General features: G+C 64.0%; 56 protein-coding genes, 2 tRNA genes and 3 pseudogenes (1 of these 61 only partly in view). 43 read left to right on the top strand and 18 right to left on the bottom strand.

Features of this window, described 5'->3' with window-relative positions; translation table 11 throughout:
* Window positions 1-40 carry the 3' end of a MarR family winged helix-turn-helix transcriptional regulator gene (locus XH84_RS26410; protein ID WP_128922409.1) on the top strand. It extends 416 nt beyond the left edge of the window, so 40 of the gene's 456 nt are visible here — the last part of the coding sequence; its start codon lies beyond the left edge, outside the window; the stop codon is at window positions 38-40.
* A gap of 114 nt (window positions 41-154) precedes the next feature.
* Here XH84_RS26410 and XH84_RS26405 read toward each other — a convergent pair whose 3' ends face one another.
* Window positions 155-1,351: an amidohydrolase family protein gene (locus XH84_RS26405; protein WP_128922408.1), complete on the bottom strand. Its 1,197-nt coding sequence runs from the start codon at window positions 1,349-1,351 to the stop codon at window positions 155-157.
* A 159-nt stretch (window positions 1,352-1,510) separates the two neighbouring features.
* Between XH84_RS26405 and XH84_RS26400 the strand changes: the two genes are divergently transcribed.
* The 7 genes and pseudogenes from XH84_RS26400 to XH84_RS26370 all read left to right on the top strand — a co-directional run bounded on the left by XH84_RS26400 (window position 1,511) and on the right by XH84_RS26370 (window position 5,170).
* Window positions 1,511-2,284 (top strand): ferredoxin--NADP reductase, encoded by a 774-nt coding sequence (locus XH84_RS26400; RefSeq protein ID WP_128922407.1) that lies wholly within the window; start codon window positions 1,511-1,513, stop codon window positions 2,282-2,284.
* Window positions 2,285-2,379: 95 nt separating this feature from the next.
* Window positions 2,380-2,703 carry a hypothetical protein gene (locus XH84_RS26395; protein ID WP_128922406.1) on the top strand — a complete coding sequence of 108 codons (324 nt, stop codon included), beginning with the start codon at window positions 2,380-2,382 and terminating at the stop codon, window positions 2,701-2,703.
* A 97-nt stretch (window positions 2,704-2,800) separates the two neighbouring features.
* The gene (locus XH84_RS26390) at window positions 2,801-4,072 is read left to right on the top strand and encodes a cytochrome P450 (protein ID WP_128922405.1); all 1,272 of its coding nucleotides are present in this window, start codon (window positions 2,801-2,803) and stop codon (window positions 4,070-4,072) included.
* Window positions 4,073-4,223: 151 nt separating this feature from the next.
* Window positions 4,224-4,409 (top strand): hypothetical protein, encoded by a 186-nt coding sequence (locus XH84_RS26385; protein WP_128922404.1) that lies wholly within the window; start codon window positions 4,224-4,226, stop codon window positions 4,407-4,409.
* Window positions 4,410-4,423: 14 nt separating this feature from the next.
* Window positions 4,424-4,623, top strand: a pseudogene (locus XH84_RS26380) (hypothetical protein).
* Window positions 4,624-4,638: 15 nt separating this feature from the next.
* Window positions 4,639-4,902, top strand: a complete 264-nt coding sequence (locus XH84_RS26375) for a hypothetical protein (RefSeq protein ID WP_128922403.1) — start codon at window positions 4,639-4,641, stop codon at window positions 4,900-4,902.
* Window positions 4,903-4,927: 25 nt separating this feature from the next.
* On the top strand, window positions 4,928-5,170 hold the full coding sequence (locus tag XH84_RS26370; RefSeq protein WP_128922402.1) for a hypothetical protein: 243 nt from the start codon (window positions 4,928-4,930) through the stop codon (window positions 5,168-5,170).
* Between the two features lie 34 nt (window positions 5,171-5,204).
* Here the strand turns inward: XH84_RS26370 and XH84_RS26365 are convergent, their stop codons facing one another.
* On the bottom strand, window positions 5,205-6,455 hold the full coding sequence (locus XH84_RS26365) for a DUF763 domain-containing protein (RefSeq protein ID WP_128922401.1): 1,251 nt from the start codon (window positions 6,453-6,455) through the stop codon (window positions 5,205-5,207).
* Between the two features lie 127 nt (window positions 6,456-6,582).
* Here XH84_RS26365 and XH84_RS26360 point away from each other — a divergent pair, with 127 nt between their 5' ends.
* The gene (locus XH84_RS26360) at window positions 6,583-7,722 is read left to right on the top strand and encodes a mechanosensitive ion channel family protein (protein ID WP_128922400.1); all 1,140 of its coding nucleotides are present in this window, start codon (window positions 6,583-6,585) and stop codon (window positions 7,720-7,722) included.
* Window positions 7,723-7,734: 12 nt separating this feature from the next.
* Here XH84_RS26360 and XH84_RS26355 read toward each other — a convergent pair whose 3' ends face one another.
* The 3 genes from XH84_RS26355 to XH84_RS26345 form a co-directional block, all read right to left on the bottom strand.
* Window positions 7,735-8,658 (bottom strand): PepSY-associated TM helix domain-containing protein, encoded by a 924-nt coding sequence (locus XH84_RS26355; protein WP_128922399.1) that lies wholly within the window; start codon window positions 8,656-8,658, stop codon window positions 7,735-7,737.
* A gap of 199 nt (window positions 8,659-8,857) precedes the next feature.
* Complete coding sequence (locus XH84_RS26350) at window positions 8,858-9,658, bottom strand: ABC transporter substrate-binding protein (protein ID WP_128922398.1); 801 nt, start codon at window positions 9,656-9,658, stop codon at window positions 8,858-8,860.
* Between the two features lie 10 nt (window positions 9,659-9,668).
* Window positions 9,669-10,646: a tripartite tricarboxylate transporter substrate binding protein gene (locus XH84_RS26345; RefSeq protein ID WP_128922397.1), complete on the bottom strand. Its 978-nt coding sequence runs from the start codon at window positions 10,644-10,646 to the stop codon at window positions 9,669-9,671.
* 116 nt (window positions 10,647-10,762) lie between these two features.
* Here XH84_RS26345 and XH84_RS26340 point away from each other — a divergent pair, with 116 nt between their 5' ends.
* From XH84_RS26340 to XH84_RS26305, 8 genes and pseudogenes are all read left to right on the top strand, one after another.
* Complete coding sequence (locus XH84_RS26340) at window positions 10,763-11,473, top strand: TetR/AcrR family transcriptional regulator (protein WP_128922396.1); 711 nt, start codon at window positions 10,763-10,765, stop codon at window positions 11,471-11,473.
* A 74-nt stretch (window positions 11,474-11,547) separates the two neighbouring features.
* Window positions 11,548-12,350: pseudogene (locus tag XH84_RS26335) on the top strand (amidohydrolase family protein).
* Complete coding sequence (locus XH84_RS26330; protein WP_128922395.1) at window positions 12,350-13,234, top strand: amidohydrolase family protein; 885 nt, start codon at window positions 12,350-12,352, stop codon at window positions 13,232-13,234. Before XH84_RS26335 ends, XH84_RS26330 begins: the two are co-directional and overlap by 1 nt.
* Window positions 13,231-14,532 carry a C4-dicarboxylate transporter DctA gene (gene dctA / locus XH84_RS26325; protein WP_128922394.1) on the top strand — a complete coding sequence of 434 codons (1,302 nt, stop codon included), beginning with the start codon at window positions 13,231-13,233 and terminating at the stop codon, window positions 14,530-14,532. The genes XH84_RS26330 and dctA overlap by 4 nt, the downstream gene beginning before the upstream one ends.
* A 66-nt stretch (window positions 14,533-14,598) precedes the next feature.
* Window positions 14,599-15,312, top strand: a complete 714-nt coding sequence (locus XH84_RS26320) for a PIG-L deacetylase family protein (RefSeq protein WP_080138122.1) — start codon at window positions 14,599-14,601, stop codon at window positions 15,310-15,312.
* Window positions 15,309-15,992, top strand: coding sequence for a 4-carboxy-4-hydroxy-2-oxoadipate aldolase/oxaloacetate decarboxylase (locus tag XH84_RS26315; RefSeq protein ID WP_128922393.1), 684 nt, complete (start codon window positions 15,309-15,311; stop codon window positions 15,990-15,992). Before XH84_RS26320 ends, XH84_RS26315 begins: the two co-directional genes overlap by 4 nt.
* 24 nt (window positions 15,993-16,016) lie before the next feature.
* Window positions 16,017-16,886 (top strand): substrate-binding domain-containing protein, encoded by an 870-nt coding sequence (locus XH84_RS26310; protein ID WP_128922392.1) that lies wholly within the window; start codon window positions 16,017-16,019, stop codon window positions 16,884-16,886.
* The gene (locus XH84_RS26305; protein ID WP_128922391.1) at window positions 16,886-17,800 is read left to right on the top strand and encodes a DUF1932 domain-containing protein; all 915 of its coding nucleotides are present in this window, start codon (window positions 16,886-16,888) and stop codon (window positions 17,798-17,800) included. Before XH84_RS26310 ends, XH84_RS26305 begins: the two co-directional genes overlap by 1 nt.
* 16 nt (window positions 17,801-17,816) lie before the next feature.
* On the opposite strand, the gene XH84_RS26300 is transcribed toward XH84_RS26305, so the two are convergent.
* Together XH84_RS26300 and XH84_RS26295 are read right to left on the bottom strand one after the other, a co-directional pair.
* Window positions 17,817-18,137: a hypothetical protein gene (locus XH84_RS26300; RefSeq protein WP_128922390.1), complete on the bottom strand. Its 321-nt coding sequence runs from the start codon at window positions 18,135-18,137 to the stop codon at window positions 17,817-17,819.
* A 207-nt stretch (window positions 18,138-18,344) separates the two neighbouring features.
* Window positions 18,345-19,586 carry an amidohydrolase family protein gene (locus XH84_RS26295; protein ID WP_128922389.1) on the bottom strand — a complete coding sequence of 414 codons (1,242 nt, stop codon included), beginning with the start codon at window positions 19,584-19,586 and terminating at the stop codon, window positions 18,345-18,347.
* Window positions 19,587-19,731: 145 nt separating this feature from the next.
* Between XH84_RS26295 and XH84_RS26290 the strand changes: the two genes are divergently transcribed.
* Both XH84_RS26290 and XH84_RS26285 read left to right on the top strand, forming a co-directional pair.
* Window positions 19,732-20,151, top strand: coding sequence for a nuclear transport factor 2 family protein (locus XH84_RS26290; protein ID WP_164936627.1), 420 nt, complete (start codon window positions 19,732-19,734; stop codon window positions 20,149-20,151).
* A 132-nt stretch (window positions 20,152-20,283) separates the two neighbouring features.
* Entirely contained in the window at window positions 20,284-21,192 is a 909-nt protein-coding gene (locus XH84_RS26285; RefSeq protein ID WP_128922387.1) for an amino acid ABC transporter substrate-binding protein, read from the top strand.
* Window positions 21,193-21,243: 51 nt separating this feature from the next.
* On the opposite strand, the gene XH84_RS26280 is transcribed toward XH84_RS26285, so the two are convergent.
* The gene (locus XH84_RS26280; protein ID WP_128922386.1) at window positions 21,244-22,455 is read right to left on the bottom strand and encodes an acyl-CoA dehydrogenase family protein; all 1,212 of its coding nucleotides are present in this window, start codon (window positions 22,453-22,455) and stop codon (window positions 21,244-21,246) included.
* Window positions 22,456-22,502: 47 nt separating this feature from the next.
* Window positions 22,503-24,128 (bottom strand): long-chain fatty acid--CoA ligase, encoded by a 1,626-nt coding sequence (locus XH84_RS26275; protein ID WP_128922385.1) that lies wholly within the window; start codon window positions 24,126-24,128, stop codon window positions 22,503-22,505.
* Between the two features lie 176 nt (window positions 24,129-24,304).
* On the opposite strand from XH84_RS26275, the gene XH84_RS26270 reads away from it, so the two are divergent.
* The 6 genes from XH84_RS26270 to XH84_RS26245 all read left to right on the top strand — a co-directional run bounded on the left by XH84_RS26270 (window position 24,305) and on the right by XH84_RS26245 (window position 29,671).
* On the top strand, window positions 24,305-26,158 hold the full coding sequence (locus XH84_RS26270) for a flavin-containing monooxygenase (protein WP_128922384.1): 1,854 nt from the start codon (window positions 24,305-24,307) through the stop codon (window positions 26,156-26,158).
* Window positions 26,155-26,958 (top strand): shikimate dehydrogenase family protein, encoded by an 804-nt coding sequence (locus tag XH84_RS26265; RefSeq protein WP_128922383.1) that lies wholly within the window; start codon window positions 26,155-26,157, stop codon window positions 26,956-26,958. Before XH84_RS26270 ends, XH84_RS26265 begins: the two co-directional genes overlap by 4 nt.
* Before the next feature lie 119 nt (window positions 26,959-27,077).
* Complete coding sequence (locus tag XH84_RS26260) at window positions 27,078-27,893, top strand: lytic murein transglycosylase (protein WP_128922382.1); 816 nt, start codon at window positions 27,078-27,080, stop codon at window positions 27,891-27,893.
* 194 nt (window positions 27,894-28,087) lie between these two features.
* Window positions 28,088-28,309 carry a hypothetical protein gene (locus XH84_RS26255; protein WP_007592399.1) on the top strand — a complete coding sequence of 74 codons (222 nt, stop codon included), beginning with the start codon at window positions 28,088-28,090 and terminating at the stop codon, window positions 28,307-28,309.
* 12 nt (window positions 28,310-28,321) lie between these two features.
* Complete coding sequence (locus XH84_RS26250; RefSeq protein WP_128922381.1) at window positions 28,322-28,744, top strand: hypothetical protein; 423 nt, start codon at window positions 28,322-28,324, stop codon at window positions 28,742-28,744.
* Window positions 28,745-29,173: 429 nt separating this feature from the next.
* The gene (locus XH84_RS26245; protein WP_128922380.1) at window positions 29,174-29,671 is read left to right on the top strand and encodes an invasion associated locus B family protein; all 498 of its coding nucleotides are present in this window, start codon (window positions 29,174-29,176) and stop codon (window positions 29,669-29,671) included.
* 146 nt (window positions 29,672-29,817) lie between these two features.
* Here XH84_RS26245 and XH84_RS40990 read toward each other — a convergent pair whose 3' ends face one another.
* Window positions 29,818-30,222 carry a hypothetical protein gene (locus XH84_RS40990; RefSeq protein ID WP_245471857.1) on the bottom strand — a complete coding sequence of 135 codons (405 nt, stop codon included), beginning with the start codon at window positions 30,220-30,222 and terminating at the stop codon, window positions 29,818-29,820.
* On the opposite strand from XH84_RS40990, the gene XH84_RS26240 reads away from it, so the two are divergent.
* From XH84_RS26240 to XH84_RS26210, 7 genes are all read left to right on the top strand, one after another.
* Window positions 30,193-31,122 (top strand): helix-turn-helix transcriptional regulator, encoded by a 930-nt coding sequence (locus tag XH84_RS26240; protein ID WP_245471856.1) that lies wholly within the window; start codon window positions 30,193-30,195, stop codon window positions 31,120-31,122. The genes XH84_RS40990 and XH84_RS26240 overlap by 30 nt on opposite strands.
* Window positions 31,123-31,359: 237 nt before the next feature.
* On the top strand, window positions 31,360-32,325 hold the full coding sequence (locus XH84_RS26235) for a helix-turn-helix transcriptional regulator (protein ID WP_181769663.1): 966 nt from the start codon (window positions 31,360-31,362) through the stop codon (window positions 32,323-32,325).
* 102 nt (window positions 32,326-32,427) lie between these two features.
* On the top strand, window positions 32,428-32,676 hold the full coding sequence (locus tag XH84_RS26230; protein ID WP_128922377.1) for a DUF6894 family protein: 249 nt from the start codon (window positions 32,428-32,430) through the stop codon (window positions 32,674-32,676).
* Window positions 32,677-32,880: 204 nt separating this feature from the next.
* Entirely contained in the window at window positions 32,881-33,999 is a 1,119-nt protein-coding gene (locus XH84_RS26225; protein WP_128922376.1) for a helix-turn-helix transcriptional regulator, read from the top strand.
* Window positions 34,000-34,249: 250 nt separating this feature from the next.
* Window positions 34,250-34,486, top strand: a complete 237-nt coding sequence (locus XH84_RS26220) for a hypothetical protein (protein ID WP_245471873.1) — start codon at window positions 34,250-34,252, stop codon at window positions 34,484-34,486.
* Window positions 34,425-34,658, top strand: a complete 234-nt coding sequence (locus tag XH84_RS40410) for a hypothetical protein (RefSeq protein WP_128922374.1) — start codon at window positions 34,425-34,427, stop codon at window positions 34,656-34,658. Before XH84_RS26220 ends, XH84_RS40410 begins: the two co-directional genes overlap by 62 nt.
* Window positions 34,659-34,672: 14 nt before the next feature.
* On the top strand, window positions 34,673-35,401 hold the full coding sequence (locus XH84_RS26210) for a sulfite exporter TauE/SafE family protein (RefSeq protein ID WP_128922373.1): 729 nt from the start codon (window positions 34,673-34,675) through the stop codon (window positions 35,399-35,401).
* Here XH84_RS26210 and XH84_RS26205 read toward each other — a convergent pair.
* Window positions 35,398-38,586 carry an efflux RND transporter permease subunit gene (locus XH84_RS26205; protein WP_128922372.1) on the bottom strand — a complete coding sequence of 1,063 codons (3,189 nt, stop codon included), beginning with the start codon at window positions 38,584-38,586 and terminating at the stop codon, window positions 35,398-35,400. The two genes, XH84_RS26210 and XH84_RS26205, sit on opposite strands and share 4 nt — an antisense overlap.
* A gap of 182 nt (window positions 38,587-38,768) precedes the next feature.
* Window positions 38,769-40,010, bottom strand: a complete 1,242-nt coding sequence (locus XH84_RS26200) for an efflux RND transporter periplasmic adaptor subunit (RefSeq protein ID WP_128922371.1) — start codon at window positions 40,008-40,010, stop codon at window positions 38,769-38,771.
* A gap of 199 nt (window positions 40,011-40,209) precedes the next feature.
* Between XH84_RS26200 and XH84_RS26195 the strand changes: the two genes are divergently transcribed.
* Window positions 40,210-40,815, top strand: coding sequence for a TetR/AcrR family transcriptional regulator (locus XH84_RS26195; protein WP_128922370.1), 606 nt, complete (start codon window positions 40,210-40,212; stop codon window positions 40,813-40,815).
* Here XH84_RS26195 and XH84_RS26190 read toward each other — a convergent pair whose 3' ends face one another.
* Window positions 40,816-42,318 carry an amidase gene (locus XH84_RS26190; protein WP_430641962.1) on the bottom strand — a complete coding sequence of 501 codons (1,503 nt, stop codon included), beginning with the start codon at window positions 42,316-42,318 and terminating at the stop codon, window positions 40,816-40,818.
* 367 nt (window positions 42,319-42,685) lie between these two features.
* Between XH84_RS26190 and rnz the strand changes: the two genes are divergently transcribed.
* Window positions 42,686-43,588 (top strand): ribonuclease Z, encoded by a 903-nt coding sequence (gene rnz, locus XH84_RS26185; RefSeq protein ID WP_128922671.1) that lies wholly within the window; start codon window positions 42,686-42,688, stop codon window positions 43,586-43,588.
* Between the two features lie 16 nt (window positions 43,589-43,604).
* Here rnz and XH84_RS26180 read toward each other — a convergent pair whose 3' ends face one another.
* Window positions 43,605-44,438, bottom strand: a complete 834-nt coding sequence (locus XH84_RS26180) for an IclR family transcriptional regulator (RefSeq protein ID WP_128922368.1) — start codon at window positions 44,436-44,438, stop codon at window positions 43,605-43,607.
* A gap of 120 nt (window positions 44,439-44,558) precedes the next feature.
* Here XH84_RS26180 and XH84_RS26175 point away from each other — a divergent pair, with 120 nt between their 5' ends.
* From XH84_RS26175 to XH84_RS26145, 8 genes are all read left to right on the top strand, one after another.
* On the top strand, window positions 44,559-45,479 hold the full coding sequence (locus XH84_RS26175) for a dihydrodipicolinate synthase family protein (protein ID WP_164936626.1): 921 nt from the start codon (window positions 44,559-44,561) through the stop codon (window positions 45,477-45,479).
* Between the two features lie 27 nt (window positions 45,480-45,506).
* Window positions 45,507-46,946 (top strand): FAD-binding oxidoreductase, encoded by a 1,440-nt coding sequence (locus XH84_RS26170; RefSeq protein WP_128922367.1) that lies wholly within the window; start codon window positions 45,507-45,509, stop codon window positions 46,944-46,946.
* A gap of 2 nt (window positions 46,947-46,948) precedes the next feature.
* Window positions 46,949-48,055: a four-carbon acid sugar kinase family protein gene (locus XH84_RS26165; protein WP_128922669.1), complete on the top strand. Its 1,107-nt coding sequence runs from the start codon at window positions 46,949-46,951 to the stop codon at window positions 48,053-48,055.
* Window positions 48,052-49,089, top strand: coding sequence for a 4-hydroxythreonine-4-phosphate dehydrogenase PdxA (gene pdxA, locus XH84_RS26160; protein WP_128922366.1), 1,038 nt, complete (start codon window positions 48,052-48,054; stop codon window positions 49,087-49,089). Before XH84_RS26165 ends, pdxA begins: the two co-directional genes overlap by 4 nt.
* A 13-nt stretch (window positions 49,090-49,102) precedes the next feature.
* Complete coding sequence (locus tag XH84_RS26155; protein ID WP_245471872.1) at window positions 49,103-50,233, top strand: iron-containing alcohol dehydrogenase; 1,131 nt, start codon at window positions 49,103-49,105, stop codon at window positions 50,231-50,233.
* A 57-nt stretch (window positions 50,234-50,290) separates the two neighbouring features.
* Window positions 50,291-51,088: a Bug family tripartite tricarboxylate transporter substrate binding protein gene (locus tag XH84_RS26150; RefSeq protein WP_245471855.1), complete on the top strand. Its 798-nt coding sequence runs from the start codon at window positions 50,291-50,293 to the stop codon at window positions 51,086-51,088.
* 28 nt (window positions 51,089-51,116) lie between these two features.
* Window positions 51,117-51,263 (top strand): hypothetical protein, encoded by a 147-nt coding sequence (locus XH84_RS40985; protein ID WP_245471854.1) that lies wholly within the window; start codon window positions 51,117-51,119, stop codon window positions 51,261-51,263.
* A gap of 145 nt (window positions 51,264-51,408) precedes the next feature.
* Window positions 51,409-51,482: transfer RNA gene (locus XH84_RS26145), tRNA-Gln, on the top strand.
* A 239-nt stretch (window positions 51,483-51,721) separates the two neighbouring features.
* On the opposite strand, the pseudogene XH84_RS41680 reads toward XH84_RS26145, so the two are convergent.
* Window positions 51,722-52,382 (bottom strand): annotated as a pseudogene (locus XH84_RS41680) (VIT1/CCC1 transporter family protein).
* A 56-nt stretch (window positions 52,383-52,438) separates the two neighbouring features.
* Between XH84_RS41680 and XH84_RS26135 the strand changes: the two are divergent.
* Window positions 52,439-52,546 (top strand) — tRNA-Tyr (locus XH84_RS26135).
* Between the two features lie 111 nt (window positions 52,547-52,657).
* Here XH84_RS26135 and XH84_RS26130 read toward each other — a convergent pair.
* The 3 genes from XH84_RS26130 to XH84_RS26120 form a co-directional block, all read right to left on the bottom strand.
* Window positions 52,658-53,674: a plasmid recombination protein gene (locus XH84_RS26130; protein ID WP_128922364.1), complete on the bottom strand. Its 1,017-nt coding sequence runs from the start codon at window positions 53,672-53,674 to the stop codon at window positions 52,658-52,660.
* A gap of 731 nt (window positions 53,675-54,405) precedes the next feature.
* Window positions 54,406-54,714, bottom strand: coding sequence for a hypothetical protein (locus XH84_RS26125; protein WP_128922363.1), 309 nt, complete (start codon window positions 54,712-54,714; stop codon window positions 54,406-54,408).
* The coding region (locus tag XH84_RS26120; protein WP_164937398.1) for a ParA family protein at window positions 54,711-55,530 on the bottom strand (820 nt) is incomplete at its 5' end. The genes XH84_RS26125 and XH84_RS26120, both read right to left, overlap by 4 nt.

Genomic DNA, 55,530 nt, shown 5'->3' with positions numbered 1-55,530 from the left:
GCGCGAGACGTTGATGGCGCTGTTGAATAAGCTGCGGTAGCGACAGTGCCGTAGGGTGGGCAAAGCGAAGCGTGCCCACGATTCTTCCTCAAATTGAGGATGGTGGGCACGGCACTTCGCGCCTTTGCCCACCCTACGGCACTGTTTCCGTGGTTTACTTCGCCACCACTTCCGGCACTTTCCCCGCCGGCGGGGTGTTGCGGCTGCGCTGGGTGCGCACGATGCCGTCGATGATGGTCATGCCGATGCCGGGGAGGTCGCCGAGCTGGACGCTCTCCAGGATGTTCTTGCCGGGCGAGTGCTGCGCCTTGTCCATGATGACGAAGTCGGCGGAGCGGCCGACTTCGATCAGGCCGCAATCGAGCTGCCGCATCCGCGCGGTGTTGCCGGTGGCCAGACAAAACGCGATCTCCGCCGGCAGCTCGCCGAGCGAGGACAACATCGAGACCATGCGCAGGATGCCGAGCGGCTGCACGCCGGAGCCGGCCGGCGCGTCGGTGCCGAGGATGACGCGGTGCAGATCGCCCATCTCGCGCGCGGTGCGCAGCGTGAACAGGGCCGAACGTTCATTGCCGTTGTGCACGAGCTCGAGCCCGCGCTTGCAGCCCTCGCAGATGCAGCGGATCTGGTCGTCGGGCAGCGCGGTGTGCCCGCCGTTGATGTGGCCGACCACGTCGGTGTCGGCTTCCAGCACCACGTCCTTGTCGATCAGGCCGGAGCCGGGGATCGAGGGGCCGCCAGTGTGAATCGTGCTTTGGATGCCGTATTTGCGCGCCCAGCCCACCATCTTGCGCGCGGTCGGGCCGTCCTTGACGCCGCCGAGGCCGACCTCACCGAGCAGCTTGACGCCGTTGGCGGCCATCTCCTTGAAGTCTTCCTCGACCATCTCGCATTCGATCACCGGCGCGCCGGCATGCACCTTCACGCCGCCGGGGCGCAGGGTCCAGAACGCGCGCTGGGCGAACACGGCCATCGCCTTCAGGCCGACCACGTCGCGGGGGCGGCCTGGCATGTGCACTTCGCCCGCGGAGATCATGGTGGTGACGCCGCCATGGAGGTAGCTGTCGATCCAGTTGGTCTGGTTCTGGCGCGGCGTCCAGTCGCCGGCGACGGGGTGGACGTGACTGTCGATCAGGCCCGGCGCCACCGTGGTGCCCTGGGCGTCGACGATGGTGGTCGCGCCTTCGATGTCGACGTCCTTGAAGCGGCCGATCGCGGTGATCTTGCCGTTCTCGGCGACGATGGTGTCGCCGTCCAGGATCGGCTTTTCCAAAGCGCCGGACAGGATCAGGCCGATATTCCGGATCACGAGCTTCGAGGGTCCGGTGGCCTGGGGTGCGTCATGCGCCATGGAAGGGGCTCCTTATTCCTAACTGCAACGCTTTCGATCTTGGGCAGCCTTGACCCCGGGATCAAGCAGGATTATTCATTAGTATACGAATGATCGTGTACAAACGACGCATAGCTGGCCCGCCTCGAAAACCGCATTGGAAGCGACAGGGAAGGTGAGATGAGCAATTTCAATCAGGAAAGCGTTTTGAGCGTCCACCACTGGACCGACACGCTGTTCTCCTTCAAGACCACCCGCAGCCCGACCTTCCGCTTCCGCAACGGCGAGTTCACCATGATCGGGCTCAAGGTCGGCGAGAAGCCGCTGCTGCGGGCTTACAGCGTCGCCAGCGCCAACTACGAGGACACGCTGGAGTTCTTCTCGATCAAGGTGCCGGACGGGCCGCTGACCTCGCGTCTCCAGCACTTGAAGGAAGGCGATGAGATCATTGTCAGCCGCAAGGCCACCGGCACGCTCGTGATCGACAATCTGGAGGAGGGGCGCAACCTCTACCTCATCGGCACCGGCACTGGCCTTGCGCCGTTCCTGAGCGTGATCAAGGACCCCGAGACCTACGAGCGGTTCGAGAAGGTCGTGCTGCTGCACGGGTGCCGGCACGTCAAGGAGCTCGCTTATGGCGAGATGATCACACAGACGCTGCCGAAGGACGAGCTGATCGGTGAATACATCCGCGAACAGCTGATCTACTATCCGACCGTGACGCGCGATCCCTTCCGTAACCGGGGCCGCATCACCGACCTCATCACCTCGGGCAAGCTGTTCGCCGATATCGGCCTGCCGGCCCTGGAAGCCGCCCATGATCGCGTCATGATTTGTGGCAGCCCGGCGCTGGTGGCGGACACCCGCGTGCTCCTGGGCGAGCGAGGCTTCGTCGAGGGCAATCACGGCGAGCCGGCCCAGTTCGTGGTCGAAAAGGCCTTCGCCGAGCGCTAAGTCCGCAGAATGACCGTATTTTTGCCCTCGGGCGGGCGTTGCGGCGCCGATTCGGCGCTTGATACACTGTGGGAGCGAATCAGCGGAGTTCCCACATGGTTGCGGACAGCGACAGCAACATCGCCTGGCACCGGGTCCAGTTGAAGAAGAACCGCGCCGAGTTGAAGGCGGTGGAGACCGCGCGCTTCACGATGGGCGAGATCGCCTCGTCGAAGCGGAACGGCCAGACCCAGAAGACCATCGCGGAACTCAAGCGCAAGATCGCGCAGTCCGAGCGCGTGATCGCCGATCACGACAAGCGCACCCGCCGTCCGCTCGCAACTGACCTGCAGAGCCTCAGCAACGGCAGTTGGAGCCATTGGGACGCCTACACCCAGCAGCAGCGCAAGACTGGCCAGCGTTCGCCGGGACGTGGATAGCGCGTTTCGTTCGCAGCCGGCGAGGAGCAGCCCCCCCTTGTACCGGCCGCCCTCCGCACCATCTGGGTGAGACGCCAGCAATCAGTCCGGTGATCCCATGAGCGTGCGCCTCGATTTCACTAGCGAGGCCTTCTTTCGCGATCCGCCCAAGGCCATTGCGACGTTGCGCAGGTCCGGCCCCGTGGTCGCGACGCGCTTCCCTCTGATCGGCGACGTCTGGATCACCACGACCCATGACGCCACCGCGCAAGTCCTGAAGGACGGCTCGACCTTCACGTTGCGCAAGGAAGATGGCGACGTCGCCGGTCTGCGCTGGTGGATGCCGCGATACGTCAGGACCATCGCCAACAACATGCTGACGATGGACGAGCCTGACCATACCAGGCTGCGCAGCATCGTGGACGAAGCCTTTCGCCGCCGCGCGATCGTGGCGATGGAGCCTCGCATCCGCGTCATCGCCGACGGTCTCGCCGACGAGCTGTTCGCGAATGGAAGTCCGGCCGATCTCGTTCAGCGCTACGCACGTATCCTCCCGCTCGCGGTGATCTCCGAGCTCCTGGGCCTGCCGTTGGCGGATCGTCCGCGGTTCATCGCCTGGGCCAACGAGATGTCCTCGCTGACCAATGTCGTCAGTTTCTTCCGACTGCTATTCGCGTTCCGCAAGATGCGCACCTATCTCGAACGCCAATTGCAGATCGCGCGCGAACGGGGCGGCGAGGGCCTGATTGCCGAATTGATCCAGGTTGAGCGCGAGGGCGGCCAAATCACGCCGGATGAAATGGTCTCGATGGTCTTTCTGCTGCTCGCGGCGGGATCAGAGACCACCACGCATCTCATCAGTGGTGCCGCCTACGAGCTGCTCAGAAGTCCGGACTTGCGCGATTGGCTCGAGCAGGACTGGAGCCGTATCGGGCTTGCGGTGGAGGAGTTCCTGCGCTTCGTCTCGCCGGTGCAGTTCTCCAAGCCGCGCTATGTACGGCGGGATGTCGAGGTCGATGGCGTACGTTTGAAGAAGGGCGATCGTGTCATGGTGATGCTCGCCGCCGCGAACATGGATCCGGCGGTGCACGATCGTCCCGAAAGCCTCGATCTCGAACGCAAGCCGAACCGTCACATCTCGTTCGGGACAGGAATCCATTTCTGCCTCGGCCATCAACTCGCGCGCATCGAGGCGGCTTGCGCGCTGGAAGCGCTGTTCGTGCGCTGGCCACGACTTGGCTTGGCTGTCGATCCCGCCGAGGTCCGCTGGCGCAAGCGGCCAGGCTTGCGTGCGATCGCGAAACTTCCCGTCACGGCCGAGGGCCGCGGAACACGGACGAGTGCGCGTAACGAAGCAAGCATCGATCGTTCCCTGACCGCGGCGAATTGACACCAGCGGGCGTCCCTGCGGAAAATCTTTGGCGAGCGGGATCAATCCGGAACGGTGTGCCGTTCGTCCTTGTTGTCACGGGCACATCGGACGCGCCGACGGTTCCATGGCCGCAGATGTCGCAGATCACGTCTGAACGGGAGACAAGATCATGACCAGCAAGATGCCACCTGTTCCGCCGCAAAATCAGAGCCGCAAGGGAACCGGCGACGGCAAGCAAATGTCCGCTGATCAGACGCCGCACGGCCAGCAGCGTGCGCAAAACCCGGACCAGCAGGGACAGCAGGGCAACATCAAGCAGAACACGACCAATCAAGGCTATCAGCAAGATCGCTGAGGAGGGCGACATCCATGTCGACATCCACCAAGATCCCAACAGCATCCGTCAGGGTGGACCAGGCGCTTCGCACGAGAATGCAAAGGCGCCTCTGGAGGTGAAGAAGCCGCCCGCCGACAATTCGCAGCGCAGCCACAGCAGCGTCTCGGGTGGCGGAGGCGAGCACGACTCCCATCACTCACACGACGAGGCCGGCAAGGGCGGCGGCAGGTGAAGATTGGAGATTCCCATGCAAGGCAGAAAGACCCACGAACAGCAGGTGCGCATTCTCGAGCGCAAGCCTAACGCTCCCGATGCGCGAGAGCTGGATCAGGCGTCAGGCCTCAGGGCCCAGGATGCCGCTGTTCATCGCGCACGGCAGGAGGCGCGCCACAGCGAGTTTCCGGTGAGCCGCGGCGGCCTCAGCCAGGAGAGCGACCACAACAAGCACAACGATCCCGGCCAGAGCGGTCACAAGCCGCCGAAACCGACAGCGGCGCAGCAAAAGCACTAAGAGATCACTGCAACAGGAGAAACCGATGCCAGCTGGGCACGGTAGCAAGACGCACTTCAGATCGGGCATGCACGGCAAGGGCACCGGCACCGGTGCCCTGTCCGAGATCCCCAAGGACAAGATCGGCGACAACATGGTCCTGTCCAACCGCGACAAGAAGCAGCATTCGGACATTCGCGGCATGGACGGCAAGACCATCCAGACCGAACAATATCAGGACCATTCAGCCAACCGGCTCGACGAGAAGCCGGAGGCCGACGAGATCTGAGAGGGTTCCTCCCGACCAACTCGCGGACCGGTGTTCAGCCGGTTCGCTTTTTTGTTGCCGCAAGATCGCGCTCCCAGCCGAACACGGAGCGGCCGTCGAGATCCGGCGAGGCGGCGCGCTCGCCGGCGATGTAGTTCTCCACGGAAGGCCCGCGCGCGGTCCGCTCCAGCCGCCGCGCCTGATCGTCGAGTCGTTTCATCGCCTGCATCTCTTCCTCGCGCCCGAGCTTGGCGCTCTGGATCGCGCCCTTCAGCACGCGGATGGTCTCGTCATAGACCTTGATCGGCACGGGATAGGGATGCCGGTCCTTGCCGCCATGGGCGAGCGAGAAGCGCGCGGGGTCGGCGAAGCGATAGGGCGCGCCATGAACGACCTCTGCGACCATGGCCAGCGAGCGCACGGTACGGGCACCGACGCCCGGCGTCAGCAAGAGCTCCGGGAAATCAACTGGGCCGCGTTCGGCTGCTGCGGCGAGCGTGCCGTGCAGGCGGCGCGCGAACACGTCCTTGGGCCTGACATCGTGATGCGCGGGCATGATCAGATGCGGCAGCATGGCCTGCGCCGGCTCGGACACAGTCCCGACGAGGCGTTCGAATTCTAAGACGATGCGATCGGGGCCGAGATCATCCAACAGATCGAGCTGCGCTGTGCGTGAGACATCGGCGCGATGGTCGGTGAGGTTGACGATCTCCCCCTGTTGCGGTCCGTCAATCGCGCTGTGCGGCGCATCGACGAAGCTCTGCAACGTCTCGGAATGCCAGTGGTAGCGGCGGGCCTGGCGCTTGTCGCCGTTCATGCCCTGCTGCACCACCGTCCACTTGCCGTCGGCGGTGACGAAGAAGCCGTGGAGATAAAGATCGAAACCGTCCTGCACGGCTGCGCTGTCGACTTTCGCCACCAAGCGGCTGGCGCGGGTCAGCTTCGCGCCGTCGAATCCGACGCGGTCGCCGAGCTGCATCAGCTCGTCCGGCGTCTTGCGCGAATGCTGGCCTCTGCCACCGCAGACATAAATCCCGAGCTCGTCCTGAAGCGGCCCCAGCCCGCGTTTCAGCGCGCCGATCACCGAGGTCGTGATGCCGGAGGAGTGCCAGTCCATTCCCATCACGGCGCCGAACGACTGGAACCAGAACGGGTGGGACAGCCGCTGCAGAAAGGCGTCGCGCCCGTAATGATGCACGATCGCCTGCGTGACGATCGACCCGAGCGAGGCCATGCGGCTCGCCAGCCACGGCGGAACCCGTCCGGTGTGCAAGGGAAGATCGGCGCTGCCGCTACGTCGAGTCATGAGCTCCCTAAATTAGCCCAGTTCGGCAACACTTGCACCTACGGAATGCTGCGTTGCACAGGGCGGGGGAGCGAAGCCGGTCGAGAGACGTTGAGCCGGCTACCGCAGAGCAACGTGGGGAATAGCGATGCATTGGCAGGCCTTGATGGCCGACATCGACAGGATGTTCGGTTGGATACCGTCATGGTTCATCGGTCTCAGCCTCGTTGCGGGAGCAATGCTCCTTGCGCTTTCGCTTTACCGGATCGCCAAATGGCTACTTACCCGCGCCTTTGGGACCCGCCTTCCGCTCCTCGGCGTGTTCATCGAGCGCACGTCGGGCCCGGCCCAGCTGGCGCTGTGCCTGGCGGCCGTCGCATTGGTGCTGCCGCTTGCGCCGCTCGACGACACGATCCGCACACCGCTGATGCGCCTGTTCGTCGTGGCCGTCATCGCCCTGATCGGCTGGATATCGATCAGGATCGTCGACATGAGCGCGGCGCGCTACCTGCAGAATTTCCGCGACGTCGCGGAGAATTTCGTCGCGCGCAAGCACGTGACACAAGTCCGCGTGTTCAAGCGCGTCACCGACACCATCATCGTCATCATCACGGTGTCGACCGCGCTGATGACGTTCGATTCGGTGAGGCAATACGGCGTCAGCCTGTTCGCCTCCGCCGGCGCGGCCGGTATCATCGTCGGTCTTGCCGCGCGGCCATTGCTGAGCAACCTGATCGCGGGCTTGCAAATCGCGATCACCCAGCCGATCCGCATCGAGGACGCCGTGATCATCGAGAACGAGTGGGGATGGGTCGAGGATATCGCTGCGACCTATGTCGTGATCCGGCTTTGGGACTGGCGCCGCATGGTGGTGCCGCTCTCGTATTTCATCGAAAAACCGTTCCAGAACTGGACCCGCGACACCGCATCCCTGATCGGCGTGATCGCGCTCCACGTCGACTATCGCGCCGACGTTCCGCGCATTCGGCGCTGGCTGGAGGAGGCGGTGAAACAGTCCAAGCTGTGGGATGGGGCGGTGGTCAATCTTCAGGTAATCGACGCGGACTCCCGCACCATCGAGCTGCGGGCGCTGGTCAGCGCGCGAAACGCGCCGCAATCCTGGGACCTTCGCTGCGAGATCAGGGAAAGGCTCGTGGCCTTCATTCGCGACGAGATGCCGGAAGCGCTGCCGCGCGATCGCGCGATCCTGATCCCGTCAGCCCAAGACGATGGCGATCTCCTCCAGCGCGTCGCACCGGAGAAGGTGCGGGCGAGCGCGCGCAATTGACCCTCTGCGCGATCAGCCGGCGCCGACCACGGCCGCGCCGGCCGGCCCGTCCGCGCGCGGTCGCCGCTTGCGCAAAGTTCGCCGCGCCCAGATCAGGAGGCCGGTCGACAGCAGCGTCAAGAGCGCGATCGACGTTACGACATTGAGCGGCGAGGCGATCAGGGCCGACCAGTTTCCTTCGTGGATCAGGCGCGGCCAGTTGCGCGGCAGCGCTGTGACCTCCGACGACGTGACGGCATAAGCGCGCAGCTCGCCGCCGTCATAAAGTCTCGCCATCATGCGGCCGCCGCGCGTACCGATCGAGATCACATGCGACAGCTCATGCGAGGCCGCGACCATGCGTGTCGCGTCGGGTAGGGCGAGAGGGCGGCCGGTTGCGGCCGGAGGAGCTCCACTCTGGAATGTCAGGCCGAACGCCATGCAAAGGCCGGTCAATGGACTGAGCAGGATCAGCGGCAGCGTGAACCACGCGGTTGCCTTATGCCATCCCGAGAGCGTATTGCGCAGCCGCGGCAATCCCATGACGATGCCGAGCAGCAGGATGATCACCATGGCCAGCGTGGATGCCGTCACCAGCCAGGCCTGCCCCATCAGTCGTTCATGCGTGAACCGCGCCCAGAGGAAGACATCCGACAGGGTTGAACCGGTCGAGGCGGCTTCGCCGCTTGAAAGATCGATCGCCGGCACGTTGGTGCCCTGCAGCGTGATCCGCCGGCTGGCCGCGTTGATGGAGAGCCCGCGCGCCTTGCCGTCGGGATCGTATCGCTTCATCAGTTCGACGACACGGCCGGCCTCGATCGCGGGACCGCCAATGCCACTCGTTTGCACGAGGGGCTCGACGGACAGGATCAGACCGGTGACGATGATCGCGAGCAGGGGAAGGGCGAAGACCAGAGTAATCCAGCGATGAAGTCTCAACAATGCGGGTTTGCTCATTCGTCGTCCTCGATGTTCTCCAGACCGTGCTCGCGCAGAGCCGTGCAAAACACAAATGACGCTTTGTCCATGTTGTTGCGTTGATTTACGGCAACCGGAATTAAAGTTTCGCTGCGATACGCGCTTACGGTACTCGAGTCGCGCGCTACGCTTCGTGGCACGCTGTGCGCCGGCGCGCGTGCTACCGTGAATGAAAGGCCTATTCGCGCTTGGCCTTGATCGCGCCGCGCAATCCCGCCTGCTGCTGGATCGTGTCGAGCGCGCCGGATGATTGCTCGTCCGCCACGAAGCGGTTGAGCAGGGGAAGGGCATCCTCGCGTCCCCTGGGAATCGCGATGGCCATGTGCTCCAGGCCCCAATTGCCGTCGAGAATCCGCGCGCCCGGCATCTGGTCGGACATCTCGAACAGTGTCGGCTTGTTGGTCGCATAGAGATCGATCTCGCCGCGGCCGAACATGCCGATGGCGGCCTTGACGCTTTCGGCGGGGACGATGGTCGCGTTCTTGAACTTCGTCGGAAGAGTGCGCTCTGAGGTCGAGCCTTTGGTGACGCCGATCTTCACACCCGGCTTGTCGATATCCTCGATCTTGCCGATTGGTGACTTCGCCGGGACGAGAAAGCCGAGCTCGATCGCCAGCACGGGCTGGCTGAAGCTCACTTCGCTTGCGCGGGCTGGCGTGGCGTTGGTCACGGTGAAGTCGACCTTGCCGTCATGGATCGCGCTGACGATGTCGGCGACGCGCTGAAACCTGACATAATCGACGCCGACGCCGAGCTGCTTCGCCAGCTCGGCGCCGAGATCGTAGCTGAGGCCGTGCGGCTTGCCGGCCGCATCCGAGACCATCGAGGTCGGACTGCCCGGATAGACGCCGACGCGCAGCGCCCCGCTCGGCGCCAGAAGTTTGGCTTCGCCGTCGGCGCGCACAGGCGTGCCGAACAGGCTGATGACTGCAATGAGGAACAGCGCGGTGCACGGCCGGCATCTGGAAAAGGGCTTCATCTGAAGAGTCTCACTGCGCGCGGATATTGGCCGCCTTCAGCACCGGCTCCCATTTCGTCGCCTCTGCGTGCATATAGGCGTCGAAATCCTTGGCGGACGAGCCGACCGGAGTTGCGCCGATCTTGCCGAGCGTCGACAGCACATTCGCATCCTGCAGCGCGGCCTTGAGATCGGTCTCGAGCTTCGCCACGATCTCCGGCGGCATCTTGGCCGGGCCCAGCACGCCCCACCAGACCGAGACGTCATAGCCGTGCACGCCGGACTCCGCGACGGTCGGAACGTTCGGCAGGGCCTTGGAGCGTTCGGCCGAGGTCACCGCGAGCGCGCGCACCGGGCCGCCTTCGAGCTGGCCGATCGCTTCGGCGAGCGGATTGATGCTGAGCGGGATCTCGCCTGATATCACTGCCGTCAGTGCCGGTGCGCCGCCCTTGTAGGGGATTGCGACGATCCTGGCGCCCGACATGTGCTTGAGCAGTTCACCGGCGAGATGCGCCGAGGTGCCGTTGCCGGACATGCCATAGGAGAGCTTGTCCGGCTCTTTCTTTGCTGCAACGAGGAGATCGCCGAGCGCCTTGTAAGGACTGTCCTTCGCCACCACGATTGCGAGCGGAGAGGAAGCCACTTCCGTGATGGCCGTAAAGTCCTTGAAGGTGTCGTAGGGCACGCTCGGATAGATGAACTGGTTGAGCGGATGGCCGCTCGCCACCAGGATCAGCGTGTAGCCGTCGGGCGCGGCCTGCGTCAGCGCCTGCGAGGCGACGATGCCGCCGGCGCCGGGGCGATTGTCGACCACCGGCTGCTGACCCCAGGTCTTCGCCAGCGCCTGGCCCAGCGTGCGCGCGAGCACGTCGACCGCGCCGCCGGCCGCATAGGGGACCAGAATGTGGACCGGCTTGCTCGGATAATTGTCGGCGGCCTGCGCGACGCCGCCCAGCAGCAGACCGGCACTCAGCACCAAACCGCCGATCGTCTTGTTCAAACCCAACATTTCCCAGCACTCCTTGAGGGCGTTTGCGTGCTTGCCGTCGGTCTTCCGGCCCGCTTGGACGCCGCCCATGGTTTTTGTTGACGAGACCTGATCTTTTGTACGATAGTACAAATCACATGGTACGCAAGCCCACCAGCAAGGAAACGGCCCGTAAGCCGAATATGCGCGAGGCAATCCTCGCCGCGGCCGAGGAGCTATTCGCCACCAACGGCTTCAACGCCGTCTCGGTGCGCGACATCGCGCAAGCCGCCGGGGCCAATCCTGGCAGCGTGACCTATCATTTCAAGACCAAGGACGGTCTGCTGCTGGAGATCTATCGGCGCCATTGCGGGCCGATGAATCTGCGCCGTTCGGAGCTGCTCGCGGCAGCTAAGCGCGTGCGCGATCTCCAGGACCGGCTGGAAGCGATCGTGCGCGCCTACGTGGTGCCGGCCTTCACCTCCGGCAGCGATCTCGCCGGCGGCGGGGCGCGCTTCACGCGGCTGCGCGCCGTGATGTCGGCGGAAGGCAACGAGGTCGCGCGAAAGATCATCGCGCAGACTTTTGACGATACCAGCCACGCCTTCATCGATGCGATCCACGAAAGCCTGCCGCACATTCCGCGCACCGACATCGTCTGGCGCAGCCACTTCCTGCTCGGCGCGCTCTATTATTCGCTGGTGACGCCGGACCGCGTTTCGCGCTTGTCGCGCGGCGAGGCCGACGGCGGCGATGCCGCGGGTGCCATCGAGCAACTGGTGCAGGCGACGGTTGCCTCGTTCCAGGCGCCGCCGCTCGATCATGCCGCGCCGGCGCGTCGGCGGCCGGTCGTCAGCAGCAAGACTTGAAAGAAGCCACCCGAGGGGAGGCGCGTAACGGCGCTTCCGCTCGCAGGCGGACGATGTCACGGGGTGATGGAAACATGAACAGGCGGGAGTGCTTGCATCTCTTGACCGGGTTGGCGGGCGCCGCGCTCGCGAGCGAAGCGCGCGCGCAAGGCGCAGGGCCGAAAGCCATGCCGACGATCGCCCCGCCGGATCCGAGTCCCAAGATGCCGTCGTTCAAGCTGCCGGCAAAATCATGCGATAGCCACACTCACATCTTCGGCCCGGCGTCGCGTTACCCGTTCGCGGAGAAGCGTCCCTACAACACGGCTGATGCGCCGCTGGAGGCGTTCCGCAGCGTCCATGAGAAGATCGGTGTCGAGCGCTGCGTCATCGTGAATGCCACCGTGCACGGCACCGACAATCGCGTCGTCACCGATGCCATCGCCCAGAGCGAGGGTGCCTATAAGGGCATTGCCAACGTCAATGACGAGATGACCGAGAAGGAGTTGGCGGCGCTCGACAAGGCCGGCATCTGCGGTTGCCGTTTCGCCTTCCTCAAGCGCCTCGGCGGCGTCGGTGACATGAACAAGTTCCAGCGCATCGTGCACCGCGTCGCGGAGCTCGGCTGGCATATCGACGTCTATTTCGAGCCGGGCACGATTGCCGAATTCGCGCCCGTCCTCACCGCGCTGCCGACGCCCTACGTGATCGATCACATGGGCACGGTGCAGGCTGCGAAAGGTCTTGACGATCCCGGCTTCACAGCGCTGCTCGACCTTCAGAAAAAGGGCGAAAAGTGCTGGGTCAAGATCACCGGCCTCCCCTCTACGCGCCCGACGCAAAGATCCGGCAGAAGCTGCTGGTCGACAATCCCGCCCGCCTGTTCAAGTTCAGCTGATGACGATGATGTACACGCCGACTATTCCGCCGCCGGATCCGAACACGCGCACGCCCAGGTTCAAGCTGCCGAAGCTGTCCTGCGATGCGCATTGCCACATCTTCGGGCCCGGCGCGAAATATCCTTATGCGCCGGATCGTTCCTACACGCCGCCGGACGCGCCGCTCGAGGATTTTCGCATCCTGCATGCCAAGCTCGGGGTCGAGCGGGCCGTCATCGTGAACGCCAGCGTACACGGAACCGACAACAGTGTGGCGCTCGATGCCATCGCGCAGAGTAACGGCGCCTATCGTGCTGTCGCCAATATCGACGACACCATCACCGAGCGCGGGCTTCGCGTCCTGCACGAGGGCGGCTTCCGCGGCTGCCGTTTCAATTTCGTCCGCCATCTCGGCGGCGTGCCCGACAAGGGTGTGTTCGATCGCGTCATCGCGATGGTCAGCCCGCTCGGCTGGCACGTCGACCTGCATTTCGACGCGATCGATTTGCCGGACTATGCCGACATGCTGGCAAAGTTGCCGCTGAGCTACACGATCGACCATATGGGGCGGGTAAAGGCCTCCGACGGGCTCGACCAACTTCCGTTCAAGATCCTGATCGAGCTGATGCAGCGCGACGAGAAATGCTGGGTCAAGATCTGCGGTTCGGAGCGGGTGTCCTCGGCCGGCCCGCCGTTCACCGACGCGGTGCCGTTTGGACGAAAGATCGTCGAGACCGCGCCCGACCGCGTCATCTGGGGCACCGACTGGCCGCACCCCAACGTCAAGGCGATGCCGAACGACGGCGACCTGGTCGATCTGATCCCGCTGCTCGCGCCGGAGCCGGAGCTTCAGCAGAAGATCCTCGTCGATAATCCCGCGCGCCTGTTCGAGTTCGACCGATGACGGCGCTCTCGGTCGACAAGCCGAGCGGGCGCGCCTGGTGGAAGGAGCTCTGGATCCAGGTGCTGATCGCCATGGCGGCCGGCATCGCCCTTGGGATCGTCAGTCCCGAGACGGGCGCCAAGATGCAGCCGTTCGGGGACGCCTTCATCAAGGCGATCCGGATGCTGATCGCGCCGATCATCTTCTGCACCGTCGTGCACGGCATCGCCCATATGGCCGATATGGCGCGCGTCGGGCGCGTCGCTGTCAAAGCGATCGTCTATTTCGAGATCATGACCACGATTGCGCTGATCATCGGCCTCATTGCGGTCAATCTGCTCAAGCCCGGCGTCGGCATGAACATCGATCCCGCCAGCATCAATGCCAGCGCGATCGAGCCTTACGTCAAGCAGACCGGTGCGATCGGCTTCGTGCCGTTCCTGATGAACATCGTGCCTGCGACCTTCATCGGCGCCTTCGCCGAAGGCAACATTCTCCAGGTGCTGTTCATTTCCGTGCTGTGCGGCTTTGCATTGGTGCAGCTCGGCAAGCACGGCGCGCCACTGGTCCATCTGATCGATATCGCCGCAAAGATGGTGTTCGCGGTCGTCGGCTTCGTGATGTGGGCGGCACCGATCGGCGCGTTCGGGGCCATTGCCTTCACGGTGGGCAAGTTCGGCGTCGGCTCGCTGGCTTCGCTCGGAAAACTGCTGGGCGGCTTCTATCTGACTTGCGTGATGTTCATCGTCGTGGCGCTCGGGCCGGTGGCGCGGCTCTGCGGCTTTTCGCTGGTGAAACTGATTCGCTACATCTGGGAGGAGCTGCTGATCTGCATCGCCACGACGTCGTCCGAGACGGTGCTGCCGCGGATGCTGATCAAGCTGGAGAAGGCCGGCTGCGAGAAGAGCGTGGTCGGACTGGTGATCCCGACCGGCTATTCCTTCAATCTCGACGGCACCTGCCTCTACCTCGCCGCGGCCACGGTGTTCCTGGCGCAGGCAACCAACACGCCGTTCGGGCTCGCTGAGCAGATCGAGCTGCTGCTGATCCTACTCGTGACCTCCAAGGGCGCGGCGGGCATCGCGGGCGCCGCCTTCGTCGTGCTGGCGGCGACGTTGTCTGCCACCGGCACCATCCCAGTCACGAGCGTCGCGCTGGTGCTGGGCATCCACCGCCTGATGTCGCAGGGGCTGACGCCGACTAATCTCATCGGGAATGCGGTCGCGACGATCGCGATTGCGAAATGGGAAGGGGCGCTCGATGGCGATCGGCTGAGACGCGTGCTCGACGGTGAGGAACAAGCCGCCGCAATGGCTTGAGGAACTTGCTGCCTGCATGAGGCAGGGAGCCTATGATGCTTACGAACGAAAGAGGGAATTCGTCCCATGAAGACAGGTCTCGTGGTCACCGCTCATCCCGGCGATTTCGTCTGGCGCGCCGGCGGCGCCATCGCGCTGCACGCGAAGAAGGGCTATCGCATGAAGATCGTCTGCCTGTCCTTCGGCGAGCGCGGCGAGAGCCAGTTCGCCTGGAAGGAGAAGGGCGCGACGCTGGAATCGGTCAAGGCCGGGCGTAAGGACGAGGCGGAGCGCGCAGCGAAGCTGCTGGGTGCCGAGATCGAGTTCTTCGACTGCGGCGACTATCCACTGAAGCTCACCGAGGCGCATTTCGACCGTATGGTCGACATCTACCGCGAGCTCAATCCGAGCTTCGTGCTGACGCACGCGCTGGAGGACCCCTATAATTTCGACCATCCGAACGCGGCGCATTTCGCGCAGGAGACGCGCGTGGTCGCGCAGGCGATGGGCCACAAGCCCGGCGCGCAGTACAAATACTCCGCGCCGCCGGTCTTCCTGTTCGAGCCGCATCAGCCCGAGCAGTGCAATTACAAGCCGGATCTGCTGCTCAAGATCGACGAGGTCTGGAAGGAGAAATACGAAGCGTTCCAGATCCTGGCCGCGCAGAAGCATCTATGGGGCTATTACGAGCGCGTCGCGCTCAACCGCGGCATCCAGGGCAGCCGCAACACCGGCGTGCCCATGACCTATGGCGAGGCCTATCAGCGCCTGTTCCCGACGGTTGCGGAGGAGCTGGCATGAAGCCGGTCGTCGTTCGCAACATCAGGCGCGCCGATCCCGCCGGCATGGCGGAATATGGCGTCTCGACCGTTCACGAGGCCTATGGCCGCATCGGCCTGATGAAGCCATATTTGCGGCCAGTCTGGCCCGGTGCTGCGATTGCCGGCCCCGCGGTCACCGTGCTGGCGCAGCCCGGCGACAATTGGATGATCCATGTTGCCGTCGAGCAGTGCAAAAAGGGTGACGTCCTCGTTGTCGGCTGCACCACCGACAATACCGACGGCATGTTCGGGGAACTGCTGGCGACCTCGCTTAGGGCGCGCGGCGTGCAAGGGCTGATCATCGATGCCGGTTGCCGTGACGTCAAGGCGCTGCACGAGATGAGGTTTCCGGTGTGGTCGCGTGCGGTCTCGGCTAAAGGCACCGTCAAGGCCACGCTCGGTTCGGTCAACGTTCCCGTGGTCTGCGCCGGCGTCAACGTCGACCCCGGCGACATCGTCGTGGCCGATGACGATGGCGTCGTCGTCGTGCCGAAGCGTTATGCAGCCGAGGTCGCCGAGAAGGCGAAGAAGCGCAACGCGGACGAGGGCGGCAAGCGCAAGCGCCTGGCCTCGGGCGAACTCGGGCTCGACATGTACAACATGCGGGAGGCGCTGGCGAAGGCCGGGCTCGTCTATGTCGACAATCCCGAGGACGTCTAAGGCGAAGACAAGCGGAGCGGGTGGATGGATCGTCTCAAGCTGAAGGCCGTGCTCGGCAGTCACCCCCATGTGCAGGCGGTGAAGAGCGGCGCGCTGCGCTCCGACCTCTTCGACCTGGACTTCATCGAGTACACGCCGACCAACACCGCGTTCAAGCCGATGGTGAGGGAGCAGGCCTTCGACGTCTGCGAGATGGCGATCGTCACCTTTCTAATGGCGAAGGCGCATGGCAAGCCGCTGGTCCTGTTGCCGGCGGCCATGCTCGGGCGCTTCCAGCATTCCTATGCGCTCTACGATCCTGCACGTGGATCGTTCGGACCGTCCGATCTCGAAGGCAAGCGCGTCGGTATCCGGTCGTTCACGACGACGACCGGCGCCTGGATCAGGGGCATCCTCGCCAACGACTACGGCGTCAACCTCGACAAGATCCGTTGGATCACCTTCGAGGATCCGCACGTGGCGGAATATGTCGACACCACCGAGCGCGCGGCCAAGGACAAGAAGATCCTGCAAATGCTGCTCGACGGCGAGCTCGATGCCGTGCTTGGCGAGACTTCGAACGATCCCAAGCTGAAACCACTCTTCCCCGATCCGGCCGCGGAGGCCGCCAAATGGTATGCCCATCGCGGCGTCGTGCCCGTCAATCATCTCGTGGTCGTGACCGAGCAGCTCGCAAAATCCCGTCCTGACGTGGTCGCGGGCGTTTATGATCTGCTCAAGCGGAACAAGGAGCAGGTAGGGCTTGCGACCGCACCCGATCTCGTTGCGTTCGGGATCGAGGCCAACAGGAAGCCGCTCGAGCTGATTGTCGACTACGCCTTCCAGCAGGCGCTGATCCCGCGCCGCTATGCGGTCGAGGAGCTGTTCGACGAGACGACACGAGGATTGAACTGATGGCCGATCCGAAGCGCTGGCAGATCGGGCTGGTTGGGTATGGCGAGGTCGGCCGGATCCTGGCCGAGGATTTGCGTCAGCAGGATATCAAGGTCTTAGCCTACGACATCAAGCTCGGAAGCGAGCAGGGTACCTCGCTGAAGCAGCATGCGGCAAAATTCGGTGTGACGCTCGCGGTTTCGCACGCCGAACTGACTGCGAAATGCGACTTCATCATCTCCGCCGTCACCGCCAGCCAGGCCGTGCCGGTGGCAAAGGCCTGTGCCGCCGCGATCAACCAGGGCACCTGGTTCCTCGATTTCAATTCGGCCTCTCCCGGCGCCAAGCAGCGTGCGTCAGCCCTGATCGATGGCGGAGGCGGTCGCTATGTCGAGGGCGCGGTGATGACCTCGGTGCCGCCCTATCGCATCAAGGTGCCGCTGCTGCTCGGCGGTCCCGGCGCGAGGGAGATCGAGCCGCTTTTGAACGCGATCGGCTTTGCCGCGAAGGTTGCGAGCGACGAGCTCGGTGTGTCCTCCGCGGTGAAGATGTGCCGCAGCATCATGATCAAGGGTCTTGAGGCCATGGTCATCGAGAGTTTCACGACCGCGCGCGCCTATGGGGTCGAGGATGCCGTGCTGGCCTCGCTCGCGGAGACGTTTCCCGGGATCAACTGGGAGAAGCAGGGCGCCTATTTCTTCCAGCGCGTGATCGAGCACGGACGCCGGCGTGCCGAGGAAGTGCGGGAGGTTGCCGAGACCGTACGTGAGGCGGGACTGACACCATGGTCCGCGCAAGGCACTGCTGAACGGCAGGCGTGGGTGGCTGACCTCGCCGATGAAGGGCTGTTCGGCGCCAGGGGCACCAAGGAATTCGCCCGCAGCGCTGATTGGCGTACCGAGGCAGACCGGATACTGGCGAAGATCAAGCGCTGACGCCGAACGCGTGCGTTCAGCTCAACACCCTGCCGTCGTCGCGATAGTTCGAGATTTCGTCGCGGGCGAGCTCGATCAGACCGATCAGGCTCTTGGCCTTGCGGACGACCTGCTCCTTGGCAGGCGCCGTGCGAAACTCCGAAAGGATCATGCGGATGCACTTGTCGGCGGTATCGAGCGTCCAGAGCGCGCGGGTCATGTCGTCCTGCGTGTGGATCGCCGAGATATCGAGGCTCGATAGGACTTCGCCGATTCCATTCAATCGTTTGACGGCCGATTCCGCAGGCGTGTTGGCCCGATTGGAGCGATAATCGTTGCTGCTGAATGCGCTGAACATAGACAGACTTCCCCACTGAACCCAGATGGTTCAGAGCGCCCCTTAGTATGATCCGGACGGCCTCTTGTGCAATGCGCGCAGCTACGGTCCGGGATTCTACCGGACTCGGATTTGAGGAAAGATCCGCGGCAAAATCAGCGCGAAACGCCCGATGATCGGCCGCGTTTCCCCACGATTTTACCATTGGAGTTTCGGCTGGAAACGCGATCAGCTCCCGGGCCGGAACAGAACGGGCCGCTGCCGCTCAAAGGTCTGCCGGCCGCGCTTGAAGCCCATCATGATGTCTGGCAGCTCGGCGACGGCGAAGCGGCTGTCTTGCGTATCGAGCACGATGAGATCGGCGGGATTGCCGACCTTGATGCCGTAATCGTCGAGGTTCATCAGCCGTGCCGGCTGTTCGGTCACGAGATCGAGGCAGGTGTCGAAATCGTTCACGGAGGCGTGCGCGACATTGGCGTAGAAGTTCGCCATCCGCAGCAGCGAGGCGTCGCCGAACGGTGTGAAGGGATTGAGCACGTTGTTGGTCGCGACCGAGCACACGACGCCATCGCCCGCGAGCTTGTGGGCGAGTGTCAGCCCGCGCGGCGCGTTGTGGGTGGCCTCGCGCCCCATCAAATAGAGATCGGTCGCCGGCAGCACGGTGACGGCGACGCCGGCTCTTGTCAGTTGCGCGGTGGCAGCCTTCATTCGCTCCGGCGGCAGGGCCGAGAGCTTTGTCGCATGGCCGATCGTGACCCGCCCGTGATAGTTGCGCCGCTCGGTCTGCCGGCAGACCTCGTCGAGGTGGAACCAGGAGGGATCGAGATCGAAATCCAGGTGAAGATCGACATCGACGTCAAACTTCTGCGCGAGATCGAAGATGCGCTCGAGATGCGCGTCCGGATCGGTGTCGGTATAAGGACAGCCGCCGATCACGTCGCCGCCGTCGCGCAAGGACTGGATCAGCAGGTCCTCAGCCCCGGGATCGTTGGTCAGGCCTTCCTGCGGGAAGACGCAGAGCGACAGGTCGATCGCCCAGGCGTAATCGCGCCTCAGCGCCTTCACTGCTTCGAAGCTGCGCAGGCCGATCCGTGGATCGATCTCCACATGCGTGCGCATGCGCGTCGTGCCGCGCACGATCGCGCGCTCGAGCACCTTGGCGCCGCGGGCGTAGACGTCCTCAACGGTGAAGTCGCGCTTCATCGCCGACACCGCCCGGATAGCGTCGCCGAGACTGCCGTGATCATGCCCACAGCGGTCGAGCAGGCAGGCCTTGTCGAGATGGATGTGGGTGTCGACGAAGCCGGGCAGGGTTAGACGCCCGCCGATATCGACCTCGACCGCTTCGCAGGCGAGCTTTGGCTCGATCGCGGCGATCCGGCCGCCTTTCATGCCGATATCGACGGGCGTGGCGGATGATCGCAACAATGCGCTACGGAAGATCAGGTCGAAGGCGGGCTGGGTGATCATGGCTCTTGCGGACGTAATTTAGAGCAATCAGCCGGGATCGGCGGCTCCAGATTGTCGGCAGTGTAGCGAGGCAAATGTTCAAAATATATGCACGGATTTCGCGCGTGTGGCCGTAATATTCCGCGAATCCGCCGGAGAGTCAGCCATGTCCGTTGCCGCAAGAGCCGAAAACGCTCAATTGTCCGACGCTGCGATCGTCGAGGCCTATCTCACGGCTTCGATGATTCCCGATCCGGACGCTGCAGCGGCCTATATGGCGCCGGGCACCGTGATCACCTTCACCGGCGGGCGCACGTTCGATCATCCGCGCGGCCCGACCGCTTTTAACGCCAAGCGCTACCGCTGGGTCAAGAAGAGGATGGACCGGTTCGACGTCTGCCCCGGCGACGGCGAGACCGTAGTTTACAGCGTCGGCACGCTCTACGGCGAATGGATGGATGGCACTCCGTTCGAGGGCAACCGTTACGTCGACCGCTTCGTGGTACGCAATGGCAAGATCACCAAGATGGACGTCTGGAACGACAGTGCCGAGCGCATCCTGGTCCAGCGCGGCATCGACGCGTAAGGGCCACTCTTCATATCAAAGGCTGCGATAGCTGATAGGCGCAAGCACATCTGGCGGCTGGAGCGAGGCCGCGCTATCAAATTCCGCGCTTGCGCCCGGCATGGAGGCGCCAGCCCCCTCGAGGAGCAGCCGATGCGTCTACCTATTGTTATCCTGGCCCTGACATGTCTTGCGAGTGCAGCCTCGGCCGAAGATCTGTCGGGTACCCTCCAGAAGGTCAAAGAGACCAAGAAGATCACGCTCGGCTATCAGGAGGCCTCGGTCCCGTTCAGCTATCTCGACGGCAACCAAAAGCCGGTCGGCTTTGCCATGGACATCTGCCTCAGGATCGTCGAGGCCGTGAAGAAGCAGCTGGGCATGCCCGACATCGCCGTCGACACGCTCGCCGTGACCTCGTCGAACCGCATCCCGCTGATGGTCAACGGCACGCTCGATCTGCACTGCTCGGCCACCACCAACAACGCCGACCGCCAGAAGCAGGTCGCCTTCACCAACACGCATTTCCTCAGCGCGACGCGCTTCGCCGCCAAGAAGGCCGCGAAGATCAACACCATCGACGACCTCAAAGGCAAGGCGGTCACGGCCGTGGCCGGCTCGGTCAACCTGACGCAGCTCGCCAAGGTCAACACCGAGCGCAATCTCGGCATCAACATCATGCCGGCCAAGGACCAGGCCGAGGCCTTCCTGCTGCTGGAGACCGATCGCGCCCAGGCCTACGCCCTCGACGACGTACAGCTCGCGGTCGCGATCGCGCGCTCGAAGGAGCCGCAGGCCTTCATGATCAGCGAGGAGGCGTTCTCCAAGCCGGAGCCTTACGGCATCATGCTGAGGCGGGAGGATGCGCCGTTCAAGGCGCTCGCCGATCGCGCCACCGCGGAGCTCTACGCAAGCCCTGAGATCGAGGTGCTCTACAAGAAATGGCTGCAATCGCCGACGCCGCCGAACGGGCTCAACTATAACGTTCCGATGTCGTCCGCCTTGCGCAACGCCTTCAAGAAGCCGAGCTCCAGCGCCGATCCCGACGTTTATGTGGTGAATTGAGGGCTGTGCATTGCGGTGCCCTCTCCCCTTGCGGAAGAGGGCACCGTCGCCCTACGCGTTCGAATATTTCTTCAGCTCGATGCGTGCGATCTGGTTCCGGTGAACCTCATCCGGCCCGTCGGCGAGGCGCAGCAGGCGTGCGGTGGCATAGGCCTGCGTCAAGCCGAAATCGTTGGAGGTGCCGCCGCCGCCATGGGCCTGGATCGCCCAGTCGATGACCTGGCAGGCCATGTTGGGCACGGCGACCTTGATCATGGCGATCTCGCTCTTCGCCACCTTGTTGCCGACCGTGTCCATGGCATAGGCGGCGTTGAGCGTCAGCAGCCGGGCCTGCTCGATCATGATGCGGGCTTCCGCGATGCGCTCCTGCGTCACCGTCTGCTCGGAGACCGGCTTGCCGAAGGCGACGCGGCTGCGGACGCGGCGGCACATCTTCTCCAGCGTGCGTTCGGCTAATCCAATCAGCCGCATGCAATGATGGATGCGGCCGGGCCCGAGGCGGCCCTGCGCGATCTCGAAACCGCGGCCCTCGCCGAGCAACATGTTCTCCCGAGGCACCCGCACATTGGTGAAGACGACCTCGGAAGCCCGATCGGGCACGCCGTAGAAGCCGAACACCGGCAGGGGGCGCTTCACCTCGATGCCGGGCGTGTCCATCGGCACCAGGATCATCGATTGCTGCTTGTGCCGGTCCGGATTGTCAGGGTCTGTCTTGCCCATGAAGATGCAGATCTTGCAGCGGGAATCGGTCGCGTTGGTCGTGTACCATTTGCGCCCGTTGATGACGTAATGGTCGCCGTCGCGCACGATCGAGCTTTCGATGTTGGTCGCATCGGACGATGCGACCGCAGGCTCCGTCATGGCGAAGCAGGAGCGGATTTCGCCCGCGAGCAACGGCCTCAGCCAGCGCTCCTTGTCCCTTTCGGTGCCGTAGCGCTCCAGCACCTCCATGTTGCCGGTGTCGGGCGCCGAGCAGTTGAACACCTCGGGCGCAAGATGCGAGCGGCCCATCACTTCGCAGAGCGGGGCATATTCGAGATTGGTGAGGCCCGCGCCATGGCTGGATTCCGGCAGGAACAGATTCCAGAGGCCTTCCGCGCGCGCCAGCGGCTTCAATTCTTCGACGATGGGATAGACCTTCCAGGGGCCCAGCTCTTCCGCCTCGCGATAGAACCGCTCCTCGTTCGGATAGACGTGCCGGTCCATGAAGCTTTCGAGCTTGCGCTTGAGCTCGACGACCTTCGGCGACATCGGGTAGAGCATCTTTGGCTTCCTCGATCGATGCACGGAATCTTTTTGGGCGCGGTGGCTTACGCGACGCGATACTCTTTGAATTTCTCGCGCAGAGCCGACTTCAGCACCTTGCCGGTCCCCGTCATTGGAAACTCGTCGAGGAATTCGACGGCGTCCGGCATCCACCAGCTCGCGATCTTCGGGCGCATGTGCTCGAGCAGCGTCTGGCCGTCGACGGTCGCGCCCTTCTTGCGGACGACGAGCAGGAGGGGGCGCTCCTGCCATTTCTCATGGTTGATCGCGACCACCGCGGCCTGAAGCACATCGGGATGCGACAGTGCGACGTCCTCGAGCTGGATCGAGGAGATCCATTCGCCGCCGGACTTGATCACGTCCTTGGAGCGGTCGGTCAGCGTGACGTGACCTTGCGGGTCGATCACCGCCATGTCCCCAGTGATCAGCCAGCCGTCGCGGTCGAGACCTTCGTCCAGCTTCATATAGCCGGAGGCGACCCAGGGGCCGCGGGCGCGCAGATGACCGACGGTCTTGCCGTCGCGCGGCAGCTCGTTTCCGGCGTCGTCGACGATGCGCAAGGCGGTGCCGAAACAGGCGCGGCCGGACACCTGGCGCCGATCGAACTTCTCCTTCTCTGTGAGGTGCTCCGAGCCGGGCCGCAAGCCCGGCATCGAGCAGCCCAGGGCCTCCGTCATGCCCCAGGCCTGGATGTAGTCGATGCCGTACTCGCGCTTCAGCTTCTCGACCATCGCCCGCGGCGGGGCCGAGCCCGACGACAGCGTTGCGCGCAGTGTCGAGAATTTGTTGCCAGTGCGCCCGAGCCAGTCGAGCAGGATCAGCCAGAAGCTCGGTACGCCGGCCGAGAGCGTCACCTTCTCGCCCTCGAGCAATTCATAGAGCTTGTCGGGCTCGTAGTTGCGGCCGGGCAGCACCAGCTTCGAGCCGGTATAGGGCGCGGTGAACGGCATGTTCCAGCCATTGCCGTGGAACAGCGGCGCCATCGGCATCATCACCTCGCGCACGCCTTCGACATGGCCCGGCAGGAAGTCGAAATTGCAGCAAGTCATGGTCTGCAGGATCGCGGCGCGGTGCGAATAGATGACGCCCTTCGGGTTGCCCGTCGTGCCCGAGGTGTAACAGATGGTCGATGCAGACTTCTCGTCGAACTCGGGCCATGTGAATCCGGCGTCGTTCTCGCGTGCCAGAAGCTCCTCGTAGCAATGCACGTTCTTTAGCTTCGTCTCGGGCATCCGCTCGTGCGAGGACATCACGACATAGGCCTCGATCGTCTTGAGCTGCGGCGCGATCGCCTCGACGATCGGCAGCGTGGCGCGGTCGATGAACAGCAGGCGGTCTTCGGCGTGGTTGATGATGTAAACAAGCTGCTCGGGAAACAGCCGCGGGTTGATGGTGTGCAGCACATAGCCCATGCCGGGCGCCGCGTAGAACATCTCGAAATGACGGTGGGTGTTCCAGGCGAGTGTGCCGACGCGGTCGCCTTGCTTCATACCGAGCCGCTTCAATGCCAGCGCCATGCGCTTGATGCGCGGGTGGGCGTCCGCATAGGTATAGCGATGAATGTCGCCCTCGATCTCGCGTGCGACGATCTCGGCCTCGCCGTGATAATCGGCGGCATACTGGATCAGGCCGCTGATCAGAAGCGGCATGTCCATCATCAATCCCTGCATGGTCTCCTCCGGAAGCCACGTCGTTGCGTGGCGTACGCTTGCGATTTGCGCTTCAGGTTAGCGGAACGCCGCGCGGCGTTCACGCAAAAAGCGTTGGACGTGATTGCATGCGTCACTTTTTCAGGGCTAACGTGAGTGAGCTGCCGGCGAAGCAGCGTTCTCCGTGGAGGAAATGCATGTCAGCGGAAAGACACAAGACCGGTACAGCCGGCGAACCTACCGTCGATATTGCGGCGCTCCGCGCGCGCTATCGCGACGAGCGCGATCGTCGTTTGCGTGCCGAGGGCAAGGCTCAGTATGTCGAGGTCGCAGGCGATTTCGGTCGCTACCTTGACGATCCCTGGGCCGATCCGGGATTTGCGCGCGCACCTGTCAGTGAAGAGACCGAGGTGCTGGTCGTCGGCGGCGGCTTCGGCGGGCTTCTCTGTGGCGCGCGCTTGCGCGAGGCTGGCATCGATGATTTCCGCATCGTGGAAAAGGCCGCCGATTTCGGCGGCACCTGGTACTGGAATCGTTATCCCGGGGCTGCCTGCGATACCGAGAGCTACATCTATCTGCCGCTGCTGGAAGAGACCGGCTACATGCCGGTGCGCAAATACGCCCGGGCGCCGGAGATCTATGAGCATTCCCGCCGCATCGGCCGTCATTTCGGTCTTTACGAGCGCGCGCTGTTTCAGACCGTCATCTCGCGGATGGTGTGGCAGGAGCGGGAGGCGCGTTGGCTGGTCGAGACCGATCGGGGCGACCAGATCCGCGCACGCTTCGTCATTCTCGCGGGAGGTCCGCTCAGCCGGCCGAAGCTGCCGGGCATTCCCGGCATCGAAACCTTCAGGGGCCACAGCTTTCATACCAGCCGTTGGGACTACGGCTACACCGGCGGCAACGCCGATGGCGGCCTGACCGGACTTGCCGACAAGCGCGTCGGCATCATCGGCACCGGCGCCACCGCCGTGCAATGCGTGCCGCATCTCGGCCGTTCGGCGAAAGAGCTCTATGTCTTCCAGCGCACGCCGTCCGCGATCGGCGTGCGCGACGACCGTCCGACGGATCAGGGCTGGACGCAGGGCCTCAAGCCCGGTTGGCAGCGCGAGCGCATGGACAATTTCACCGCCGTGATATCAGGCGAGCCGTTCGAGCGGGATCTGGTGCAGGATGGCTGGACCGGTCTGCTCGGCGAGATCCTGCTGGCGCCGCGCCGTCAGCCGCAACCGGTGACCTCGCTGGAAGAGGCGCTGAAGGTCATCGAGCGGGCCGACTACCGCAAGATGGAGGAGATCCGCGCCCGCGTCGACGCGGTCGTCAAGGACAAGGCGACGGCGGACGCGCTCAAGCCCTGGTACAAGGCGTTCTGCAAGCGGCCGTGTTTCCACGACGAATATCTCGACACCTTCAATCGTCCCAACGTGCATCTTGTCGACACCAGAGGGCAGGGTGTCGAACGCATTACGGAAAACGCCGTGGTAGCTGGCGGCAGGGCCTACGAGCTCGACTGCCTGATCTACGCCAGCGGTTTCGAGGTCGGCACCGATTACGCCCGCCGCATGGGCTTTGAGGTCTATGGCCGCGACGGCATGAGCCTGTCCAAGCGCTGGCAGGGCGGCGTCAAGACCATGCACGGCTTCTACAGCCGCGGCTTCCCGAATTGCTTCCTGATCGTCACGGTGCAGGCCGGCCAGAGCGCCAACTTCCCGCATATCATCGACGAGCAGTCGCGACACATCGCCTATGTCATCGATCAGGCACGCAAGCGCGGCGCCAGAACGCTGGAGCCGACGCTCGCCGCCGAGAATGCCTGGGTCGACGAGGTCGTCAAGGCCGCGATCGGCCGGCAGACCTATCTCGCGGAATGCACGCCCGGCTACTACAATAACGAAGGCGTGTTCGATCCGATCGCGGCGAGAAACAGCCAATATTGGCGCGGGCCGGTGGCGTTCCTGCGGCTGCTCGACAAATGGCGCAAGGAAGGCAATCTGGATGGACTCGAACTGACCTCGGGAGACGGCTCCCCAGCTCCGGCTCGAACGGCATGATTCCTGCCCCAACAGGTGCGACACGGCTCTACGTCATTGTCGGCGATCCCATCGCGCAGGTGCGCTCGCCGGCAGGCGTGAGCGCCGCCTTTGCCGCGCGGGGGCACGATGGCATTCTCATGCCCGTTCAGGTCGCGCCAGCGGACTTGCCCGATTTCCTTTCGGTCGCGGCGCGCCTGAAGAACCTCGACGGCATCGTCGTGACCATCCCTCATAAATTCGCCTGCTACCAGGCCTGCACGAGTGCGACCGATCGCGCTCATTTCCTGGGTGTCGTGAACCTGATGCGGCGGCGCGCCGATGGCTCGTGGCACGGCGACATGGTGGATGGTCTCGGCTTCCTCGGTGCGGCGCGGGCGAAGGGGATCGATCCCAGAGGCATGCGGGCGCTGCTTGTCGGCGCAGGCGGTGCGGGATCGGCGATCGCACTCGAGCTGGTGGAGGCCGGCGTCAGCGAGCTTGCCATTCATGACGGCCTGGCCGGGCGCCGGGACGCGCTGATCGGCCGGCTCAACGCCCTCGGCAAGGCGTCGGTGCGGGCCGGCACCATGGACCCTGCCGGCTTCGATTTTGTCGCCAATGCGACGCCCGCGGGGATGAAAGAAGGCGATCCGCTGCCGGTCGACGTCGCGCGACTCGCGCCGTCGGCCTATTGCGGCTGCGTCATCACCAGGCCCGAGGTCTCGCCATTCATCGCAGCAGCCCGAATGCTCGGCTGTGTCACGGCGACCGGCACGGATATGTACCAGCGGCATCAGAGCATCATGGTGGATTTCCTGCTGGGAACGGATGAGGCGTGACCGCTGGTGTCAAGGGCTTTGACCGGATTGATTGGTGCCGTCGGGACTTGAGCGATGGCAACCGACGTAGGATCATGCGCTCGCGCGAGCCGGTCGCGCAGCAGCAAAAGGAACGCGCAATGATCAAGGGCAGGACAGTCGCAACGGCGGTGATTGGCGCGACCGCGCTGCTACTCTCTCTGTCCATGGCCGAGGCCGCCACTTGCGGCAACGGGCCCGGCGGCTTCGAGGCCTGGAAGCGCGAGTTCAGCTCGGAGGCGCAAGGCAAGGGCATCGGTCAGACCGCGCTCTCGGCCTTGATGCAGGCCAACTACGCCAGTGCCACCATCGCCGCCGACCGCGGCCAGCGCAGCTTTTCGTTGACGCTCGACCAGTTCCTCGCCAAGCGCGGCGCCACCACCATCGTCGCCAAGGGGCGGCAGCTCAAGCAGTCGCAGGCTGCCTTGTTCGCCTCCATCCAGCAGCGCTACGGCGTCCCGCCCGGACCCTTGATCGCGATCTGGGGCATGGAGACCGGCTTTGGCAGCCAACGCGGCAACCAGAACATGCTGTCGTCGATCGCAACCCTGGCCTATGACTGCCGCCGTCCCGAATTCTTCACCGACCAGCTCTATGCCGCCCTGAAGCTGATCGACCGCGGTACGCTGTCGGGGGCGACCCGCGGCTCCATGCACGGGGAGGTCGGCCAGACCCAGTTCATGCCCAAGAACATCCTGGCCTACGGCACCGGCAATCTCGATGTGGCCGCCAATGCGCTGAACTCGACGGCGAATTTCCTTAAGGCCCATGGCTGGCGCGCGGGAGCGGGATACCAGCCGGGCGAGCCGAATTTCGCCGCCATCGAGGCCTGGAATGCGGCCGGCGTCTATCAGAAGGCGATCGCGCTGATGGGCCGGCAGATCGACGAGGGCGGAGGGGCGGCCGCCTTGCGCTGACGAGAGCCCCGTTTCGGCGCTCTCGATTCTTGTTTTGGCGCGTTTTCTTTACGCGAACCGGCGTCCACTTCGCTCGAAAACGCTCTTGTTCAGCAAGGCGTGATGCGCTGGCGCGAGAAAGTTGTTGCTATCGGGAACCGACGGCACGACGTTTGCTTTGATCAGATTCAGGGCTGGGCATGAGGAGACTCAACATGGCAACCCAGATCGTGATGGACCAGACGGGCGATACGCGCCACGAGTTTGATCCTGGCAATGCCGAAGCGCTGGCGCGAGCCGAACGACGCTTTCGGGAGCTGACCGGCGCCGGCTTCACCGCCGCCCTGCGAACCGGGCCTGGCGAAGTCACCCGCATCAGATCGTTCGATCCGACCGCGCAGGAAACGCTGTTCTACCCGCGCCTGGTCGGCGGCTGATCTGAGCTGCTCATGATCGCGGCAGTTTGGCTCCGCGCGCCGGCGCGTGCGCGTCTGCATGCGCTGCGTGAACTCTATCGGCGGTTCTTCGGCGAGAACACGCCGGATGCCCGGGGCCGTCGGCTTCTGGCCGAATGGCTGTCGCCGGCGCAGCGCGCGCAGTTCGAAGAGCACCGGTACTTCGACGTGGTCGGCTGTGACACCGGCAAGACCTACCGTATTCATTACGGCACGGCCGCCAATGTCCACGAGATCGACGAGGCCGGGCATGCGACGATGGGCTGGTGCTTCGTCCCGTCAGGCTTTCTGGTGCCCGGCGATGTGATGCTGGCGCAGAAGATCGCGCTCGAGACGGACGAGAAGGGAGCCTTGGCGCTTGCCAACCGGTTTCCGCCGGCAACGCATTCGGAGCATTTCTACCGGCGGCCGTTCTAGCGCCGGAGAACCGAAGCGGTCAGTAATGCGTGGTGCGGTACGCATCCAGCGCGTGCGCCGCAAAAACGCCGACGCTGCAAAGGGCGAGAAGGGCGGAGATCAGCTCGATCATAGCTCGTCCTCCTGTGGCGGCTGGGCGACGAGGTTTTGACAGCAGGAATATTCGTAGATCAGGTCGAGAAGAAATTGCATGGTGGCCGTCCCTGTACTTGTTTTGACAACCACTTAACCGGCGATCTGTTTCAGGGGTGTTTCGTCGCGTGGGGAATGGGGTTTCGCGCGGAACCCAGGGGGCAGGTTTGTGCGCTGCGGCCGCACCCAATGCCGGGGCCGGATAAGGATCCAGGCACGTCTTGCAGCTGGCGCGGACCCTTGCGGCCCTCCCGCAGAGGTGGTCATCTCGGCCCGGGGAACGCGCTGGAGGCCGACATGAAACGATTCCTTCTCGCCGTCTTGCTGACCGCGGGAGTCCTGGGCGCTGGGCCGGCACTTGCGCAACAATCCAGGGTCGGCGACTGGACCATCGAGAAGCGGACGCAGGACACCCATTGCAATGCGAGCCGGGGTTACAAGGACAAGGATGACGAGAACCGCGACTACGTCATCGTGATCACCTATTCCGAGAAGGCGATCGTGATCGTGATGATCTACGACGGCTGGGAGTGGGAGACGACCGGCGAGATCCTCCGGGCCGATGTCGGCACTGACGATGCGGATATCATGAAGAAAGCGAAGTGGGAGGTCATGGACAAGACCACCGTGCGCGGCATCTTCGAGTACGACCAGTCGATGATGGACCGCCTGTCGAAGGCCAAGCGCCTCACGCTCGACTTCGAGGACGATGATGACGACAGTATCGAGATGCAGATACCGCGCGCAGGCGAAGCGCTAGCCGCATTGAAGTTCTGCGAGGAGAACAGGAAATAGATTGCCGATGCCGGCCGTGAAGCCGACAGGACGGCAGCCCCGAGTCGCAGCGAGCAGGCGCGTGACTCATCGCACACAGTCCGCGCGCTGTTCGCATTTATCCTAGTCTTTGGCGAAACAGTCCAAGCCGCACCCTGCGGTTGACGTTACGCAAGGACGATGTTCGATATTCCAGCATCTGGCTGCCACGTCTTTTCCTCGTCGAAGGCGGCAATTGACCGGCCCGTCTTCTCCCCTGGTTCCCGGATCGCGGGCTCTGCGTCTCGCACGGGGCGCGCGCAGATTGCGTTGTCCGCCCGATGACCACCTACCAGGCAAATCGGTTCTCGTCCCTCATCGGCGAGATCTACGATGCGGCGGTCGATCCCGCGCTGCGTAGCGGCGCACTGGAGCAGGTTGCGCATTACGTCGGCGGTTGTGCCGCGATGATCGTGTCCAGGGATTCGGCGCGGCTTTCGATCGAGATTCACCAGCATTTTGGAACCGATGCGCGTTTCCGCCAGCTTTATCGCGACCGCTATGTGGAGCTCGACCTTCTGCTCGATCGCCATCTCTCTCGCGCGTCCGAACAGACGATCGGCGTCACCGACATCATGCCCCATGCGGATTTTCTGGATACGAGCTTCTATCGCGAGTGGGTGGAACCGCAAGGGGCGATCGACCTCGCCACGGTCGCACTCGAGAAGACGGTCGCCCGCACCACGATTCTCCAGGTGTTGCGCCATCGCTCCCGCGGAACCGTCGACGACTCCATGCGTGAACGCATGCGGCTGCTTGCCCCGCACATCCAGCGGTCGCAGTTCATGGGCCGGCACATCCGCGCCCGCTCTCATACGGTGGACGACCTTGCCGACGTGCTCGACGGATTGAACACGGCGATCTGCCTGCTCGACGCGGACGGCCGGGTCGTCCACGCCAACGCGGCATGCCGCCAGTTGTTCGCCGATGCCAACCTGCTTGCGCTGGTTGGCGACAGGATCGTGGCCCGCAACACCCGGACCGACAAAATATTCCGTGGCCTGTGCGAAATCGATGCAGGCACACATTCCGACACTCCTCGTCAGATCGAGCTTGCGACGTCGGCCGATGGGCAGCATTATCTGCTCCATGCCTTTCCGCTGAAGCGGGATGGCAATCTACCGCGCGACGCTGCAGCCACGATGCTCTTCGTTCAAAGAGCTTCCATGCTGCCATTGCTCGCCAGCGACGCGATTGCGGCGGCCTTCAGGCTGACGCGGTCCGAATTGCGCGTGCTGATGGCAATCATAGAGATCGGCGGCGTTCCCGACATCGCTGCAAAGCTTGGCGTCGCGGAGACCACGGTGAAAACGCATCTTGGGCGCCTGTTCGAGAAGACAGGCGCAGGCAGGCAGGCCGATCTGGTGAAGATCGCCGCCGGCTTTGCCGTGCCGTTCGCGCGGCGAACGCAGGGCGGCGACGGGGCCGTATAATTCGTTTTCACATGCGTCGACGTTACGCGCCGCGCTCTCAATCCATTGTGATGAGCCGATCTCGCGGGTCATCCGAACGCAGGACGCGAGTCATTCGAGACTTTCGTATATCGCGCTTCCGAAAAGAAGAGCAGCGTGCGCCGCACGAACATGCCGCGTCGGCATCGAAAGCGCGTGTGAGGGAACGACAGCAAATGGCCGGCCTGCTCGTCGGTTGGAGAGATTGCAGTGAGCAGCATGATTGATTTTTCGGTTCTCAATGTTTCAACGAACGAAATTCCAGAATGCGAGCGCATTTCGATGCTTCGCGATTTCTATTGTCGCGGAGTGTTGAAGGCGGAGGTCGAGGCAAGAGAAGGAAAGCCGGCCGCGGCGAGCTTCACGTCGCACGTCCTGCCGGGAGCCCAGTTGTTGATCGGAGGATTGTGCGGAGCGCGGGTCATCCGCACCAAGCAGCTGGTGGCCGATGGCGACGACAGTCTCGCCTTGATCGTGAACAGGTCCGGCGTTCTCGGGATATCCGAGCGAGGGCACGACCTGAGGCTCCATGCGGGAGAGGCGGTCCTGACAAGCGCGGAGGACGTCACGACGTTCGAACGGTTGTCGCTGGGGGGCTGCTTTTCGCTGCGTGTGCCGAGGCGTGTGTTGGCGCCGATGATCGTGGATGTCGATGATGCCGTGATGCGTGTCATGCCGGGATGGTCCACCGGGCTCAGGCTGCTGGTCGACTATGCGGTGACGCTGGTGCGGGAGAAAGCGTTCGAGACGCCCGAGCTCCGGCAACTCGGGGTCCGGCATCTGCATGATCTTCTGGCAGTCGTCCTCGGCGCGAGCGGCGAGACGCGGGAGCTGGCCGGACGGCGCGGCGTCAAGGCGGCTCGGCTGCAGAAGGCGAAAGTCTCCATTGCCAACAATTGCTGGCGGCAGGATCTGTCGGTAGCCTCAGTCGCCCAGGAGCTCGGCGTGACGCCGCGCTATCTCCAGCGCCTGTTCGAGGCCGACGGCAAGACGTTCTCCTCCTTCCTGATCGAGCAGCGCGTCAAGCGCGCGCATCGCATGCTGCGCGAGCCCGGATATGCCGAGCGGACGGTGAGCTCGATCGCCTACGACGTCGGATTCGGCGATCTCTCGTATTTCAACCGCTGCTTCCGCCGGACCTATAACGCGACGCCGAGCGACGTCAGGAGCGGCGAGATGCCGTAGCCGCGCGCGACTTTCCCAATTTCAATCCGCGTGCGGGGATTCGACCTGATCCCTGATTGCGAACACGCGACCACAGTGCGGCATCGGCAGCCGGAGTATCAAATGCGCCGTTTCTTTTTCGACCTCCTGGTCGGCAATATCGTGAAGATCGATCCCGGCGGCATGATCTTCGAGCAAGCTGGCGCGACGTTCGTCGTTGCCGACGAGATGGCCAGACACCTGTTCATTTGGCGCGACGATCTGCGCGATCGTGACGCCTGGATCCGTGTCAGGGACGCCGGCGGGAATGAGATCTATCGCGCCCCGGTCTGGTCGGAGTGTAGGGAAAAGCAGGGCTGGGACCAGGCATGAGCAACGCGTCGCGTCTTCGCCAAGACCGGCGTTCCCCGGCAGGCCGATCTCGTCAAGCTCACGGCGGGACTTGCCAATCCGTTCGTCAATTGATCCGCCCAAACCCGCTGTCGGGGTTGAACCTTTTGTCGCCGTGACAGACTCACGATAGCCGCAGGGCATGAAGAACATTTTCCGCAATCGCGTTTGACCATAGCTCTTCGGATGTCCCGAGTTCCCCAGCAAGCCGAGCTGATCGAGAGCATCTACGATGCAGGGCTCCACCCTGAGCTGTGGGCCGAAGTCGTCGTCATGCTCAATGCGTTCATCGGCAGCCGGGCCTGTGGCTTGATTTCGAAGGATACGGTCAGCAAGTCCGGTGCGACCCATTATTATTGCGGGGTCGATCCGCACTACATCCAGCTCTATTCCGAAACCTACTCAAAGTACGATCCGCTCGCCCGGCTCCCCCGGTACGGCGAAGTGCGCAACATTCCGGACCTCGTGAATTTCGACGAGTACCGCCGCGGGCGCTTCTATCAGGAATGGCTGCGTCCCCAGGGCTGCGTCGACGTCGCCAACGTGGTGCTGGAGCAGTCGACGTCGCCGTGTCCGATGTTGATGACCGTCATCCCGGGCAGGGACATGCTCGATGCCGAGCAACGTGCGCGCATGCAGTCCCTCGTCCCGCATGCGAGCCGGGCGCTGATGATCAACCGCGCGATCGAGCGGAAGCAGCAACGCGCGACCGCGATGGCCGACGTCGTGGACCGCCTGAATGCCGGCGTCATCGTGCTCGATTCCGCCTGCCGGATCGTCCACAGCAATCCGGCCGCGGAGACGATCCTCGCCGCCGACGATGTTCTGCGCTCCATTTCGGGCCGGCTGGTGACGAGATCGCCCGAGGCCAATCGGGACCTGCGCAACATCTTCCGTGACCCTGGAGAGGTTGCCGTCGCGGCGGCCGAGGGCCGAAAGATCCCTCTGACGTCGCATGACGGATCGCACTTCGTCGCTCACGTGATTGCGCTGCCGTCGTTGCTGCGCGATGGCGCGACGGAGCGTACGTCGGCCGTCGGAGCCTTGCTTGTCTGGAAAGCGGAACTCGACAGCCGCTCATGTGCCGGTCTGATCGACCGCACCTTCGAATTGACGCCTGCGGAACTGAGGGTTCTGCAGTCGATCGTCGAGGTCGGGGGTGTGCCGGAGACGGCGGCGGCGCTGGGAATCGCCGAAACGACAGTGAAGACGCATCTGCATCGCGTCTTCGCCAAGACCAGCGTTTCCCGTCAGGCCGATCTCGTCAAGCTCGTGGCGGGATTTTCCAATCCGCTCCTGCACTGACGCGCACCCGCGTTATAGGACTGATCGCTTTAGCTCGCAGCCAGGTTCCAACAGCAACATCATTAGAAAGTTATCGCGCGTCGTTCGATCGAATGACGCGATGTTTTTCGTTCTCTTCTAGAGACACGTCACACGGCTTCTTGTTCGACGTGTCAGTTTTTTCTGTGAAGCAACTCACAGCAGGCTGGAGTGAATCTCAACATCATCCCGTACAGGTTGAGAGGAGATCGTCATGCCAAGGATCGCACTTATGGCCGACAAGTTCCGCGACATCATCGCTCGCGTCGGTGCTGTGTTTCGCGAGCAGCGCAAGATCGACGCTCAGCGCGCTTTGCGGCGCTATCACCATCTGCTGGCTCGGCCGGACGAAACATTGCCTTTGAACGACATCATTTCGGTCAGCAAGGAAAAGGATATTTCGAGAAATGCCCACGGATCTGATGCGGGTGAACGTCCCACCGGCCAGCCGGCCTTCGAGCGCGCGTAATTTCAACATCGTCGCGATCGTTCTGACCGCGGCGCTGGTCACTCTTCAGCTGGTCGGACTCGCAATCCTGGAACGGTCCCGCGCCCAGGCGACACAAATGTCGTTTGCGCACACGGCGGCCGTCTGCCCCGAGGGCCTGGATGCCGACGCTCCGCAGATTCCTACCGATTGACCGGAGGACGGTCCGTGCCTGATGTCACGACTCTGATTCTGCTGAGCGTTGCCGTATTCGCCGGGGCCTTCGTTTCGGGGCTCTCCGGTTTCGCGTTTTCGGCCGTCGCCGGCGCTGTCCTGCTGCGCGTGTTTCAGCCGCTTGAGGCCGTGCCGCTGATGATGGCGTGCAGCATCGGCGTGCAGGCGACCAATCTGTGGGCGCTCCGGCGCAACATCCGCTGGGAGGGCAGTCTGCTGCTGATCGTCGGCGGATTGATCGGCGTTCCGATCGCGGTATCGCTGCTGCAAAGCATCGACACGCATCTGCTCCGTCGCGGCTTCGGCATCGTCGTCGCGCTCTATGCGGCCTACATGCTGCTGCGGCCGACGCTGGTCACGGCGGGCGAGGCCGTCGGCCGGCATTGGGTCGCGCTGATCGGGTTCGGAGGCGGGCTCGTCGGCGGTTTGACGGCAATGCCGGGCGCCGTTCCCACGATCTGGTGCGACATGCGCGGCATGCCCAAAAGCGAGCAACGCGGCCTTGTGCAGCCGTTCATCGCCGCCATGCAGCTCTTCGCCATCACGCTGCTGGTCGGACATCAGGACCTGTCGTCCAAGGTCTTCGTCGATCTCGCAATCAGCCTGCCGGCGTTGTTCACCGGTTCGGCGCTCGGTGTGATCGCCTTCCACCGCGTCAACGAGACGGTCTTTCGCAAGACCGTGCTCGTGTTGTTGCTGCTCTCAGGGATTTCCCTGGTCTAGTGGCTCACGGTCTGGACTGGCGCCGCGCTGGTGTCGCTGCCGTGATGCGTCAGCGGCTTCATGCCGGTGACGGTCCGCAGCAACACATAGAACACCGGCGTCAGGAACAGGCCGAACACGGTGACGCCGATCATGCCGGAGAACACGGCAACGCCCATGGCGCGCCGCATCTCCGAGCCCGCGCCGGTCGAGAGCACCAGCGGCAGCACGCCCATGATGAAGGCCATCGACGTCATCAGGATCGGGCGAAGCCGCAAGCGGCTCGCCTCGATCGCAGCCCGGATTGGCGTCCGCCCGGCGAATTCGAGCTCGCGCGCGAATTCGACGATCAGGATCGCGTTCTTGGCCGAGAGCCCCACGAGAACGATCAGTCCGATCTGGGTGAAGACGTTGTTGTCGCCCTTGGAGATCCAGACGCCGAACATCGCGGCCAAGAGGCCCATCGGCACGATCATGATGATCGAGAGCGGCAGTGTCAGGCTCTCGTAAAGCGCTGCCAGCACCAGGAAGACCAGCAGGATCGCCAGCGGGAACACCCAGATGCCGGAATTGCCGGCGATGAATTCCTGATAGGTCAGGTCGGTCCATTCGAAGGCAAAGCCGGGCGGCAGCACCTCGGCCGCGATCCGCGTCGCCGCCTCCTGCGCCTGGCCCGAGGAGAAGCCGGGCGCGGCCGCCGCGTTGATGTCGGATGACAGGAATCCGTTGTAGCGGATCGCGCGCTCCGGCCCCGCGCTCTGGCGAATCTTGAGCAGCGCCGACAACGGCACCATGTCGCCCGACGACGAGCGCACCTTCAGTTGCCTGATGTCGTCGGCACGTGCGCGGAACGGCGCGTCGGCCTGGACGCGGACGGAATAGGTACGGCCGAACTTGTTGAAGTCGTTGACGTAGTAGGAGCCGAGATAGATCTGCAGCGTGTTGAAGACTTCGGTGACGGGCACGCCGAGCTGCAGCGCCTTGGTGCGGTCGATGTCGGCGAACAGCTGGGGCACGTTGACCTGGAAGCTCGAGAACACGCCGGCGATCTCCGGCGCCTTCTGCATCGCCGCCATGAACGCCTTGGTCGCCTCGTTCAGTGCGTCATAGCCGAGACCGGCGCGGTCCTCGATCTGCAGCTTGAAGCCGCCGATGGTGCCGAGGCCGTTGACCGGCGGCGGCGGGAACATGGCGATGAAGGCTTCCTGGATGCCGGCATATTTCTTGTTGAGCTCGGCCGCAATTGCATTTCCGCTCAGCGAGGGATCCTTCCGCTCGTCGAACGGTTTCAGCGTCGAGAACACGATGCCGGCATTGGACGAATTGGTAAAGCCGGAGATCGACAGGCCGGGGAAGGCCACCGAACTCTCGACACCGGGCTGGGTCAGCGCGATGTCGCTCATCTTGCGGATCACCTCTTCGGTGCGGTCGAGGGTCGCGCCGTCGGGCAGGCGCGCGAAGCCGACCAGATATTGCTTGTCCTGACCGGGCACGAAACCGCTCGGCACCTGTTGGAACAACAGAGCGGTGAGGCCGACCAGCACAACATAGAGGCCCATCACGGCGGCCTTGCCCGAGATCACCTTGGTAACGGTGCCGCTGTAACTTCCAGACGAATAGGTGAACGCCCGATTGAAGCGGCGGAAGAACCAGCCGAGACCCTTCTCCATGATCAGCGTCAGCTTGTCCTTCGGTTCGTCATGTCCCTTGAGCAGCAGGGCCGATAGCGCTGGCGACAGCGTCAGCGAATTGACGGCGGAGATCACGGTCGAGATCGCGATCGTCAGCGCGAACTGCTTGTAGAACTGCCCGGTGAGGCCGGAGATAAAGGCGAGCGGCACGAACACCGCGATCAGCACCATGGCGATCGCGATGATCGGTCCCGACACCTCGCGCATCGCCTGATAGGTGGCATCGCGCGGCGACAGCCCGGCCTCGATGTTGCGCTCGACGTTCTCGACCACGACGATGGCGTCGTCGACGACGATGCCGATCGCGAGCACCAGGCCGAACAGGCTGAGCGCGTTGATGGAGAAGCCGAACACGTGCATCACGGCAAAGGTGCCGACGATCGACACCGGCACTGCCAGCAGCGGGATGATCGAGGCGCGCCAGGTCTGCAAGAACAGGATCACGACCAGCACCACCAGTGCGATCGCTTCGAGCAGCGTATGGATCACCGCCTCGATCGAGGAGCGCACGAACTGGGTGGGATCGTAGACGATCTGGTAGGACACGCCCTCGGGCATGTTCTTCTTGATCTCGGCCATGGTGGCACGAACATTGTCGGAGATCTGAAGCGCGTTGGAGCCGGGCGCCTGGAAGATCGGGATCGCCACCGCCTGCTTGTTGTCGAGCAGCGAGCGCAGGCCGTATTCGGAGGCGCCGAGCTCGATACGCGCGAGGTCCCGCAGGCGAACGACTTCGCCACGGGCGCCGGTCTTCACCACGATGTCGCCGAACTGGTCCTCGTTGGCAAGGCGTCCCTCGGCATTGACCGAGAGCTGCAGGTCGATGCCCTTCACGTTGGGCGAGGAGCCGACCACGCCGGCGGCGGCCTCGACGTTCTGGGCCTGGATCGCCTTGACGATATCGCTTGCGGTCAGCCCATGCTCGGCGGTCTTCTGCGGATCGACCCAGACCCGCATCGAATAGTCGCCGGCACCATAGAGCTGGACGTCACCGACGCCGTCGATCCGGGCGAGCCGGTCCTTGACGTTGAGCACCGCATAATTGCGCAAATACGTCATATCGTAGCGGCCGTTCGGCGACAGCAGATGCACCACCATGGTGAGGTCGGGCGAGGACTTCTTGGTGATGATGCCGAGCTGGCGCACCACCGCCGGCAGGCGCGGTTCGGCCTGCTGCACGCGGTTCTGCACCAGCTGCGTCGCCCTATCAGGGTCGGTGCCGAGGCGGAACGTCACCGTCAGCGTCATTGCGCCGTCGGTGGTCGCCTGGCTCGACATGTACAGCATGTTCTCGACGCCGTTGATCTGCTCCTCGATCGGCGTTGCCACCGTCTCCGCGATCACCTTGGGATTGGCGCCGGGATAGGTCGCACGCACGACGACGGAGGGCGGCACGACATCGGGGTATTCCGAGATTGGCATCGCGAACAGCGAGATCAGCCCTGCGAGGAAAATCAGGACCGACAGCACGCCGGCGAAAATCGGACGATCGATGAAGAACTTTGAGAGATTCATGGTCTTGCCCCTGGGCAATATCGTTCGTGTCTCCGGCAACTCCCCCGTCATTCCGGGGCGCGCGCATTGTGCGCCAAGCCGGAATCCGGAGGTGAAACGGTCGGAGTTCTGTTACTTCGAGATCCTCAGGTGCGCAGTTGCGCACCGTAGTTCGCGCTAGGCGCCCCCGGAATGACAGAGAACTAGCGTTGCACCACGTCCTGGTTGCTGTGGTTCGAAGCCTGTTGCCCCCGCGCGCCCATCGCCGCGATCTCCGTCTTGAGGAGGGCGCCCGGACGCACACGCTGCAGGCCGTTGACGACGATGCGGTCGCCGGGCTTCAGGCCCGCGGTCACGACGCGCAATCCATCCACGGCGCCGCCGAGCGTGATCGGTCGGTACACCGCGCGGCTGTCGTCGCCGACCGCCATCACGAACTTCTTGTCCTGGTCGGTGCCGATCGCGCGCTCGTCGATCATCACCAGCGTCTGCTGCTTCGGCTGGCCCATGCGCACGCGGGCGAACTGGCCGGGGATGAGGCGGCCATCCTCGTTCTTGAACACCGCGCGGACACGGATGGTGCCGCTCTGGCCGTTGACCTGGTTGTCGATCAGCTGGATGTGGCCCTTGGCGGAAAGGCCGCCCGAGGTCGTCATCTCCACCGGAATCTGGTCGAGCTTGCCGCGCTGGCCCGTGGCATCCGCGATCGAGTTCAGCGCGCGCAGCACGACCTCCTCATCCGCATCGAACGAGGCGTAGATCGGATTGACCGAGACCAGCGAGGTCAGCACCGGGGAGGCAGTGCCGGCGGCGACGAGATTGCCGACGGTGACCTCGATCTTGCCGACGCGGCCGTCCACGGGCGCGCGGACCTCGGTGTAATCGAGATTGAGCTTTGCGGTCTGGAGCGTTGCCTCGGCCGCCTTCACATTGGCGATCGCTTCGCGGTTGGCATTCTCGCGCTGATCGAAATCGCGCCGTGTCACCACGGCATTGCCGACGAGCTGCGCGCCGCGTTCGACCTCGCTGGTGGTGAACACCACGCGCGCCTTCGCCGCCTCGAGCTGGGCGTTGGCCTTGTCGACCTCGACCGCGTAAGGCGCCGGGTCGATCTTGAACAGGACCTCGCCGGCCTTCACCAGCGCGCCTTCGGTGAAGTTGGTCGACAGAATCGCACCGGCCACGCGCGGGCGCAGCTCGACGCGCTGGATGGCTTCGAGCCGGCCGGAGAAATCGTCCCACAGCACGGTCTGCTTGGGTTCGATCAGCGCGACCGTGACGGGGACGGCCTGTTCAGCCGCGGCGGCCGTTGCCGTCGCCTGGGCGGCGTGGAAGTAGTGGCCGGTCGCGATCGAGCCGGCGGCGGCGAGGGCGCCGACGATGGCGACGCCGCCGAGAAGACGGCGAAAACGGCCGGCCGAAGACGTTTCTTGGGAGGGGTGCATTTGCGCGCTCCAGATATGTAGTGTTCACTACAGATGTGGAGCTGGATACCGCAGCGCAAGATACTTATGTACCAATCGCTAAGAAAAATGTACGCCGATACCGCGACAATTGGAAGACACAAGAAAAAGAAAGTTAGAACAAATAGATAGGAGCAAGCGTTAGCCTGAGAAGGTTGGCCGATTCCGAGGAGACAGGCACATGCGCATGGGACGCCCCCGCGAATTCGACGCCGAAACGGCGTTGGACCAGGCGATGGAAGTGTTTTGGCGCCATGGCTACGAAGGCGCCACCATCGCGCAGCTGACCGAGGCCATGGGCATCAATCCCCCGAGCCTCTACGCCTGTTTCGGCAACAAGGAAGGTCTGCTGAAGGCCGCGCTCGACCGCTACACCAAATTGCGTGGCGTCTGGATGGACGAGGTGGTCGCGGCTCCGACCGCCCGCGACGTCGCCGAGCGGATGCTGATGGGCATCGCCGACAAGCAGACCGATCCCGCCAATCCGCCCGGCTGCCTGCTCGTGCAGGGCGGCATCGCCTGCGGCAGCGGCTCCGAGAATGTCCCGTTCGAGCTCGCCGCCCGCCGCGCCCAGAACGAGGACCAGCTCCGCGACCGCTTCATCCGCGCCAAGGCAGAAGGCGATCTCAAGGAGAGCTCCGATCCTGCCGCGCTGGCGCGCTATGTCTCGGCCGTGTCCGTCGGCATGGGCGTGATGGCGTCCTCCGGCGCCGATCGCGAAGCGCTGCGGCAGGTCGCGACCGTTGCCGTACAGGCGGTCGAGGCGCAGTCGGTCGACAAGACGTAGCTATCTCGCAGATCGCGTTGCAGGCAGCCCCGGCGGCGGGACAAAGCCGCCGAACTCGCGTTCGATCAGGCCGGCGAGCGCAATCGTCGTTCGGTCCTCCAGATACGGCCCGATGATCTGAACGCCGACGGGCAGGCCGGTCGGCGTTCGTTCGATTGGAACGGCGGTTGCCGGCAGACCGCAGGTCGAAGCCGGGTCGGCCCAGATGAAGCACGCATCCGAGTAGTTGTAGAGCTTGCCGTCGATATCGAGCTGCCGCGCGTCGAACGGCTCGGAATGGTCGTGAGGAAAGGCCGGCACGGCGGCGACGGGATAGATCACCGCATCGAAGTCGCGGAAGAACTGCTGCCAGCGCTGCTGCAGCTGCAGGCGCGCCGCATCGATCGCGAGCCAGTCACGATGGATCATGCCCCAGCCGCGGGCGCGTTCGGCCTCAAGGCTGCGGTCGTCGGGCGAAAGGGCCGCGGCCAGTCTTTGCGCCTCGGCGAGCGCGGCCGGCGTCAGGCGCGGGCTTCGTGCGGCGTTGAGCAGCTTCATGTAGAGCCGCGCGGACTCCGCAAGATCGGGCAACGAGGTGCTTGAGCGGGCGACCCGTGCGCCCGATCTGTCGAGCCGGTCGGCCAATCGCCCAATGGCTGAACGCACGGCGTCGCCCGTCGGCATCAGCGGATGGGTATCGATCACGAGGATCCTGAAATCCTTGAGATGGTCATGCCGCGGGGCGGGCAGCGCCAGGCGATAGCCGATCCCGTCGCGCCACTCGTCGGGGCCGGCAATGACGTCGAGTGACAGTGCGAGGTCCGAGGCGGTGCGTGCCATCGGCCCGACGATAGCGAGATCGCCCTGGCCAGGGACGGGCAGTGCCGGCGGCAGGCTGTATCCGCGCAGCGGGACCAAGCCGAGGCTCGGCTTGTGTCCGAACACGCCGCAGAAATGCGCTGGCACCCGGATCGAGCCGCCGATATCCGAGCCGATCGAGAGCGGACCGAAGCCGGCGGCCAGCGCCGCTCCCGATCCGCCTGAGGAGCCACCGGGCGAGCGGCCGAGATCCCAGGGGTTGTTGGTGGTTCCGTAGATCTCGTTGTAGCTCTGGAAATCCCGGAGGCCGACCGGAATATTGGTCTTGCCGACGATAATGGCGCCCGCTGCCTTGAGACGCGAGACGACGAGCGCATCCTCCGTCGGTTGGAAATCCCTGAAATGCGGAAAGCCCCAGGTCGTCGGCAGGCCGGCAACATTGAACGGTTCTTTCATCGTCACGGGAATGCCGAGCAGCTGCTTCCGTTCGCCGCGGCCAAGCGCGGCATCGGCACTGCGCGCGGCCTCTCTCGCGCGATCGAAATCGCGAACGATGATGGCGTTGATCTTGCCATCCAGCGCCTCGATGCGCGCAATCGTGTGTTCGAGCAACTCCGACGCTGACACCTTGCGCGCGTGCAGGGCGCCGAGAAGTGCGCTGATCGAGCCGTAATCCAAGTCAGCAGCGCCTGCGGCTCTCTGCATCAAGACCTCCATTCCATCTCGGCCGCGAAGCTGCAATTCGCGAACCGACCATGCATGGATCATGCAACGTTTGAAACGTGACGAGGAGACCGCGCAACGGGCAGCAGGTCTGCTGCCGATTGGAGACCTCGCGATCCGAACCAGCCCTGGTCCGGAACGGCTGGTGGCCTCGGTGCGGAGACGAACTTACGAAAGGCGATTCTGCCAGCGTGCCGCTGTTTTGCCCCACCTGTCAAACGCGTCACCGAACTCGACCGCACGAGCGGCTCGATGGGCCTGTACGTGCTGCCGCTCGCGTGGCATTGGGGGCGGTGAGACCGTCCACCGTGTCGTCGCGGCGAGGGGCGGTCGCTGGACATCGACGATCATGTTCGCCCTGACATTTCTCGGCACTTCGGCAAGCGTCCCCTCCGCGGAACGCAACCATCCGGCTCTCCTCGTGGAGGCCGCGGGCAAGCGCATCCTGATCGATTGCGGGGAGGGCACGCAACGCCAGCTCTTGAGGAGCGGCGCGGGCTTTCGGCGGCTCGACCGCGTGCTGCTGACGCACGCTCATCTCGACCACGTGCTCGGCATCCCCGGTCTGTTTTCAACACTGGGATTGCGGCAGAGCGCCGAGGTGATGAACGTCCATGGCGGGCAGGGCACACTCGACGTCGTCATCCGAATGCTCGCCGGCCTGTGGGGTGCGGGCGGGGCGCCGATCGCGGTCGAGTTCGTAGCCCTGACCGAAGGACAGGTCATCGACGCGGGGGATTTCACCATCGCCTGCTTTCCGGTCCGTCATCGCGACACCGATAGTCTTGGTTTCGTGTTCCAAAGCCCCGCACGTCGCCACCTTCGACCCGAGCGCCTTGAAGCGCTTGGTGTCCCTGATGGTCCCGTGCGCGGCGAACTGGCCGCAGGTCGAGCGGTCGTGATCGCCGACCGGGCGGTCGATCCGGAAGAGGTTTTGGGCCCGCCCAGCGGCGGCAGGAAACTCGTGGTGATCGGCGACATCGAGACCACCGACGGACTGTCCAACTACGTCGCTGACGCCGATATGCTGGTAATCGAGGCGACGTTCCTCGAACGCGACGCCGCAACCGCGCGGAATTACGGCCATCTCACCGCGGCCGAAGCGGCCGCCTTTGCGGCCGCGAACAACGTCCGCCAACTCGTGCTGACCCATATGTCGGGACGGTACGAGGACGATGAGATTTTGGCCGAGGCGGCGAGGATATTTCCGAACACTGGGATCGCCGCCGATTTCGATCATATCGTGATCTAGTCGCGCCGACCTGCGCTCAGCTCGTCAATCCCGACTTGATCGCGAGATCCTGCACTTGGGCCGTCACCTGCATCAGCCGCGGCAGCGCCTGATCACGGAAGGCTGCCATGTCCATGCGCATCGCATCGACGGTGACGCTCAATCCTCCGATCACGTGACCTTGCGCGTCGAAGATCGGTGTTGCCAGCGTGCGCAGGCCATATGCGTTCTCGCCGTCGGAGACGGCATGACCTTTCTTCTTGACCTGATCGAGCCGGGCGAGCAGGGCATCGAGATCGGTCAGCGTCCGCTCCGACAGTTTGACGCGCGGGCGCGATTCCAGCCGCGCGATCTGCTCGTCCTGCGCCAGATGCGCCAGCATGACGTGGCCGAGTGCGGCGCTGTAGGCGGGAATACGCGTGCCCGGCCGGCGGTCCATCTTGTGGCGATCAAGGCCCGCGCCGATCCGCGCAAGATAGACGACGTCGCCGCCGTCGAGGATGCCGAGTGAGGCCGCGTCGCCGACATCCGGCACGAGGTCGCGCAGCAGCGGCTCGACCATCGGCCGCAGCGATCCATGCGAGAGCACGGTGTAACCGAGGTCGAGACAAGCGACGCCAAGTCGGAACCGGCGGCTTTGCGGAACGGCCTGGAGATAGCCGAGCTCGACCAGGGTCTGGATCAGGCGGAACGCCGTCCCGCGATCGAGATCGGCAATTGCGGCAATCTCGCTCAGGGTCAGCTCGAAAGCCTCGCTGCTGAAGCTCTGGAGCACGGCAAAGGCCTTCCCGACGGAAGCAACGTAGTTCTTTGGATTTTTCGGGGGCGATTCCGATTTGCGCTTGGTGGCCTTCTTTTCGACCTTGGCCATGCTCGAATACCTTGCCATGGCAGCTACCGCCCTTGACGTGGCTGCCAGCTGATTTTACGACAGGCCAAGCTAATAACAAATGTTCGCATTCCGAACAATACCTTGACGATCGGAGGAAGTTTGTCGAAATCATCGCTCCATCCACATGGCGTGTTTTCCGCGGCGCTGACGCCGCTCGACGCCGAGCTCGCGCCCGATCATGCGCGCTTCGTCGCGCACTGCCGCTATCTGCTGGATGAAGGCTGCGACGGCATCGCGCTGTTGGGAACGACAGGCGAGGCGAACTCGTTCTCCGCGGCTGAGCGCATGGCGCTGCTCGAAGCGGCGGTGGCCACGGGCATCGCGCCGCAGCGGCTTCTTCCCGGAACGGGCGTCGCCGCGCTCACCGAGACCATTGCGCTGACGCGTCATGCACTCTCGGTCGGCGTCGATACCGTCGTGATGTTGCCGCCGTTCTACTACAAGGGTGTCACGGACGACGGCATCTTTGCATCCTATAGTGAAGTCGTGCAGCGCATCGGCGATGCCAGGCTTAAGGTCGTGCTGTATCACATCCCGCAGATGTCGGCGCAGCCGATCTCGCATGCGCTGATCGAGCGGCTGCGCAAGGCCTATCCGGCCACCTTCACCGGCATCAAGGATTCCTCCGGCGATTTCGCCAACATGACCGCCATGGTCGAACGCTTCCCGGGCTTTTCAGTCTTGGTCGGAGCTGATCCTTTGCTGCTGCCGTTGCTGCGCAGGGGCGGTGCGGGCTGCATCACCGCGACCTCCAATCTGGTCGCGCGCGACCTTGCCTATGTCTACAAGCATTATCGCGACAGTGACGACGACGCGGCGCTCAAGGCGGCGCAGGCGCGCATCGTGAAGGCGCGCGAGCTGGTGTCGCGCTTCCCGCAGATGGCGTCGCTGAAGATGCTGGTGGCCGAGCGCACCGGCCATGCCGGATGGCAGCGTCTGCGGCCGCCGCTGGGGTCCTTGCCGTCAGCTCAGGCGAAGGAGCTGCTCGCGACGGCCGCTGCATTCGCAGCCGTCGCCTAGAGCCGGCGCGAAAGGCGGGGCGATCCGATGTCCGACTCTTTCCAGGATGCCTTGGCCGGGCTTGCTGCGATCGTCGGCGACAAGCACGTCATCGCGCCCGGGTCCGACCAGGAGTCCTATGTGGTGGACTGGCGCGGGCGCTATCAAGGTCGCGCGGCCGCGGTGGTGAAACCGGGCTCGACCGCGGAGGTCGCTGCCGTCGTGAAATTCTGCGGCGCGAGGCAGCTTGCAATCGTGCCGCAGGGCGGCAACACGGGCATGTGCGGGGCAGCGACGCCGGACGATCGTCCGGGCAATGTCGTGATCCGACTCGACCGGATGCGGGCCGTGCGCGACGTCAGTCCGCTCGCCGACACGATCACGGTGGAAGCCGGCTGCATTCTAGCCGACGTGCAGAATGCCGCCCGCGCCGCCGACCGTTATTTCCCCTTGAGTCTTGGGGCAGAAGGCTCCTGCCAGATCGGCGGCAACATCTCGACAAATGCTGGCGGCACGGCAGTGCTGCGCTACGGGCCGACGCGCGATCTCGTGCTCGGGCTGGAAGTCGTGCTGGCTGACGGACGCGTCTTCAACGGCCTGCGCGCATTGCGCAAGGACAACACCGGCTACGCGCTCAAGCAGCTCTTCATCGGGGCAGAGGGGACGCTCGGCATCGTCACCGCGGCCGTGCTGAAGCTGTTCGCGCCGCCGCGCAGCTCGGCGCTGGCGTTGCTGAAATTGCAGGGCGTGGAGCAGGCGCTCGAGATCATGCAGCGCCTGCGCGGCACGGTCGGCGACCGGCTCGGCAGCCTCGAAATCATGTCGCGGTCGCAGATCGAGGCGATCGCCGAGACCGTGCCGCATGTGACCATTCCCTTCGAGCTGACGACGCCATGGTATTTGATCGTCGAAGTCACCGATACGCTCGCGGGCGTCGATCTCGACGAGGCGCTCGCCACGGTGCTGGGGGAGGCGATGGAGGCCGGGCTTGCGGAGGATGTAATCCTTGCGTCCAACCTCGCGCAGGCCAAGGCGATCTGGGCTGTCAGGCACAGTGTGTCCGAAGGCAACAAACGCAGCGGCTATGTCGTGTCGCATGACAGCGTGGTACCGCTGGAGCGTCAGGCTGTCTTCGTCACCAATGTCGAAGCCCGCATCAAGGCCGCCGTTCCGCATGCGAACGTGGTGATGCACGGCCATATCGGCGACGGAAACATCCATGTCATCGCACTGATCGATCGCGCCCGTTGCCAGGACCCGGCCGCGACGGCTGCTCTGGTGACCGAGATCAATGAGATTGTCGACGACGAGACCGCGGCGCAGGGCGGGGCGATCAGTGCCGAGCACGGCATCGGCATTACCAATCGTGGCCGGCTCGCCCGCGTCACCGATCCCAACGACATCGAGTTGATGCGCGACATCAAGCGACTGTTCGATCCGAACGGCTTGATGAACCCGGGCAAGATCTTCGGCGCGGGAGCAGCATGACGATGACGAGCATCCGCCTGTTGGCCGACGATCTCACCGGTGCGCTCGACACCGCAGCGGAGTTCGTCGGCCTGTGCGGACCGTTCGATGTCATCTGGTCGGAAGGGTTTGCGCCGCGAGAGTCCGGGAGCCTCGCAATCGATAGCGGCACCCGTGAGCGGTCGAAGGCCGAGAGCGTCGAGATCGTTGGGCGACTGGTGCCGTACCTTCAGGGCGGGACGATCGCCTACAAGAAAGTCGACAGCCTCCTTCGGGGCCCGTGGGCAGCCGAGCTTGGCGCCTGTCTGCGCAGCGGACATTGGGCCTCCTGCGTGGTCGCGCCCGCGTTCGATTATCAGGGGCGTCGCACCGTCGGTGGCCAGCAATTCGCGCGCACGGTGCATGGCGATTGGCATCGGGTCGGCGACAATTTGCTGGATCAACTGAGCCAAGACGGCATCGAGGCACGACAGGGCACGCCTGGCACGCTCTCGCAAGGCGGTGTTCAGGTGTTCGATGCCGAGAGCGACCTCGACCTCGATCGCGTCGTCGACATGGCGCGGCGCATGCCCGGGCCCATGCTGTGGTGTGGCAGCGGCGGCTTGGCCGGTGCGCTGGCCCGCGGTCATCGTGCCGATGCGCCGAGCCGATTGAATCTGCCGGTGCTGGGCCTGTTCGGCTCCGATCAAACTGCCACCGCGGCCCAGCTCGCGGCGTGTGGCGAAGCTACGATTGCGCTGACTGAAGGCGAGGGTGGTGCGGGCGTTCGAGGCAAGCTGACCGACGAGGGCGTGGCGCTGGTCAAATTTGCCCTTGCCGACGGGCTGTCGCGCGCCGAGGCGGCGCGCCGGATCGCGCGCGAGATGACGGCGCTGATCGCGGCCCTCGAACCGCCGGGCACGCTGATCGTGGCCGGTGGAGAGACCCTGAAAGCGGCCTGCGTTGCCCTTGGCGCTCAGGCGCTTCAGGTGACAGGGCGTATCGTGCCGGGACTACCGCGTTCGATCCTGCAAGGCGGCCGCTGGGCCGGTGTCGATGTCATCTCGAAATCAGGCGCATTCGGCCCGAGCGAGCTATGGCGCGATCTACTTCGAGACAATCATTTAATCAGCAAGGGGAGTCTGACGTGACCTCTCGTCATCTTGCCATCACCATGGGCGATCCTGCGGGAATCGGGCCGGAGATCATCGTCAAGGCCTGCGTCGGGCTGAAGGACCGGATCGCGAAAGGCGATCTGCGCCTGCTGATCATCGGCAGCGGCGCGGCGCTCGATGGCGCGAAGGCTGTACTCGGGACCGACATTGCAATCCCTCAAGTCTCGACGGCGGAGCGTGACTGGCCCAACCTCTGCTACCTGCAAGCCGACGCCGAAGGCGATCCGATCAAGCCTGGCGTGCTCAGCGCCGATGGCGGCCGCTTTGCCTACAAGGCGATCGAGCAGGGCGTGCGCCTGACGCAGGCGGGCCGGACCGCAGCGATCGTCACCGCGCCGCTCAACAAGGAAGCGCTCAACAAGGCAGGCTATCATTTCCCCGGTCATACCGAGATGCTGGCGCATCTCACCGGCGTGCGCGGCTCGGTGATGCTGCTCGCCCATGGCAACATGCGTGTCAGCCACGTCTCGACCCATGTGGCGCTGGAGGACGTGCCGAAGCGTCTGACGCCGGAACGGTTGCGCATGGTGATCGACCTCACCAACGACGCGTTGCTGCGGCTCGGCATCGCCAAGCCGAAGATCGCGATTGCCGCGCTCAATCCGCATGCCGGCGAGGGCGGCCTGTTCGGCCGGCAGGATATCGACGTTTCCGCGCCGACGATCGCGAAAGCGGTCGCCGATGGTCTCGATGTCGTCGGCCCCGTCCCCGGCGACACCATCTTCGTCAAGCTGCGCGCCGGCCAGTACGATGCAGCGGTCGCGATGTATCACGACCAGGGGCACATTCCGGTCAAGCTGCTCGGCTTCCAGGTCGATCCCGCGACCGGCCGCTGGCAGGAGCTCTCTGGGGTCAACATCACGCTGGGCCTGCCGATCATCCGTACCTCCGTCGATCACGGCACCGCTTTCGACATCGCTGGCAAAGGCATCGCCAACGAACACAGCCTGATCGAGGCCATCGACTATGCCGAGCGGCTGGCCGCTGGCGCCTCCGCATCGAAATCATGAGATCGAACGCATGATGACCAACGCCTTCACGCCCATCGAAATCCAGCGGCCCACCATCCTGGAGTTCGGCAACGGCACCATCATTGCCGCAGCGCGTTTTGCCGAGCGGATCGGCGCCAAGCGGCCGCTGGTGATCTCCGACCCGTTCAACGCGCGCCGCGTCGACACGCTGGCGCTGCCGGGCGCCGTCAAGGTGTTCGGCGAGGTCAAGCCCGAGCCGGACCTGCCCAATCTCGAGAAGGCGGTGGCGATGGCGCGCGATGTCAAGCCCGATCTCGTGGTCGGCTTCGGCGGCGGCAGCGCGATGGATCTCGCCAAGCTGGTCGCGGTGATGTGCACGAATGACGTGCCCTTTGCCGACATCGTCGGGCCCGAGAAGGTGGCTGGCCGCAGCGTTGCGCTGATGCAGGTTCCGACGACGTCCGGCACCGGCAGCGAGGCCGGCACCCGTGCGCTCGTCACCGATCCCGTCAGCCAGAACAAGCAGGCGGTGCAGAGCCGCTTCATGCTGGCCGACATCGCCATCGTCGATCCCGACCTGACGATGACCGTGCCGAAGGAGGTCACGGCGGCGACCGGCGTCGATGCGCTGGCGCATTGCGTCGAGGCCTATACCAGCCGCAAGGCGCATCCGGCGATCGACCTCTACGCGCTCGAAGGCGCGCGGCTGGTCGGACATTATCTCGAGCGTGCCGTCGCCGACGGCGACGACCGCGAGGCGCGCGCCGGCCTGGCGCTGGCCTCGCTCTACGGCGGCTGTTGCCTGGGACCGGTGAACACGACCGCCGGCCATGCGGTGGCCTATCCCCTCGGCACGCGTCATCATGTGGCGCATGGACTGGCCTGCGCGGCGATCTTCCCGCATACGCTGGCCTTCAACATGCCGGCCGTGGAGGCGAAGACGGTCGCGGTGCTGGCTGCGCTTGGGTTGCCGGAACGCAACGATCCGAAGCTCGCATTCGACGCCACCTACGCCTTCTGCAAGAACCTCGGCATCGAGATGCGGCTGTCCGCGCTCGGCGTGCCCCAACATGATCTCGGCGTGATGGCCGATGAGGCGCACGCCATTCGCCGCCTGCTCGACAATAATCCGCGCGATCTGGGTCGGGATGCGATCCTGAACATATACGAGGTCGCGTTCTAACAGTCCTGTCGCGCGCGGCAGTCAATCAACAACACAGTGAAAGGTGAGGAAACTTCGATGAGATCGATGTGGCTTGGTCTTGTGTCGGCGGTACTGCTGACGACGTCGCCAATGAAGGCGCAGGATGTTTATCCGTCCAAGCAGGTGACGGTGATCGTTCCCTTCGCGGCCGGCGGCACGGCGGACATCTTCGCGCGCATGGTCTCGAACCATTTGCAGACGAAGTTCGGCAAGCCCTTCGTGGTCGAGAACGTCGGCGGTGCCGGCTCGATCCTCGGCGTGACCCGGCTGGCGAAATCGGCGCCTGATGGCATCACGCTCGGCCTTGCCAGCACGTCCGCGCTTGCGATCAACCCGTCGCTCTACGGGCCGAAGCTCAGCTACCAGCCGGACAAGGACCTGGTGCCGATCGCCCAAATCAGCGTCGTGCCCAACGTGCTCGTCGTCAATCCCAACAAGATCAAGGCGCGCACCGTGCCGGAGCTGATCGCCTATCTGAAGGCGAATCCGGACAAGGTCTCGTTCGGTTCGGCCGGTGTCGGCACCTCGCAGCATCTTGCCGGCGAGCTGTTCCAGCAGATGACCGGCACCAAGATGGTGCACGTGCCGTACAAGGGCTCGAGCCAGATGCTGACGGATCTGCTGAGCGGGCAGATCGATCTCGCCTTCGACAACGTGCCGCTGCTGCTGCCGCAGGTGAAGACCGGCCAGCTCGCGCTGCTCGCGACCGCAACGCCCAAGCGCGCCGACTTCGATCCGCAAGCGCCGGCCGTCGCCGAATTCCTGCCCGGCTTCGAGGCGGTGGCCTGGCACGGCTTCTTCGTCCCCGCCGGGTACGCCGAAGCCGATCGTTGAAAAGCTCTCGGCCGAGATCCGCGCCTTCATGCAGCAGCCGGAGACGGTGCAGAAGTTGGCCGAGCTCGGCGCCACCGCGGTCGCGGTGGATTCCGAGCCGTTCGCGGCCTACATCGCCGCCGAGACCGCGCGCTGGAAGAAGGTGATCGGGGCCGCGAACATCAAGCTGGACTAGGCTGTGATCCATCCACCGGAGCGCTTGCCAGCCCAGAGCCGAGCGGGTAGAACCCTGCCACGCCTGAGCCGTGATTTGCGCCAAACGCGCTTCCGGCGACAGTTGAACAAGTCAGCAAGTTATTGAATTTGTTCAGCTATTCCGTTGGGGAATGGTGTAACGGTAGCACAACAGACTCTGACTCTGTTTGTCTTGGTTCGAATCCAGGTTCCCCAGCCATACTCGGCAACCCAATCAAGCGCTTGATCCGAACCGGCTTTTCGCCGCAGATGATGGACCGTAAACGTCATCTTGGACCACACTCGTGGACCATGCAACCGGTGCCAAAGCTATCCCGCGTCCTGACGGGCGCGCGGCCGAGTGTCGCGTCGCCTTAAGGGGCATATTCCACCGGGCCTTGTTTGTCTCGCTACGTTAGTGCCAAGCACCTCCCGCGCGTCATTGAGGTTTGTGACGCCTCAGCGTCCAGGGGCTATCCTTGGGATGCGGAAAGCGCGACCGCTGCGGCGACGATCGAGCGCTTCGAATTTCTCGACCTCCGTCCACCTAAAATCGGCGGGCAAAATCTGCTGCACCAATCTGACTCGCTCTTCTGCTTCAATGGTGAAGTGCCCTTTGACCGCTCCGAAGCAGATCAGGGCGACGCTGGTCGCGGCGACCGAGATATACAGCGCCGTCCCGATGTCGTGGGCGAACATGTAGGGCGCGAGCGGAATCAGACCGCCGATCACATGCGAGCCTCCGATCGTGGCGGCGCCGATCGGGGCACGCTTCGGCTCCGGACGCTCCAGCCCCAACTCGAATCTCATCATGAAGTCGGCCCATCGCTGGCCGGTTTGACGCGACCGCACCGACAACGGACTTGAGCGCATCGCCCTCAAGGCCATACTCGCGGATGATCTGCTCAACCTCGTTGATCTCTCGTTCGCGGTGCTCCCGCTGCTCTTCCGCGGCGTAATGCACTGCATCCGTGCGCGCAGCGAGATACCCACCAAGGCCCCTCGCGATCGCGCCCGCGACAACTTCGGCCAAGCCGGCAGTGACGATCACGTCCGTGTTGGTAACGGCCGCGGAAAGGCCCGCCACGAGCGCGAACGGGACCGTGAGGCCATCCACCATCCCGATCACGACGTCGCGGAAGCTTTCGGAGGCGGTGAAGTGCTTCTCGATTTGAGGGGTGGCTGGCCCGGGACGCTCCTGGTTGCGGTTCGGATTTGAAGGGAGCTGACTGTAAATCAGCCGCCTCATGGCTTCGCAGGTTCGAGTCCTGCCTCCCCCCACCATCTTGAAAATACTTGCGAAATTTCTGTGCGGTTAGGTAGGCTGAGGTCGCCAAAACGGCTGGTGTTGGCCCTTGGGTCACGCCTGGGTCACTTTCTGCACACGAGACCTGATCATGGAGCGCTAGGCGCTGCTTCAATCATTCTCAGCCTCTCCTGAAGCCGCTCGATCTCTGCCGCCTGGGCGGAGATCGTCGCCTCGTTCTTCAGAAGCTTGTTCCGCGTATCGGCGTATTTTGTCGCCAAATTCCTGTAATGCTTAGCGGCCGTTTCGGTCACGAGCGCCAGCCGCTTGTCAGCCTTCGCCTCGATAGCGGCGATCTGGAGGTGAGCATCCTGTTGCACCAGAGCGATGGCCTCGTTCGCGCGGACTTCAGCCCGCTCGGTCAGCGTGAGCGCCTGATGGCGATGGCGTCGACTTGCTTCTGCGAGCGCCTCCCTGTCCTTCTTTCGGGTCATCCACTCGTCGCGCTCGTAGCGCTGGCGCTTCTTTCCGTAGCGCGCCAACCCGTGCCGGGAGGCCACGTCATAATAAAAGTTGTCCTGGAAATCCTTCAGCGCGCTCCGATAGGCCTTCTTTTGCTCGCGCTTGGGTAGGCCGCGCTCAGCTGCGGCCTTTTCCCCACGGAGGCCTGGATGGAAACTAGTCAAGCGGATGCGGCGGTTTGCATCGAGGGGGGCCACGACGATGAACTGAACGTGCGGTTGAGGTTCGTCCACGTGCTCGACCACACTCATCAGATGGTCGCCCCAATACTGGTGGATCCAGGCAATGCTATCATCACGAAACGCCGCCCAACGGGCCATCTGTTCGGCATCTTCAAGGCATTCGGCTAGCGGCTTGGGCCACGAGATGACGCCGCCAAGGACAAGTGGCGCGTCCTTGCGAAGGCGACGCCCTCGCGCATCGACGGCTTGTTCAGCAATGCCGCTCGCAACTGCCACCGCCTCACGGGGATCGCAGCCGAAGCGCTGGATGTGCGGCTTCGGAGCTGTCACATGAGGGCAAGCATACGGCTCGCGCACCTGCTCGGCAGCGATGTCAAACATCGAACGTTTGCGCTTCGAGCTATTCTTGGCGTGCGCTCCGACTTTGCCGTACTTGTCGAAACGAATGAATTGCGGTCCCATGCGGATGTCCTCGTCGTACTGACGGCTTTATCCACGCCCGCTCGGCAAGTGGGAAACGCGACTAACACCTAGTCGGTTATAGGTGTTACGAGGATCCGCAGCTGGTACCGCTGCAGCTGATGCAAGGTGTGCGAAAGGGTAGCGGTCCGCGTGAAGGCGTGCTTTGTTGGCGGTCCTGCAATGCGGTCCTCGTCCGCAGAGAGCGGCGGACATCCTATGCCGTGCGCCGTCAGCAAGTCCTCGATTGCGACGCAGACGAGGTCGTTTACCGGGCAGTCCAGCGAGGCGGCCAGGACCCTCAAAGCGCGTCGGGCATCTGGCGCGACAGAATAGGTCGTCCGGACCTCTTCGGCCGGTCGCCGTTCACTGGCTAGCTTGATCTCCCGCCGCGCCGCTTGTGCGGTCGCCGCACCCGGACTTGCCGGCCGCGACACCGACACTCATGGATTCGACAGAACACTTGTTGGGATGTTCGGAACACTTGTTGGTGAAGTTCAGGCCGGCCGGCTATGGTGAAAACCTATCGCCGAACAAGTGTTCCAAGATGTCCGGGAAGTGTTCTTTTTCATACCATGTAACGGGGGGCCGACAAAAAAATTTGCCGCCCTCCTTTCCCCCAACGTCCCTCCGGTCGGCTGCCCTAAAGGATTGGATTTCTGCCCGTGAGAGGCGGAGAGCAAGGCGGGAGGCATCTAGCGCAACGTACTGGGGCGCTCGGACCATCCCGGATCTTAGGTGCCCGAGTTCGGCTCTTGAGGCTGCGATCTCGCCAGGCGAGACAACTGGTCGCGAAGGTCGGTTCGCGTGAGGGAGACTGGCTGTGAACCGTGCGCCATCAGCAGATTTTCAAGCGCGATGCAGATGAGGTCGTTCGCCGCGCAGTCCAGCGAGGCCGCCAGCATCCTCAACGCGCGTCGGGCATCAGGCGCAATGGAATAGGTCGTCCGAACCTCGTCGGCCGGCTGCCGTTGGGCAGCCAGCTTGATCTCCCGGCGCAGGGCTTGCGCGCGGATGGCCTGATCTAAGGGGCGGTTCTTCACGACGTCAGCTCCAACCGCTCCAGCAGCCAGTCGGTCAAGCGGGCCACCTCGTGGGCCGCCGCACCATCGGGACGGTACTCCGACACCCCGAGACCGCGGAGCGCTGCGTCCTGGAAATCGACGCGATAAGCGAGGAAGCCGCCCGCGATCTCACCCAGCTCCCTGTGCTTATCGAGCCATGCCGTCAATCGGGGGGTCATCGTCGCGGGCGCGTGCGACAGGACGATCGCGTACGGCAGGCCGGCGTCGATGAACGCCTTCCGGACGTAGGCGGTCGCCGCGTTCGCGAGGACCGTCGCCTGGGAGACAATCATCGTCAGATCGGCCACCACCGCGACTTCCGCCAGGCTGCGCATATCGTGACCGGGGGTGTCGACCAGGATCGCATCGAATTCTTTGCGAGCCTTTGAGAGCCAGTTCGGCAGATCTCGCGATCGCAGTGACCGAACGAACGGCCACTCGGCGTCGCGCCCGTCGCGCCAGAGAATCAATGACCCTTGTGGATCTGTATCCAGAAGCGCCACCCGTAGCCTGCGCCTGGTGAGTTCGACGCCGATGTTCGATACCACAGTGCTCTTTCCCACGCCCCCCTTTTGATTAACAAAGGGGACGACCCTTGCCTCGTTCATTTCATTCAACTCCTGCGCAGCAATCTCCCATCTGCTGCGGCAAGGATCAAATTCGCCGGCCAAAGCCGCGTGGAGCGAGGAAAATCGCCGCTTTTCGCGTTCTTTCGGCTGCGCGCGGCTGCGATTTATCCCCGTAGTTCTGGTTTTTTTATAAAGGTCTTGAACATTGCCATTGCTTGTGCCTGTC

The organism is Bradyrhizobium nanningense (assembly GCF_004114535.1).
In the GTDB taxonomy this organism is placed as follows: Bacteria; Pseudomonadota; Alphaproteobacteria; order Rhizobiales; family Xanthobacteraceae; genus Bradyrhizobium; species Bradyrhizobium nanningense.
This window is presented reverse-complemented; position numbering and strand designations above follow the sequence as displayed.

Coding starts and splice junctions, on each gene's coding strand:
- XH84_RS26405 (WP_128922408.1), bottom strand. CDS start 1,351: ATGGCGCATGACGCACCCCAGGCCACCGGACCCTCGAAGCTCGTGATC.
- XH84_RS26400 (WP_128922407.1), top strand. CDS start 1,511: ATGAGCAATTTCAATCAGGAAAGCGTTTTGAGCGTCCACCACTGGACC.
- XH84_RS26395 (WP_128922406.1), top strand. CDS start 2,380: ATGGTTGCGGACAGCGACAGCAACATCGCCTGGCACCGGGTCCAGTTG.
- XH84_RS26390 (WP_128922405.1), top strand. CDS start 2,801: ATGAGCGTGCGCCTCGATTTCACTAGCGAGGCCTTCTTTCGCGATCCG.
- XH84_RS26385 (WP_128922404.1), top strand. CDS start 4,224: ATGACCAGCAAGATGCCACCTGTTCCGCCGCAAAATCAGAGCCGCAAG.
- XH84_RS26375 (WP_128922403.1), top strand. CDS start 4,639: ATGCAAGGCAGAAAGACCCACGAACAGCAGGTGCGCATTCTCGAGCGC.
- XH84_RS26370 (WP_128922402.1), top strand. CDS start 4,928: ATGCCAGCTGGGCACGGTAGCAAGACGCACTTCAGATCGGGCATGCAC.
- XH84_RS26365 (WP_128922401.1), bottom strand. CDS start 6,455: ATGACTCGACGTAGCGGCAGCGCCGATCTTCCCTTGCACACCGGACGG.
- XH84_RS26360 (WP_128922400.1), top strand. CDS start 6,583: ATGCATTGGCAGGCCTTGATGGCCGACATCGACAGGATGTTCGGTTGG.
- XH84_RS26355 (WP_128922399.1), bottom strand. CDS start 8,658: ATGAGCAAACCCGCATTGTTGAGACTTCATCGCTGGATTACTCTGGTC.
- XH84_RS26350 (WP_128922398.1), bottom strand. CDS start 9,658: ATGAAGCCCTTTTCCAGATGCCGGCCGTGCACCGCGCTGTTCCTCATT.
- XH84_RS26345 (WP_128922397.1), bottom strand. CDS start 10,646: ATGTTGGGTTTGAACAAGACGATCGGCGGTTTGGTGCTGAGTGCCGGT.
- XH84_RS26340 (WP_128922396.1), top strand. CDS start 10,763: ATGGTACGCAAGCCCACCAGCAAGGAAACGGCCCGTAAGCCGAATATG.
- XH84_RS26330 (WP_128922395.1), top strand. CDS start 12,350: ATGACGATGATGTACACGCCGACTATTCCGCCGCCGGATCCGAACACG.
- dctA (WP_128922394.1), top strand. CDS start 13,231: ATGACGGCGCTCTCGGTCGACAAGCCGAGCGGGCGCGCCTGGTGGAAG.
- XH84_RS26320 (WP_080138122.1), top strand. CDS start 14,599: ATGAAGACAGGTCTCGTGGTCACCGCTCATCCCGGCGATTTCGTCTGG.
- XH84_RS26315 (WP_128922393.1), top strand. CDS start 15,309: ATGAAGCCGGTCGTCGTTCGCAACATCAGGCGCGCCGATCCCGCCGGC.
- XH84_RS26310 (WP_128922392.1), top strand. CDS start 16,017: ATGGATCGTCTCAAGCTGAAGGCCGTGCTCGGCAGTCACCCCCATGTG.
- XH84_RS26305 (WP_128922391.1), top strand. CDS start 16,886: ATGGCCGATCCGAAGCGCTGGCAGATCGGGCTGGTTGGGTATGGCGAG.
- XH84_RS26300 (WP_128922390.1), bottom strand. CDS start 18,137: ATGTTCAGCGCATTCAGCAGCAACGATTATCGCTCCAATCGGGCCAAC.
- XH84_RS26295 (WP_128922389.1), bottom strand. CDS start 19,586: ATGATCACCCAGCCCGCCTTCGACCTGATCTTCCGTAGCGCATTGTTG.
- XH84_RS26290 (WP_164936627.1), top strand. CDS start 19,732: ATGTCCGTTGCCGCAAGAGCCGAAAACGCTCAATTGTCCGACGCTGCG.
- XH84_RS26285 (WP_128922387.1), top strand. CDS start 20,284: ATGCGTCTACCTATTGTTATCCTGGCCCTGACATGTCTTGCGAGTGCA.
- XH84_RS26280 (WP_128922386.1), bottom strand. CDS start 22,455: ATGCTCTACCCGATGTCGCCGAAGGTCGTCGAGCTCAAGCGCAAGCTC.
- XH84_RS26275 (WP_128922385.1), bottom strand. CDS start 24,128: ATGCAGGGATTGATGATGGACATGCCGCTTCTGATCAGCGGCCTGATC.
- XH84_RS26270 (WP_128922384.1), top strand. CDS start 24,305: ATGTCAGCGGAAAGACACAAGACCGGTACAGCCGGCGAACCTACCGTC.
- XH84_RS26265 (WP_128922383.1), top strand. CDS start 26,155: ATGATTCCTGCCCCAACAGGTGCGACACGGCTCTACGTCATTGTCGGC.
- XH84_RS26260 (WP_128922382.1), top strand. CDS start 27,078: ATGATCAAGGGCAGGACAGTCGCAACGGCGGTGATTGGCGCGACCGCG.
- XH84_RS26255 (WP_007592399.1), top strand. CDS start 28,088: ATGGCAACCCAGATCGTGATGGACCAGACGGGCGATACGCGCCACGAG.
- XH84_RS26250 (WP_128922381.1), top strand. CDS start 28,322: ATGATCGCGGCAGTTTGGCTCCGCGCGCCGGCGCGTGCGCGTCTGCAT.
- XH84_RS26245 (WP_128922380.1), top strand. CDS start 29,174: ATGAAACGATTCCTTCTCGCCGTCTTGCTGACCGCGGGAGTCCTGGGC.
- XH84_RS40990 (WP_245471857.1), bottom strand. CDS start 30,222: ATGGCGATCGAGCAGAAGGTCGAGCTCCACATAGCGGTCGCGATAAAG.
- XH84_RS26235 (WP_181769663.1), top strand. CDS start 31,360: ATGATTGATTTTTCGGTTCTCAATGTTTCAACGAACGAAATTCCAGAA.
- XH84_RS26230 (WP_128922377.1), top strand. CDS start 32,428: ATGCGCCGTTTCTTTTTCGACCTCCTGGTCGGCAATATCGTGAAGATC.
- XH84_RS26225 (WP_128922376.1), top strand. CDS start 32,881: ATGTCCCGAGTTCCCCAGCAAGCCGAGCTGATCGAGAGCATCTACGAT.
- XH84_RS26220 (WP_245471873.1), top strand. CDS start 34,250: ATGGCCGACAAGTTCCGCGACATCATCGCTCGCGTCGGTGCTGTGTTT.
- XH84_RS40410 (WP_128922374.1), top strand. CDS start 34,425: ATGCCCACGGATCTGATGCGGGTGAACGTCCCACCGGCCAGCCGGCCT.
- XH84_RS26205 (WP_128922372.1), bottom strand. CDS start 38,586: ATGAATCTCTCAAAGTTCTTCATCGATCGTCCGATTTTCGCCGGCGTG.
- XH84_RS26200 (WP_128922371.1), bottom strand. CDS start 40,010: ATGCACCCCTCCCAAGAAACGTCTTCGGCCGGCCGTTTTCGCCGTCTT.
- XH84_RS26195 (WP_128922370.1), top strand. CDS start 40,210: ATGCGCATGGGACGCCCCCGCGAATTCGACGCCGAAACGGCGTTGGAC.
- XH84_RS26190 (WP_430641962.1), bottom strand. CDS start 42,318: ATGCAGAGAGCCGCAGGCGCTGCTGACTTGGATTACGGCTCGATCAGC.
- rnz (WP_128922671.1), top strand. CDS start 42,686: ATGTTCGCCCTGACATTTCTCGGCACTTCGGCAAGCGTCCCCTCCGCG.
- XH84_RS26180 (WP_128922368.1), bottom strand. CDS start 44,438: ATGGCCAAGGTCGAAAAGAAGGCCACCAAGCGCAAATCGGAATCGCCC.
- XH84_RS26170 (WP_128922367.1), top strand. CDS start 45,507: ATGTCCGACTCTTTCCAGGATGCCTTGGCCGGGCTTGCTGCGATCGTC.
- XH84_RS26165 (WP_128922669.1), top strand. CDS start 46,949: ATGACGAGCATCCGCCTGTTGGCCGACGATCTCACCGGTGCGCTCGAC.
- XH84_RS26155 (WP_245471872.1), top strand. CDS start 49,103: ATGACCAACGCCTTCACGCCCATCGAAATCCAGCGGCCCACCATCCTG.
- XH84_RS26150 (WP_245471855.1), top strand. CDS start 50,291: ATGAGATCGATGTGGCTTGGTCTTGTGTCGGCGGTACTGCTGACGACG.
- XH84_RS40985 (WP_245471854.1), top strand. CDS start 51,117: ATGCAGCAGCCGGAGACGGTGCAGAAGTTGGCCGAGCTCGGCGCCACC.
- XH84_RS26130 (WP_128922364.1), bottom strand. CDS start 53,674: ATGGGACCGCAATTCATTCGTTTCGACAAGTACGGCAAAGTCGGAGCG.